51 protein-coding genes (1 of these 51 only partly in view) are annotated in these 55,980 nt (G+C 67.5%); 15 read left to right on the top strand and 36 right to left on the bottom strand.

Annotated elements, in window-relative coordinates; translation table 11 throughout:
* Together ACWGRX_RS21015 and ACWGRX_RS21010 are read right to left on the bottom strand one after the other, a co-directional pair.
* On the bottom strand, positions 1–465 hold the 5' end (the start) of the coding sequence (locus ACWGRX_RS21015) for a vWA domain-containing protein (RefSeq protein ID WP_452119127.1). 711 nt of this gene lie to the left of the window's left edge; 465 of the gene's 1,176 nt are visible here — the first part of the coding sequence; the start codon lies at positions 463–465; the stop codon falls past the left edge of the window.
* Between the two features lie 183 nt (positions 466–648).
* On the bottom strand, positions 649–1,035 hold the full coding sequence (locus ACWGRX_RS21010) for an HU family DNA-binding protein (protein ID WP_184231591.1): 387 nt from the start codon (positions 1,033–1,035) through the stop codon (positions 649–651).
* Between the two features lie 174 nt (positions 1,036–1,209).
* On the opposite strand from ACWGRX_RS21010, the gene ACWGRX_RS21005 reads away from it, so the two are divergent.
* Positions 1,210–2,454 (top strand): flavin-dependent oxidoreductase, encoded by a 1,245-nt coding sequence (locus tag ACWGRX_RS21005; protein WP_452119126.1) that lies wholly within the window; start codon positions 1,210–1,212, stop codon positions 2,452–2,454.
* A 190-nt stretch (positions 2,455–2,644) separates the two neighbouring features.
* On the opposite strand, the gene ACWGRX_RS21000 is transcribed toward ACWGRX_RS21005, so the two are convergent.
* From ACWGRX_RS21000 to xdhA, 16 genes are all read right to left on the bottom strand, one after another.
* Positions 2,645–3,019, bottom strand: coding sequence for a PilZ domain-containing protein (locus ACWGRX_RS21000; RefSeq protein WP_452119125.1), 375 nt, complete (start codon positions 3,017–3,019; stop codon positions 2,645–2,647).
* Positions 3,020–3,127: 108 nt separating this feature from the next.
* Positions 3,128–3,586, bottom strand: a complete 459-nt coding sequence (locus ACWGRX_RS20995) for a cupin domain-containing protein (protein WP_291649502.1) — start codon at positions 3,584–3,586, stop codon at positions 3,128–3,130.
* Complete coding sequence (eutC, locus tag ACWGRX_RS20990) at positions 3,586–4,443, bottom strand: ethanolamine ammonia-lyase subunit EutC (RefSeq protein ID WP_452119124.1); 858 nt, start codon at positions 4,441–4,443, stop codon at positions 3,586–3,588. The genes ACWGRX_RS20995 and eutC overlap by 1 nt, the downstream gene beginning before the upstream one ends.
* Positions 4,440–5,828, bottom strand: a complete 1,389-nt coding sequence (locus tag ACWGRX_RS20985) for an ethanolamine ammonia-lyase subunit EutB (protein WP_452119123.1) — start codon at positions 5,826–5,828, stop codon at positions 4,440–4,442. Before ACWGRX_RS20985 ends, eutC begins: the two co-directional genes overlap by 4 nt.
* A gap of 68 nt (positions 5,829–5,896) precedes the next feature.
* The gene (locus tag ACWGRX_RS20980; RefSeq protein WP_291634155.1) at positions 5,897–6,595 is read right to left on the bottom strand and encodes an ABC transporter ATP-binding protein; all 699 of its coding nucleotides are present in this window, start codon (positions 6,593–6,595) and stop codon (positions 5,897–5,899) included.
* A gap of 3 nt (positions 6,596–6,598) precedes the next feature.
* Positions 6,599–7,348: an ABC transporter ATP-binding protein gene (locus ACWGRX_RS20975; protein ID WP_452119122.1), complete on the bottom strand. Its 750-nt coding sequence runs from the start codon at positions 7,346–7,348 to the stop codon at positions 6,599–6,601.
* Entirely contained in the window at positions 7,345–8,340 is a 996-nt protein-coding gene (locus tag ACWGRX_RS20970) for a branched-chain amino acid ABC transporter permease (protein ID WP_452119121.1), read from the bottom strand. The genes ACWGRX_RS20975 and ACWGRX_RS20970 overlap by 4 nt, the downstream gene beginning before the upstream one ends.
* Complete coding sequence (locus tag ACWGRX_RS20965) at positions 8,337–9,263, bottom strand: branched-chain amino acid ABC transporter permease (protein WP_291634161.1); 927 nt, start codon at positions 9,261–9,263, stop codon at positions 8,337–8,339. Before ACWGRX_RS20965 ends, ACWGRX_RS20970 begins: the two co-directional genes overlap by 4 nt.
* A gap of 165 nt (positions 9,264–9,428) precedes the next feature.
* The gene (locus ACWGRX_RS20960) at positions 9,429–10,598 is read right to left on the bottom strand and encodes an ABC transporter substrate-binding protein (protein WP_452119120.1); all 1,170 of its coding nucleotides are present in this window, start codon (positions 10,596–10,598) and stop codon (positions 9,429–9,431) included.
* A gap of 194 nt (positions 10,599–10,792) precedes the next feature.
* Positions 10,793–11,869 carry a BMP family ABC transporter substrate-binding protein gene (locus ACWGRX_RS20955; protein ID WP_452119119.1) on the bottom strand — a complete coding sequence of 359 codons (1,077 nt, stop codon included), beginning with the start codon at positions 11,867–11,869 and terminating at the stop codon, positions 10,793–10,795.
* Positions 11,870–11,897: 28 nt separating this feature from the next.
* The gene (locus ACWGRX_RS20950) at positions 11,898–12,821 is read right to left on the bottom strand and encodes an ABC transporter permease (RefSeq protein ID WP_452119118.1); all 924 of its coding nucleotides are present in this window, start codon (positions 12,819–12,821) and stop codon (positions 11,898–11,900) included.
* The gene (locus tag ACWGRX_RS20945; RefSeq protein ID WP_452119117.1) at positions 12,818–13,900 is read right to left on the bottom strand and encodes an ABC transporter permease; all 1,083 of its coding nucleotides are present in this window, start codon (positions 13,898–13,900) and stop codon (positions 12,818–12,820) included. Before ACWGRX_RS20945 ends, ACWGRX_RS20950 begins: the two co-directional genes overlap by 4 nt.
* Positions 13,887–15,446, bottom strand: a complete 1,560-nt coding sequence (locus ACWGRX_RS20940) for an ABC transporter ATP-binding protein (protein WP_452119116.1) — start codon at positions 15,444–15,446, stop codon at positions 13,887–13,889. Before ACWGRX_RS20940 ends, ACWGRX_RS20945 begins: the two co-directional genes overlap by 14 nt.
* A complete protein-coding gene (xdhC, locus tag ACWGRX_RS20935) occupies positions 15,430–16,296 on the bottom strand; it encodes a xanthine dehydrogenase accessory protein XdhC (protein WP_452119115.1) in 867 nt (288 codons plus the stop codon). The genes ACWGRX_RS20940 and xdhC overlap by 17 nt, the downstream gene beginning before the upstream one ends.
* Positions 16,293–18,650, bottom strand: a complete 2,358-nt coding sequence (xdhB, locus tag ACWGRX_RS20930) for a xanthine dehydrogenase molybdopterin binding subunit (protein WP_452119114.1) — start codon at positions 18,648–18,650, stop codon at positions 16,293–16,295. The genes xdhC and xdhB overlap by 4 nt, the downstream gene beginning before the upstream one ends.
* Positions 18,643–20,118 carry a xanthine dehydrogenase small subunit gene (gene xdhA, locus ACWGRX_RS20925; protein WP_452119113.1) on the bottom strand — a complete coding sequence of 492 codons (1,476 nt, stop codon included), beginning with the start codon at positions 20,116–20,118 and terminating at the stop codon, positions 18,643–18,645. Before xdhA ends, xdhB begins: the two co-directional genes overlap by 8 nt.
* Before the next feature lie 116 nt (positions 20,119–20,234).
* Here xdhA and guaD point away from each other — a divergent pair, with 116 nt between their 5' ends.
* Positions 20,235–21,548: a guanine deaminase gene (gene guaD / locus ACWGRX_RS20920; protein ID WP_452119112.1), complete on the top strand. Its 1,314-nt coding sequence runs from the start codon at positions 20,235–20,237 to the stop codon at positions 21,546–21,548.
* A 45-nt stretch (positions 21,549–21,593) separates the two neighbouring features.
* Here the strand turns inward: guaD and ACWGRX_RS20915 are convergent, their stop codons facing one another.
* The 11 genes from ACWGRX_RS20915 to ACWGRX_RS20865 form a co-directional block, all read right to left on the bottom strand.
* On the bottom strand, positions 21,594–22,451 hold the full coding sequence (locus ACWGRX_RS20915; protein WP_452119111.1) for a D-amino-acid transaminase: 858 nt from the start codon (positions 22,449–22,451) through the stop codon (positions 21,594–21,596).
* Positions 22,452–22,578: 127 nt separating this feature from the next.
* Positions 22,579–24,201, bottom strand: coding sequence for an ABC transporter ATP-binding protein (locus ACWGRX_RS20910; RefSeq protein ID WP_452119110.1), 1,623 nt, complete (start codon positions 24,199–24,201; stop codon positions 22,579–22,581).
* Positions 24,176–25,297: an ABC transporter permease subunit gene (locus ACWGRX_RS20905; protein ID WP_452119109.1), complete on the bottom strand. Its 1,122-nt coding sequence runs from the start codon at positions 25,295–25,297 to the stop codon at positions 24,176–24,178. The genes ACWGRX_RS20910 and ACWGRX_RS20905 overlap by 26 nt, the downstream gene beginning before the upstream one ends.
* A 4-nt stretch (positions 25,298–25,301) precedes the next feature.
* Positions 25,302–26,222, bottom strand: a complete 921-nt coding sequence (locus ACWGRX_RS20900) for an ABC transporter permease subunit (RefSeq protein ID WP_452119108.1) — start codon at positions 26,220–26,222, stop codon at positions 25,302–25,304.
* Between the two features lie 287 nt (positions 26,223–26,509).
* Entirely contained in the window at positions 26,510–28,129 is a 1,620-nt protein-coding gene (locus ACWGRX_RS20895) for a peptide ABC transporter substrate-binding protein (RefSeq protein ID WP_452119107.1), read from the bottom strand.
* Between the two features lie 205 nt (positions 28,130–28,334).
* Positions 28,335–30,626 carry an NADP-dependent malic enzyme gene (locus tag ACWGRX_RS20890; RefSeq protein ID WP_452119106.1) on the bottom strand — a complete coding sequence of 764 codons (2,292 nt, stop codon included), beginning with the start codon at positions 30,624–30,626 and terminating at the stop codon, positions 28,335–28,337.
* Positions 30,627–30,766: 140 nt separating this feature from the next.
* The gene (locus ACWGRX_RS20885; protein ID WP_452119105.1) at positions 30,767–31,783 is read right to left on the bottom strand and encodes an ABC transporter ATP-binding protein; all 1,017 of its coding nucleotides are present in this window, start codon (positions 31,781–31,783) and stop codon (positions 30,767–30,769) included.
* The gene (locus ACWGRX_RS20880) at positions 31,780–32,763 is read right to left on the bottom strand and encodes an ABC transporter ATP-binding protein (protein WP_452119104.1); all 984 of its coding nucleotides are present in this window, start codon (positions 32,761–32,763) and stop codon (positions 31,780–31,782) included. The genes ACWGRX_RS20885 and ACWGRX_RS20880 overlap by 4 nt, the downstream gene beginning before the upstream one ends.
* Before the next feature lie 2 nt (positions 32,764–32,765).
* Entirely contained in the window at positions 32,766–33,692 is a 927-nt protein-coding gene (locus tag ACWGRX_RS20875; RefSeq protein ID WP_452119103.1) for an ABC transporter permease, read from the bottom strand.
* On the bottom strand, positions 33,689–34,666 hold the full coding sequence (locus tag ACWGRX_RS20870) for an ABC transporter permease (protein WP_452119102.1): 978 nt from the start codon (positions 34,664–34,666) through the stop codon (positions 33,689–33,691). Before ACWGRX_RS20870 ends, ACWGRX_RS20875 begins: the two co-directional genes overlap by 4 nt.
* A 145-nt stretch (positions 34,667–34,811) precedes the next feature.
* A complete protein-coding gene (locus tag ACWGRX_RS20865; protein ID WP_452119101.1) occupies positions 34,812–36,413 on the bottom strand; it encodes an ABC transporter substrate-binding protein in 1,602 nt (533 codons plus the stop codon).
* A 223-nt stretch (positions 36,414–36,636) separates the two neighbouring features.
* Here ACWGRX_RS20865 and ACWGRX_RS20860 point away from each other — a divergent pair, with 223 nt between their 5' ends.
* The gene (locus ACWGRX_RS20860) at positions 36,637–37,566 is read left to right on the top strand and encodes a LysR family transcriptional regulator (protein WP_452119100.1); all 930 of its coding nucleotides are present in this window, start codon (positions 36,637–36,639) and stop codon (positions 37,564–37,566) included.
* A 12-nt stretch (positions 37,567–37,578) separates the two neighbouring features.
* Here ACWGRX_RS20860 and ACWGRX_RS20855 read toward each other — a convergent pair whose 3' ends face one another.
* Positions 37,579–37,815, bottom strand: a complete 237-nt coding sequence (locus ACWGRX_RS20855) for an Lrp/AsnC ligand binding domain-containing protein (protein ID WP_291641903.1) — start codon at positions 37,813–37,815, stop codon at positions 37,579–37,581.
* A gap of 60 nt (positions 37,816–37,875) precedes the next feature.
* Complete coding sequence (locus tag ACWGRX_RS20850) at positions 37,876–38,700, bottom strand: alpha/beta hydrolase (RefSeq protein ID WP_452119099.1); 825 nt, start codon at positions 38,698–38,700, stop codon at positions 37,876–37,878.
* Between the two features lie 118 nt (positions 38,701–38,818).
* Between ACWGRX_RS20850 and ACWGRX_RS20845 the strand changes: the two genes are divergently transcribed.
* The 3 genes from ACWGRX_RS20845 to ACWGRX_RS20835 are packed head-to-tail and all read left to right on the top strand — an operon-like array spanning position 38,819 to position 42,177.
* On the top strand, positions 38,819–39,823 hold the full coding sequence (locus ACWGRX_RS20845; protein WP_452119098.1) for an asparaginase: 1,005 nt from the start codon (positions 38,819–38,821) through the stop codon (positions 39,821–39,823).
* Positions 39,824–39,883: 60 nt separating this feature from the next.
* The gene (locus tag ACWGRX_RS20840) at positions 39,884–41,560 is read left to right on the top strand and encodes a SulP family inorganic anion transporter (RefSeq protein WP_452119097.1); all 1,677 of its coding nucleotides are present in this window, start codon (positions 39,884–39,886) and stop codon (positions 41,558–41,560) included.
* The gene (locus ACWGRX_RS20835; RefSeq protein ID WP_452119096.1) at positions 41,560–42,177 is read left to right on the top strand and encodes a ParB-like protein; all 618 of its coding nucleotides are present in this window, start codon (positions 41,560–41,562) and stop codon (positions 42,175–42,177) included. The genes ACWGRX_RS20840 and ACWGRX_RS20835 overlap by 1 nt, the downstream gene beginning before the upstream one ends.
* 8 nt (positions 42,178–42,185) lie before the next feature.
* Here the strand turns inward: ACWGRX_RS20835 and ACWGRX_RS20830 are convergent, their stop codons facing one another.
* Genes ACWGRX_RS20830 through meaB form a run of 3 tightly spaced genes read right to left on the bottom strand, consistent with a single transcriptional unit; the run spans position 42,186 to position 45,239 of the window.
* A complete protein-coding gene (locus tag ACWGRX_RS20830) occupies positions 42,186–43,565 on the bottom strand; it encodes a TIGR03808 family TAT-translocated repetitive protein (protein WP_452119095.1) in 1,380 nt (459 codons plus the stop codon).
* Between the two features lie 43 nt (positions 43,566–43,608).
* Positions 43,609–44,250: a pyroglutamyl-peptidase I family protein gene (locus ACWGRX_RS20825; protein WP_452119094.1), complete on the bottom strand. Its 642-nt coding sequence runs from the start codon at positions 44,248–44,250 to the stop codon at positions 43,609–43,611.
* A gap of 14 nt (positions 44,251–44,264) precedes the next feature.
* Positions 44,265–45,239, bottom strand: a complete 975-nt coding sequence (gene meaB, locus ACWGRX_RS20820; RefSeq protein ID WP_452119093.1) for a methylmalonyl Co-A mutase-associated GTPase MeaB — start codon at positions 45,237–45,239, stop codon at positions 44,265–44,267.
* Positions 45,240–45,364: 125 nt separating this feature from the next.
* Here meaB and ACWGRX_RS20815 point away from each other — a divergent pair, with 125 nt between their 5' ends.
* Positions 45,365–46,516, top strand: coding sequence for an alpha/beta hydrolase (locus ACWGRX_RS20815; protein ID WP_452119092.1), 1,152 nt, complete (start codon positions 45,365–45,367; stop codon positions 46,514–46,516).
* Between the two features lie 94 nt (positions 46,517–46,610).
* Positions 46,611–47,615, top strand: coding sequence for an alpha/beta hydrolase (locus tag ACWGRX_RS20810; RefSeq protein ID WP_452119091.1), 1,005 nt, complete (start codon positions 46,611–46,613; stop codon positions 47,613–47,615).
* A 3-nt stretch (positions 47,616–47,618) separates the two neighbouring features.
* Here the strand turns inward: ACWGRX_RS20810 and ACWGRX_RS20805 are convergent, their stop codons facing one another.
* Positions 47,619–48,089, bottom strand: a complete 471-nt coding sequence (locus ACWGRX_RS20805; protein WP_291641924.1) for an Lrp/AsnC family transcriptional regulator — start codon at positions 48,087–48,089, stop codon at positions 47,619–47,621.
* A gap of 132 nt (positions 48,090–48,221) precedes the next feature.
* Between ACWGRX_RS20805 and ACWGRX_RS20800 the strand changes: the two genes are divergently transcribed.
* Entirely contained in the window at positions 48,222–49,505 is a 1,284-nt protein-coding gene (locus tag ACWGRX_RS20800) for a cystathionine gamma-synthase family protein (RefSeq protein WP_452119090.1), read from the top strand.
* Positions 49,502–50,344 carry a lytic transglycosylase domain-containing protein gene (locus ACWGRX_RS20795; protein WP_452119089.1) on the top strand — a complete coding sequence of 281 codons (843 nt, stop codon included), beginning with the start codon at positions 49,502–49,504 and terminating at the stop codon, positions 50,342–50,344. Before ACWGRX_RS20800 ends, ACWGRX_RS20795 begins: the two co-directional genes overlap by 4 nt.
* A gap of 147 nt (positions 50,345–50,491) precedes the next feature.
* Here the strand turns inward: ACWGRX_RS20795 and ACWGRX_RS20790 are convergent, their stop codons facing one another.
* Positions 50,492–51,211: a DUF3750 domain-containing protein gene (locus ACWGRX_RS20790; protein WP_452119088.1), complete on the bottom strand. Its 720-nt coding sequence runs from the start codon at positions 51,209–51,211 to the stop codon at positions 50,492–50,494.
* Positions 51,212–51,341: 130 nt separating this feature from the next.
* Between ACWGRX_RS20790 and ACWGRX_RS20785 the strand changes: the two genes are divergently transcribed.
* The 5 genes from ACWGRX_RS20785 (at position 51,342) to ACWGRX_RS20765 (ending at position 55,708) form a co-directional block, all read left to right on the top strand.
* Positions 51,342–52,478 (top strand): polyamine ABC transporter substrate-binding protein, encoded by a 1,137-nt coding sequence (locus ACWGRX_RS20785; RefSeq protein WP_452119087.1) that lies wholly within the window; start codon positions 51,342–51,344, stop codon positions 52,476–52,478.
* Positions 52,475–53,653, top strand: a complete 1,179-nt coding sequence (locus tag ACWGRX_RS20780; RefSeq protein ID WP_452119086.1) for an ABC transporter ATP-binding protein — start codon at positions 52,475–52,477, stop codon at positions 53,651–53,653. The genes ACWGRX_RS20785 and ACWGRX_RS20780 overlap by 4 nt, the downstream gene beginning before the upstream one ends.
* Positions 53,650–54,549: an ABC transporter permease gene (locus ACWGRX_RS20775; protein ID WP_452119085.1), complete on the top strand. Its 900-nt coding sequence runs from the start codon at positions 53,650–53,652 to the stop codon at positions 54,547–54,549. The genes ACWGRX_RS20780 and ACWGRX_RS20775 overlap by 4 nt, the downstream gene beginning before the upstream one ends.
* Positions 54,546–55,340, top strand: coding sequence for an ABC transporter permease (locus tag ACWGRX_RS20770; RefSeq protein WP_291641936.1), 795 nt, complete (start codon positions 54,546–54,548; stop codon positions 55,338–55,340). The genes ACWGRX_RS20775 and ACWGRX_RS20770 overlap by 4 nt, the downstream gene beginning before the upstream one ends.
* Positions 55,341–55,441: 101 nt before the next feature.
* On the top strand, positions 55,442–55,708 hold the full coding sequence (locus tag ACWGRX_RS20765) for a hypothetical protein (protein WP_452119084.1): 267 nt from the start codon (positions 55,442–55,444) through the stop codon (positions 55,706–55,708).
* The last annotated feature ends 272 nt before the right edge of the window (positions 55,709–55,980 follow it).

Here is a 55,980-nt window from a genome sequence, read left to right as displayed (position 1 = left end):
GTCCTGGCCGATGCGTACGCCCTCGGGATTGTAGCCATAGGCGCCATAGGGTGAGGTGCCGGCGGTGCCGATCCATTTCGAGCCGCCCTGGTGGCGGCCCTTCTGCTCGGCGAGGCGCTGCTTCAGCGTCTCGAGCAGCTTGTCCCAGCCGAGCGCCTCGAGCTGGGCCTTCTCCTCCTCGGTCAGGAATTTCTCGGCCAGCTTGCGCAGCCATTCCTCGGGAATACCGACTTGCTCGAAGGCCTCGCCAAGCGTCTCCATGCCCTTGAAGACCTGGGCGAAGACCCGGTCGAAGCGGTCGAGATGACGCTCGTCCTTGACCAGGCAGGTGCGGGCGAGATGGTAGAATTCGTCGACGCGATGCTCGGCGAGGTCGGCCTCGACGCCCTCGAGCAAGGCGAGATACTCCCGCAGCGTGACGGGGACCTTGGCAGCTCGCAGATCGGTGAAGAGGCGCAGGAACATCGCGCTACTGTGGGCAGCGCCGCGCCGCGGTCAAGCCATGCCGGGACCGAGGACGAGTTCCACTCGGCGATGCGCGGCGGTCGGGGGCATAGTCCGGCCTGCCGATCCTGCCCGCCGAGACGGAGCATGGCGAAAGGACGCCGCGCCTTTCGCCATGCTCCTGATCTTTGAAAGCCGGGCGCCTCAGGCGACGGCGTCGGCGAGATCCTTGGTGACCTTGAACTTCACGACGGTCTTGGCGGGAACCTTGATCGTCGCGCCGGTCGACGGATTGCGGGCTTCGCGGGCCTCGCGCTTGGCCGCCGCCAGCTTGCCGATGCCGCCGAGCGTGACGTCACCACCGGACTTCAGGGTCTTGGCGACGACGCCGGCGAGCGAGCCGAGGATGGCCGAGACGTCAGCCTTGGTCTTGCCGGTCTCGTCGGCGATGGCGGCGATCAGTTCGTTCTTGGTCATACAACCCTCCTGGAAGAGCAATGATGAGAGTAGCCTCGCTCCGGCACCGCTTTTGAAGGCCGGAGCGTCGCGGCGAATCGGTGCGCTGTCGCGCGCGAACCCACCGTGTTGCATGGCTGCCATCCAAAAACGACAGCATTGGGCCTAGATACGCACAGAATACGGCTTCGTTCCGCGGAAAATGCGCTTTTCCGGCCCTGCCCGGGTGGCGGAAGCAACGGAGCGGGGCGATTGACAAGCTTCGCGCTGATATTTCAAGCTTGAAATAATAATGGGGAACGAGCGCGCATGAAGGTCATCATCGTCGGCGGCGGCATCGGCGGCCTCACCTTGGCGCTCATGCTGCACGCACGCGGCATCGCCGCGACGGTCTACGAGCAGTCCAGCGATATCCGGGAGGTCGGCGTCGGCATCAACACCTTGCCGCACGCCATTCGCGAGCTTGCCGAGCTCGGCCTGCTACCGGCTCTCGACGCCGTGGCGATCCGCACCCGCGAGCTCGTCTACATGAACCGCTTCGGGCAGGCGGTCTGGCGCGAACCGCGCGGCCTGCATGCCGGCGCGCCGGTTCCGCAGTTCTCGATCCATCGCGGCCGGCTCCAGGGCGTGATCAGGGACGCGGTCGTGGCCCGGCTCGGGCCGGAGGCGCTGCGCTGTGGCCGGCGCCTCCAGGGCTTCTTGCAGGACGAAGGCGGCGTCACCGCGCATTTCACCGATTCCCGCCGCGGGGAGGGCGGAGAAACCGCGCGAGCCGACCTGATGATCGCCGCCGACGGTATCCATTCGACGGTACGGGCCCACTACTTCCCCGACCAGGGCGCACCGCGCTGGAACGGCGTGCAGATGTGGCGCGGCGCCTGCGACTGGCCGGCCTTTCTCGATGGCGAGAGCATGATCATCGCCGGCGGCATGGCCGGCAAACTCGTGCTCTATCCGATCGCCGAAGGGAGCAAGCCGGGAACGCGGCTGACCAATTGGGTGGTCAACATCCGCACCGGCGATCCCGCCAAGCCGCCGCCGAAGGAGGCCTGGTCCAAGGCTGGCCGGCTCGAGGACGTGCTGCCCTTCGCCCGCAGATTCACGGTGCCGGGCGTCGACATCCTCGCCTTGATCCAGGCGACGCCGGGCTTCTGGGACTATCCGATGTGCGACCGCGATCCGCTGCCGCGCTGGACCCATGGCCGCGTAACCCTGCTCGGCGATGCCGCCCATCCGATGTACCCGGTCGGCTCGAACGGCGCCTCGCAGGCGATCCTCGATGCCCGCTGTCTCGCCGACCTGCTGGTCCGGGCCGAGCATCCGCGCCAGGCCCTCGCCGCTTATGAGGCGCAGCGCCTGCCGGCGACGGCCGAGATCGTGGCGATGAACCGGGCCGGCGGCCCGGAGCGGGTCATCGATGCGGTCGAGGAACTGGCGCCGAACGGCTTCGACGATGTCGAGCGCGTGCTGTCCTATGCCAAGCGCGAGATGATCGTGAAGACCTATGCCGGCAAGGCCGGCTTCGCCAAGGAGCAACTGGCGGCGCGCCGGTAGAACGAATTTCGCTCGCGCTGGCTCGTCACCCGGACAAGCCGCAAAGCGGCGCAGCTCCGAAAACCATCATAGAGCGCCGGAGTCCCATGGCAGCTTCCGGTGTGCCGCCTCGCTCCGGCTGGAATGACGGCACGAGCCGAGCGATCCTGTCGATCCGGTTCATCCAGATGCCGGGGGCACGCGCCCGGGCTCAGCCGGCTTCCGTCAGCTGGGCGATCCTTGCCTTCAGCTGCGCGTTCTCCTGCTCGAGCTGCTTGAGGCGGTGCAGCAGGTCGAGCGGGGCCGGCTCGTCATCCAGCTTGGCAGGCCGCGTGAACTCGACGCCCTGACGCGCGCCGTCGCGCCAGCGCGCGCGTACCATGCGGCTTTCGCGCTTGAGCGGCAGATAAAGCTCGAACAGCTCGGGCGTCGAGACTGCGTCGGAGAGGACGAGCAGCGCCCCGTGCTCGGACAGATTCCTGACGGTGCAATCCAGCGTCGACCGACGCTGGTTGAAGATGATCTGGGCGCCGATGAGCGTGCGGCTGCGGGCATGCTGGCGGCGTTCGGTGGTGACGGCGGGCATGGGCCGAACCTTCCTGATGGAGGCCCGCATCATGCGCCGAAATACCATCCTTCGCGCGCCTTACCCTTGATTAACCCTAATGCCGGCGACGCACCTGCCGGAACCGGTTCAGCCGGCGTCCGGTGGAGGCGGCAGGAAGTCGATCTCGTAGCGAGCCGCGAGCGCCACGACTTCAGCCGGATTCTGCTCCTTCATCGAGTGAATCGCCCAGAACAGATCATAGAGCCGGCCGGTCGGCGCGACCCAGAACAGGCACTTCACGGGCGTGTCGCTCTTGTTGAACAGACCGTGCGGGACGTTACGCGGCAGCCGGATCAGGTCGCCCGGCAGCGCATGCGATTCCTGGCCGTCGAGTACGAGATCGAGTCGGCCCTCCAGCATGTAGATGAACTCGTCCTGGGTCGGATGGATATGCGGCGGCACGAAGGTGCCGGGCGGAAAGGTGGCGTGCCAGGAGAAGCTGTCCTCGCTCAGGGTCTTGGGCACATAGGTCTGGCCCAGAATGCTCCAGGTGATCGCGTCGATGCCCTCATTGGCACGCGTCACGCCGGCGGTCAGCGGCTTCATCATCGGTCTCCTTCTCCAGTGAATTCGTCGGAATTGCGAGGTGGTTCCGTGTTCGCAACCGCGCCGGAAAGCAGAGCGGCGTCTGAGATCGCAGTTTCGTTCGCCTCGATAGCGAGATCGCTCTCGTCCTTGAGGCCGATTCCGGTCAGCGAACGGCGAAGAGCCTCGGCGATCAGCCAGGCGAGTTTGAAGGCGGCGTGCCCATGCGTGAGGCCCTCCGGGCGGATGTTCGAGATGCAGTTGCGATTGGCGTCGGTAAGACCCGCTCGTGGCGCGAAGGTCAGATAGGCGCCGAGAGAATCCGGAGAGGACAGCCCGGGACGTTCACCGATCAGCATGGCCACAGCACGCGCGCCGAACGCCGCGCCGATCTCGTCACCGAGAGCAACCCGTGCCTGGCGCCCGACAACGAGCGGGGCGAGCCGCAGGCCCTGCCGGGCCAATAATGGCAACAGCGCCGCGACCAGGGGAACGGCATTTCGATGAACCGCCGTCGAGGAGAGCCCGTCCGCAACGATGATCGCCAGGTCGAAGTCGCCATACCGTGCCGTCAGCGCCTCGCGGCTTCCGGGTGAGAGACTTCGCCCGAGATCGGGCCGGCGCAGATACGCCTCGCGCGAGCCCGCTGCGCTGTCGACCTGGATCACCTCGAGGCCGAGGGCTGCAAGCCGGCCGGCCACGTCGTCGGCGTCGAACGGCGCATGCACTGCGTCGCGGGCCTGGGCATGGGCCATGCCGAAGCGGAGCACTTCCCGCGTCGGTACGGAGGCGCCCGAACGGCCGAGCGCGACGCGGGCCGGCGTGAGCGTCGCGAGCTCGGCCAGTTGCGGCGCGCCGGATTTCGGCTTCTCGCTCATGCTGCCTTGCCTGGCAGGGCCGCCAGAAGGGCCTGTCCGCCCTGCCTCGCACTCAGGCGCCCGGTTGCATCCGTGATGTCCATGCGCTGCAGCCAGGCCTCGAACTCGGGGGCGCGTTTCAGGCCGAGAACCTCCCGGATATAGAGCTGATCATGGAATGAGGTCGACTGGTAGTTCAGCATCACATCGTCGGCGCCGGGCACGCCCATGATGAAATTGACGCCGGCCGTGCCCAGCAGGGTCAGCAGCGTGTCCATGTCGTCCTGATCGGCCTCGGCATGATTGGTGTAGCAGATGTCGCAACCCATCGGCACGCCCAGCAGCTTGCCGCAGAAATGGTCTTCCAGCCCCGCCCGGATGATCTGCTTGCCGTCATAGAGATATTCCGGCCCGATGAAGCCGACCACGGTATTGACCAGTAGCGGCTCGTAGGCCCGGCAGACGGCATAGGCGCGCGCTTCGAGCGTCTGCTGGTCGACGCCGTGATGGGCGTTGGCCGAAAGGGCTGAGCCCTGGCCGGTTTCGAAATACATCAGGTTGTCGCCGGTCGTGCCGCGTTGCTGCGAGCGGCCGGCCTCCATCCCCTCCTGCAGAAGGGAAAGGTCGATGCCGAAGGAGGTGTTGGCGGCCTGCGTGCCCGCGACAGACTGGAAGACGAGGTCGACCGGCGCGCCTTGCCCGATCAGAGCGATCGCACTGGTGACATGCGTCAGGACGCAGCCCTGCGTGGGGATCTCGAAGCGGGCGATCAGCTCGTCGAGCAGGCGGAGCAGCTCGCCGATCCGGCCGAGATTGTCCGAGGCCGGGTTGATGCCGATCACCGCATCGCCGCAGCCATAGCTCAGCCCGTCTATGATCGAGGCGAGGATGCCGGCGGCATCGTCGGTCGGGTGATTGGGCTGGAGGCGCACAGCGAGCCGCCCTGGCAGGCCGAGTGTATTGCGGAAACGGCTGACGACCCGGCATTTACGCGCGACCAGGATCAGGTCCTGGTTGCGCATCAGCTTCGACACCGCCGCCGCCATTTCCGGCGTGATGCCCGGGGCGAGCCGGGCCAGCACTTCGCTCGTCGCCGCATCGGAGCAGAGCCAGTCACGGAACTCGCCGACGGTGAGCGCGGCGACCGGCGCGAAGGCCGCCGCATCATGCGTGTCGATGACGAGGCGCGTGACCTCGTCGTCCTCGTAAGGGATCAGCGCTTCATGCAGGAAGGTCCGCAGCGGCAGATCCGCCAGCGCGATCCGCGCCGCCATCATCTCCTGCATGCTGCCGGCGGCGAGCCCCGCCAGCTGGTCGCCCGAGCGCGGCGGCGTCGCCTTCCCCATCAGCTCGCGGAGATCGGCGAAGACATGGCTGGTTCCGCCGATTGCGACGCGATACCCCATTTGCCTGTCTCCCTCCCCAGCTCTCGCCAGAGCACGGTCCCGTCATCGCGTTGGAGGCGGACCTGCCTCTACAGATTCAGGAAGCGGTCCTTGACCGCACTATCGCTTCGCAACGCCTCGCTCGTGCCGCGCCAGACGACGCGGCCCTTCTCCAGCACGATATGCCGGTCGGCGATCTTGGCCAGCGCATCGACATTCTTGTCGATCACCAGGATCGACTCGCCTTCCGCCTTCAGCGCCGCAAGGCAGGCCCAGATCTCCTGACGGATGATCGGCGCCAGGCCCTCGGTCGCCTCGTCGAGGATGACGAGCTTGGGATTGGTCATCAGCGCCCGGCCGATCGCCAGCATCTGCTGCTCGCCGCCGGAAAGCTGGTTGCCGCGGTTGGCGCGGCGCTCCCTGAGCCGCGGCAGGAAGGCGTAGACCCGCTCCAGCGTCCAGCGCGGCTGGCCGAAGCGGCTGGCCGCCGTCGCGATCAGGTTCTCCTCGACCGAGAGCGTCGGGAAGATCTGGCGGCCTTCCGGGACGAGGCCGATCCCGGCCTGGGCGAGGCGGAAGGGCGCGCTGCCGGTGAGGTCGACGCCGCCGAAACTGACGCGCCCGGCCTTCGGGCGGATCAGCCCCATGATCGAACGAATCGTCGTGGTCTTGCCCATGCCGTTGCGGCCGAGCAGGGTCACGACCTCGCCGGCGCCGACCGCAAGATCGACGCCGAACAGGATCTGCGCCTCGCCATAGCCGGCATCGAGGTTCTCGACCGTCAGCACGGTTCAGCCCTCCTCGCCGAGATAGGCTTCGCGCACGGCCTGGTCGGCCCTGACGGCGGCCGGCTCGCCCGAGGCGATCACGCGGCCATAGACCAGCACGCTGACCTTGTCGGCGAGCGCGAACACCGCCGTCATGTCGTGCTCGACCAGGAGCATGGCATAGCGGCCCTTCAGTCTGGAGAGCAGCTCGATCAATCGCTCGCCTTCCTCGCGGCCGACGCCGGCCAAGGGCTCGTCGAGCAGGATCGCGGCCGGCTCCAGCGCCAGCGCCATGGCGAGTTCGAGCGCCCGCTTCTCGCCATGCGAGAGGCGCCCGGCAGGAACCTCGGCACGGTCGGCGAGGCCTACCGCCTCGAGCGCCGCCAGGGCAGGGCGGTTCAGCGCCGCGTCGCGCGCCGCATTACGGAACAGTGAGAGCGGATGCGCCGCCTTGGCCTGCACGCCGAGTGCGACATTCTCCAGCACCGAAAGCGAGGCGATCGTCGAGGTGATCTGGAAGGTGCGGGCGAGGCCGCGCCGTGCCCGCTTCTCCGGCGTCAGCGCCGAAATGTCCTCGCCGCGAAAGCGGATCGCGCCGCTGTCGGGCTTGAGCATGCCGGAGATCTGGTGGACGAGCGTGGTCTTGCCCGCGCCGTTCGGGCCGATCAGCGCATGCAGTTCGCCGGGTGCCACGGAGAGGCTGACATCGTCGGTGACCTTGAGCGCACCGAACGATTTGCGCACGGATTCGAGCGTGAGGACGGGCTGGTTCATGCGCCGCCACCCCCGCCCAGCTTGCGCAGCATGCCGACGATGCCGCCACGGGTGAACAGCACGAAAAGAATGATCAGCGGCCCGAAGATCACCCGCCAATGCTCGGTCAGATGCGAGAGCCCGTCTTCGGCGACGAGATAGGCGATGGCGCCAATGATCGCGCCATGCAGCGAGCCGACGCCGCCGAGCACCGCCATGAAGATCAGCTCGCCCGAGCGCTGCCAGGACATGAAGGCCGGGCTGACGAAATCGGTGTGGTTGGCGAGGAAGAAGCCGGAGATCCCTGCGACCATGCCGCTGATCACATAGGCGACGAGCCGGATGCGGGTGACGTCGAAGCCGGTGACCGAGACCCGGACCGGATTCTCGCGCGCCGCCCGCAGGATGCGTCCGAAGCGCGAGGCGACGAGGATGCGGACCAGCACATAGCAGCCGGCGAGCGCGGCGAGCACGCAATAGAAGAAACCCGTGCGGGTCGAGAACAGATCGAGGCCGGCAATGGTGCTCTTCTCGTAGAGCGTCAGCCCGTCATCGCCGCCATAGGCCGAGAGCGCCTGCGCCAGGAAATAGACCATCTGGCCGAAGGCGAGCGTGATCATGATGAAGGTGACGCCGCGGGTGCGCAGGCAGATCGCCCCGGTGATCGCGGCGAACAGGGCGCAGATGCCGAGCACCACCGGCAGGATCAGCAGCGCCTCGGCCTGTCCTTCGGTGATCATGATGCCGGTGACATAGGCGCCTATGCCGAGGAAGGCGGCGTGGCCGAAGGAGACGAGCCCGCCGACGCCGAGGATGAGGTCGAGCGAGAGCGCCGCGATCGCGAAGATCATCGCCCGCGTCAGCAGAGCGAGCCAGCCGGAGGGCATGCCGAGGCTGACGGCGAGCGGCGCCAGCGCCAGCAGCCCAAAGAGCAGGATCGGCAGCAGCAGCCGGCCGCGCCTGCGCGGGGCCGGGGCGGCCACCGTCTCCGCCAGCGCCGGAGCCGTGCTCATGTGCGCCCCCGCGAGGGCAGGAGCCCCTCAGGCCTCAGGAACAGCACCACCGCCATCAGGAGGTAGATCAGCATGGAGGAGAGGGCGGCGCCGGTGGCCCGGGCCGAGGGCGCGCTCATGAACAGGCGCAGCAAATCGTTCATGAAGGAACGGCCGAGCGTGTCGACGAGGCCGACGATCAGGGCCGCGACGAAGGCGCCGCGGATCGAGCCGATGCCGCCGATGACGATGACGACGAAGGCGAGGATCAGGACGGTGTCGCCCATGCCGGGCTCGACCGAGAGGATTGGTGCCGCCATCGCCCCCGCGAAGCCGGCCAGCATGGTGCCGAAGGCGAAGACGATCATGAACAGCTTGCGGATGTCGACGCCGAGCGCCGAGACCATCGGGGCGTTCGAGGCGCCGGCGCGCAGCAGCATGCCGGTGCGGGTGCGGTCGACGACGAACCAGAGCAGCAGGCCGACGGCGAGCCCCGCCCCGATCAGTGCGAAGCGGTAGGTCGGATAGAGGATGCCGTCCAGCAGCGCGACATTGCCAGAGAGGAACTCCGGCACCGGCACCGAGAGCGGCGCCGCGCCCCAGATGATCTTGACGCCCTGGTTGAGCAGCAGGATCAGCCCGAAGGTCGCCAGCACCTGGTCGAGATGGTCGCGTTCGTAGAGATGTCGGAAAACCAGGAATTCGAGCGCGAGGCCGAAGACCAGCGCCGCCGCCAGCGCCAGTACAAGCCCGAGCACGAAGGAGCCGGTCAGCGCGACGAAGGTCACCGCCAGATAGGCACCGAGCATGTACTGCACGCCATGCGCCAGGTTGATGAAATCCATCACGCCGAAAACGAGGGTCAGCCCTGCCGCCACCAGGAACAGCAGGATGCCGAACTGCAGCCCGTTCAGGATCTGGACAAGGAGGAGGCCGGTGGTCATGCGCTTGCGCAACTCGGCTTAAGAACAACAGACGCCGTCATCCCGGCCGCAGCGAAGCGGAGGGCCGGGATCCATGCCTGAACATCGGTCGGTCTGGCATGGATCCCGGGTCGGGCTGAAGCCCGCCCGGGATGACCATTCAGGTCGCGGTGAAGGACGAAAGCGTCACTTCAGCGCGCAATCCTTGGCGTGCGGATCGGCGTAGTCCGTGAACACCTTCTGGGCGATCTCGGTCTGGAACTTGCCGTCCGGCCGCTTGGCGACCTTGACCAGGTAGAAGTCCTGGATCGGGTAGCCATTGGTGTTGAACTTGAACTTGCCGCGAAGCGAGGTGAAATCGGCCTTTTTGAGCGCGGCGCGCAGCTTGTCCTTGTCGCCGGTGCCGCCCGCCGCCTTCACGGCCGAGTCGATCAGCTGCGCGGCGTCGAAGGCCTGCTGGGCATAGGAGCCGGGCACGATCTTGTAGGCCGCCTCATAGGCCGCGACGAACTTCTTCGTCTGCGGATTGTCCATGTTCGGCGCCCAGGTCATGCCGCCGAACATGCCGACTGCGGCGTCCTGCTGCGCCGGCAGGGTCGACTCGTCGACCGTGAAGGCCGAGAGGAACGGCACCTTGCCGGTGAGGCCGGCTTGCGACCACTGCTTGACGAAGTTGACGCCGAGGCCGCCGGGCAGGAAGGCGAAGACCACGTCGGGTTTCGCCGAGGCGATCTTGGCGAGCTCGGCCGAGAAATCGAGCGAGGTCAGCGGGACATAGACCTCGTCGAGGACCTCGCCCTTGAAATAGCGCTTGAAGCCGGCCAGCGAGTCCTTACCCGCCTGGTAGTTCGGCGCGATGATATAGGCCTTCTTGTAGTTCTGGTCCTGGGCGTATTTGCCGAGCACCTCGTGGACCTGGTCGTTCTGGTACGAGGTCACGAAGAAGTTCTGGTGGCAGGCGTTGCCGGCCATGGTCGACGGGCCGGCGTTCGGGCTGATCAGGATGGCGCCGGAGTCCAGCACCGGCTTGGCGATCGCGCCGAGGATGTTGGAGAACACCGGGCCGACGACGAAGTCGACCTTGCCGCCCTCGACGAAGCTGCGCACCTTGCCGACCGCGACATCGGGCTTCAGCTCGTCGTCGATGATGGTGATCTGCACCGGCACGCCGCCGAGCTTGCCGCCGTTCTGGTCGACCGCGAGCTGGAAGCCGTCGCGAACCTGCTGGCCGAGGGCCGCCGCAGGTCCGGTCAGCACGCTGACCACGCCGATCTTCAAGGGTTCCTGCGCCTGGGCGGTCGACAGCCCGAGCGCGAGCATACCGGCGCTGAGCGACAATGCGAATTTGAGATTCATGTCTGATGTCCTCCCGGGACGTGCCAGATACGGCCGCCGGCGGGGTTCCCCATCCCCGTCCAGACGGCGTCGGCAGTCATATTGTTTCAAGCTTAAAATATCTGCAAGGGGGGTCCTGCGGGTAATTTTCGTGCGTGGATCGAGGCGCCATTCTCGGGCCAAGCCCGAGCATGACGCCTTATTCGATCGCTGCCTTAGGCCTGCACGCCGTCGACATACCAGTCCATCTTGGACAGCATCTCGTCGCTGGCGGTCTCGCCGGCCTTCAGGCGCAGCGTGCCCTTCTGGTCCTTGAGCTCGCCGGTGAAGGGGTGGAGCGTGCCGGCGATGATGCCCTTCTGGACCTCGTCGGCCGCGGCCCGGGCCGCCGGCGTCATCGCCGCGTTGTAGGGCGCCATCTTGACCATGCCTTCCTTGAGGCCGTGCCAGACGTCGCCGGTCTTCCAGGTTCCGTCCATGACCTCCTTGACGCGCTTGATGTAGTAGCCCGACCAGTCGTCGACGATCGCGGTCAGATGCGCCTTCGGCGCGAAGGCGCTCATGTCGGAAGCTTGGCCGAAGGCGAACACGCCGCGCTGTTCAGCTGCCTGCAGCGGAGCGGCGGAATCGGTGTGCTGGGTGATCATGTCGGCGCCCTGGTCGATCAGCGCCTTGGCCGCGTCGGCCTCCTTGGCCGGATCGTACCAGGTCGAGGCCCAGATCACCTTGGTCTTGAAGTTCGGGTTCACCTTCCTGGCGGCGAGGTGGAAGGCGTTGATGCCCATCACCACTTCCGGGATCGGGAAGGAGGCGACGTAGCCGGCCTGGCCCGATTTCGACATGTGCCCGGCGATGGTGCCGAGGACCGCGCGGCCCTCGTAGAAGCGGGCATTGTAGGTCGCGACGTTCTCGGCGCGCATATAGCCGGTGGCGTGCTCGAACTTGATCTTCGGGAACTGCTTGGCGACCTGGATTGTCGGGTTCATGAAGCCGAACGAGGTGGCGAAGATGATCTGGTTGCCGGCCTGGGCGAGCTGGCGGATGGCGCGCGCCGCGTCCGGCCCCTCGGCCACGTTCTCGATGAAGCTGGTCTTGATCTTGGCGCCGTACTCCTTTTCGAGCGCCAGTCGGCCCTGGTCATGGGTCCAAGTGTAGCCGTGGTCGCCGATCGGGCCGACATAGACGAAGCCGACGCCGAGTGGCGCCTGCGCCTGGGCTCCCCCGATGAGCGGCAGCGCCGAGGTCGCGGCAGCGCCGGCCAGAAGCGTCCTGCGGGTGATGATGGTCGACATGATGTGCTCCCCGTTGTCGGTTTCGGCGCTAGGGCGCCGGGAAAGGCTTGCCAAGGCAGGCGGGCGCGTTGCGGCCGCCGGTTCTCGTTCCTAGCGACATCATCGTCAGAACCACAATGGTCGCAAGGTAGGGTGTCATCGCCAGCACCTCCGGCGCGACCCAGTTGATGCCGGCGGCCTTGGCCTGCAATTCGAAGGTCGCGACGGCGCCGAAAAGATAGGCGCCGAGCAGCAGTCGCCCCGGTTTCCAGGCTGCGAAGACGACGAGGGCGAGCGCGATCCAGCCGCGTCCGGCGGTCAGCCGGTCGGCCCACATCGGCGTCAGCGCCAGCGAGAAATAGGCGCCGCCGAGCCCGGCGAGCGCGCCACCGAAGCCGGTCGCGGCGGTCCTGATAACGAGCACGCGATAGCCGATGGCATGGGCGGACTCGGCGTTCTCGCCGACGGCGCGCAGGATCAGCCCGGCCCGCGTGCGCCGCAGGAACAGGCTGACGGCGAGAACCAGCAGCAGCGAGAGATAGACCAGGGCGTCATGGCCGAAGACCAGGCGCAGCCAGGGATGGTTGGCGTAGTCGGCGGGGAATAGCGGTCCGAGCCGCTGGATGGTGCGGCCGACATAGCCGGCGCCGAACAGCGAGGAGACGCCAATCCCGAAGATGGTCAGCGCGAGCCCCGTCGCGACTTGGTTGGAGCCGAGGCCGAGCGTCAGCAGGGCGAAGATCATCGCCGCCAGGAAGCCGGCGACTGCCGCGGCGACGAGGCCGAGCGTGACGCTGCCGCTGCTATAGGCGACGGCGAAGCCGGTCACTGCCCCGCAGAGCATCATGCCCTCGACGCCGAGATTGAGTACGCCGGCCTTCTCGGTGACGAGCTCGCCGAGGCCGGCCAGCAGGATCGGAGTCGCCGCCGCTGCCAGCGTCATGAAGATCGAGACGAGGATGACGCTGGTCATGGCGCGACCTTCGCGTGGCCGCGCCGGAAGGCGAGCCGCCAGCGCACCAGCACGTCGGTGGCGAGCAGGAAGAACAGCAGCATCGCCTGGAACATGCCAGTCGCCGCCTGCGGCAGTCGGACGGTGCTCTGCGCGATCTCGCCGCCGACATAGGTCACCGCGAGGACGAGGCCGCCGAAGACTATGCCGATCGGCGAGAGCCGTCCGAGAAAGGCGACGATAATTGCGGTGAAGCCGTAGCCGACCGGGAATTGCGGGGTGAGCTGGCCGAACGGGCCCGCGGCCTCGAACAGCCCGGCCAGGCCCGCGAGTCCGCCGCTGGCGAGCAGGGCGGCCCAGGTGATGCGGTTCGCGTCGAAGCCGCCATGACGGGCGGCCGCTGGCGCCCGCCCCACGACCCTGACCGCGTAGCCGGCGACCGTCTTGCCCATCACGAACCAGGCGATGACCGCCAGCAGCAATGCGACGGGAACGCCGAGATGGACCAGAGAGCCCTCCGCGATGGCGGGCAGCACCTGATCGCCGCTGAACATCTTGGTCTGCGGGAAGTTGAAGCCGTCCGGGTCCTTCCACGGGCCGCGCACGAGGTAGTACAGGAACTGGACGGCGACATAGCTCAGCATCAGGCTGGTCAGGATCTCGCTGACCTGCAGCCGGACCTTGAGGAGGGCGGGGATCGCGGCCCAGGCGGCGCCGCCGATGACGCCGGCCAGCGCCATGGCGGGCAGGATCCACCAGCCTGTCATGTCATGGGTGAGCAGGGCGACGCCGGTGCCGGCGATGGCGCCCATCACATATTGCCCCTCGGCGCCGATGTTCCAGACATTGGCCCGGAAACCGATGGCGAGGCCGAGCGCGATGATCACCAGCGGCGCGGCCTTGACGCCGAGATCGGCCCAGCGCTGCGGTTCGAGCAGCGGCGTCAGGAAGATCGCCTTGACCGCGTGAAAGCCGTCATAGCCGATCGCGCTGAACACCAGCATGCCGGTCAGCATGGTCAGGGCGATGGCGATCAGCGGGCTCAGATAGAGCATCGTCCGGCTTGGTTCGCTGCGGCGGCGCCATTCAAGCATGGGCATGGTCCGCTGCTACCGCCTCGCCATGGACGCCGCCCATCAGCAGGCCGATCTCCTCCAGCTTAAGCCCGGCGACCGGCCTGGCTTCCGAAAGCCGGCCCTCATTGATGACGCAGAGCCGGTCGGCCAATTCGAGCAGCTCGTCGAGGTCCTGCGAGATCACCACGATCGACGAGCCCCTGGCGGCGAGATCGACCAGCGCCTGCCGGATCGCGGCGGCGGCGCCGGCGTCGACGCCCCAGGTCGGCTGCTCGACGATGAGGACCTCCGGATTCTGGCCGATCTCGCGACCCATGATGAACTTCTGCAGATTGCCGCCGGAGAGCGCGCCGGCGAAGGCTGCGGGGCCGGTGGTGCGCACGTCGAAGCGCGAGATCACCTCGCGCGCATACGCGTCGACCGCGCCTTGCCGGATCAGGCCGGCGGGCGCCAGCGGCAGCCGATGCCGCGCCGTCAGCACGACATTGTCGGCGAGTGAGAAATCCGGCACGGCGGCATGGCCATTGCGCTCCTCGGGCACGCAGGCGAGCCCGGCGGCGCGGCGCCGGCCGGCATCGGCATGGCCGAGCGGCTGCCCGTCGAGCTTGACGGCGTCGTTCGCGGCGGCGCGGCGCTCGCCCGACAGGGCCAGCAGCATCTCGGCCTGTCCATTGCCAGCGACGCCGGCGATACCGAGGATTTCGCCGGCATAAGCGGTAAAGCCGATACTCTTCAGGTCGGTGCCGAAGGGCGGCTCGCCCGACATGTTCAGTCCGCTGACGACGAGACGGGCGCGGCGCGCCTCGTCAGCCGTGGCCGGGCGCTCGATGCTCTTCAGCTCCGCTCCGATCATCAGCTCGGCCATGCGCCGGGTCGATTCCGTGCGCGGATCGCAGGTCGCGACGACCCGGCCAGCTCGCAGGATGGTCGCGGCTTCGCACAGCGCTTTGATCTCGTGGAGCTTGTGGCTGATGTAGAGGATAGAGCAGCCCTCCGCCGCGATCTGGCGCAGGGTGTCGAACAGGCGCTCGACCTCCTGCGGTGTCAGCACCGAGGTCGGTTCGTCCATGATCAGGAGTTTTGGCTTCTGCAGCAGGCAGCGCACGATCTCGATGCGCTGGCGTTCGCCGACCGAAAGCGTGTGCACCTCGCGATCGGGATCGAGCGGCAGCGAATAGCTGTCGAGGATCGCCTTGATCCGCCGTTTCAGCTCTTCCGCCGGAACCTTCTCGTCGAGCCCGAGCGCGATGTTCTCCAGCACCGTCATGCCGTCGAACAGCGAGAAATGCTGGAACACCATGCCGATGCCGAGCTTGCGGGCGGCCTTGGGCGAGGGAATTTCGACGGGGTGGCCGTCCCAGCGGATTTCGCCTTCGTCGGCGCGCTGCACGCCGTAGATGATCTTGACTAGGGTCGACTTGCCGGCGCCGTTCTCGCCCAGCAGCGCATGGATCTCGCCCGGCCGGACACCGAAGCTGATGTCCTGGTTGGCCTTCACGCCCGGAAAGCTCTTCGAGACATGGGCGAGCGCCAGACGTAAAGGGGCCGTCTCGTCAGGCGGCTGCGTCATGGGCGGCTCGGCCTTTCTCTGGCGCGGTGGCGTCCTTCCCCGCGAAGGCCGCCTTCTCGCCAAGCAACCAACGTACCAGCTCGGCCGCCGTCAAGGCCGCGATCACCTCCGGACGCTTGTCATGCACATCCGATCCACCGATCGGGCAGGTCAGGCGCGTCAAAGCCGTGCTTCCGGGATGCCGGCGCCGGAAGCTCGCCTCGAAGCGGGCGCGTTTCGTGCCTGAGCCGATCATCCCGACATAGGCCGCATCGCCGCGCAGAAGCGCCGCCTCGGTCAGCCGGTAATCGAGCGCATGGCTGTGGGTCAGGGCGATGAAGGCAGCTCCGGGCCTGGCATCGGCCAGCGCGGTTTCGGGATCGTCGAGATGCAGGCAGGCCACCGTCTCCGGCACGTCGCCGAACTGGCCGGGCCGGTCGTCGACCAGCGTCACGGCGAGCGGCAGCAGGGACAGGCAGCGGGCGAGGGCCTTGCCGGTATGCCCGGCGCCGAAGATCAGCACCTGCGGCCGTCCGGCAACTGCCTTCGTTTCATCATCGCGCAGGGCGGCGAGGTCGGCAGGGGTGGCACGCGCCAGCGAAACCTCGACGCGCCCGCCGCAGCACTGGCCCATTTGCGGGCCGAGCGGCAGGTCGACTCGGCGCTGCTGGTCGCCGGTCGCCAGCATTTCGCGGGCGAGATCGAGGCAGTGGAATTCGAGCTGGCCACCGCCGATCGTCCCGACGCTGTCATGGTGCGAGACGAGCATCGTCGCGCCGGCCTCGCGCGGTGTCGAGCCCTGCACGCGTTCGATGCGGACGACGATCGCGCCTTCGTCGAGATGCCGCTCAAGAAAATCGGAGAGCGTCATGATGCGCCCTCCGCGGCTGCAGCCAGGGCCCGCACCCGCTCGACCGCGTCGAGCACGCGCTCGGGCGTCGCCGGTGCGTCGAGCTTCGGACAGAAGCGATGCTCGCCGACGCTGGCGACCGCATCCGACAGAGCGTGCAGCACGCTGATCGCCAGCATCAGCGGCGGCTCGCCGACCGCCTTGGAGCGATGGATCGTGTGCTCGCGGTTCGGGGCATTCTCCAGCAATGCGACGTTGAAGATGCGCGGGCGGTCGGAGGCGACGGGGATTTTGTAGGTCGAGGGCGCATGGGTCCTGAGGCGCCCCTTCTCGTCCCAGACCAGCTCTTCGGTGGTCAGCCAGCCCATACCCTGGACGAAGCCACCCTCGATCTGGCCCTTGTCGATCGCCGGGTTCAGCGAGTTGCCGCAATCGTGGAGGATGTCGACGCGTTCGACCTTGTACTCGCCGGTCAGCGTGTCGATCGCGACCTCGGCAGCCGCCGCGCCATAGGCGAAATAGTAGAACGGGTGACCGCGCCCGGCCTTGCGGTCCCAATGGATTTTTGGCGTCGCATAGAAGCCGGTGGCCGAAAGCTGGACGCGGGCCATATAGGCTTCCCTGACCAGCTCGACGAAGGCGATCTCGCGCGCCCCGATCCTGACTCGGCCGGGCAGGAAGGCGATCGCCTCCGGCGCTTCCTGCCAGCGCTCCGCGGCGAAGGCGGTGAGCCGCCGCTTGATGGTTTCGCAGGCGTCGAGCGCCGCCATGCCGTTGAGGTCGGAGCCCGAGGAGGCGGCGGTCGCCGAGGTGTTCGGCACCTTGCCAGTCGTGGTCGCGGTGATCCTGATCCGGTCGAGGCCGATGCCGAAGGCCTGGGCCACGACCTGCGCCACCTTCTGGTAGAGCCCCTGGCCCATTTCGGTGCCGCCATGGTTCAGCGCCACTGTGCCGTCCGTGTAGACATGCACCAGCGCGCCGGCCTGATTATACCAGGTCGCGGTGAAGGAGATGCCGAATTTCACCGGGGTCAGCGCGATGCCGCGCTTGATGACGGGGCTCTCGCGATTGAAGGCGCGGATCGCCTGTTGCCGCTCGCGGTAGTGGCAGTCGCGTTCCAGCTCGTCGATCACCTCGCCGGCGATCATGTCCTCGACCTGCTGGTGATAGGGTGTCGTCAGCCGGTCCTCGCCGCCATAGAGATTGCGCCGTCTCACCTCCAGCGGGTCGAGCCCGGTGGCGTAGGCGACCTCCTCGACGAAGCGCTCGGCCCCGACCATGCCCTGCGGTCCGCCGAAGCCGCGAAAGGCGGTGTTCGAGACGGTGTGGGTGCGCAGCGGTTCGGAGCGGGCCCGCACCGCCGGGTAGAAATAGCAATTGTCCATATGGAACAGCGCCCGGTCCGTCACCGGACCGGACAGGTCGGCATTCCAGCCGCAGCGGGCGGCATAGACCGCATCGACTGCGTGGATGCGGCCATCATCGTCGAAGCCGATCTCGTAATCGACGACGAAGTCGTGGCGCTTGCCGGTGATCACCATGTCGTCGTCGCGGTCGGGCCGCAGCTTCACCGGCCGCCCGAGCTTGCGGGCGGCGAGCGCTGCGACGCAGGCGAAGAGGTTGGCCTGCGTCTCCTTGCCGCCGAAGCCGCCGCCCATGCGCCTGACCTCGATCGTCACCGCATGGGCGCCGATGCCGAGCACGGACGCGACCATGTGCTGGACCTCGCTCGGATGCTGGGTCGAGGAGTGCACCAGCATGTCGCCATCCTCGCCGGGAACGGCGAGAGCGATCTGGCTCTCGAGATAGAAATGGTCCTGCCCGCCGATCGCCATCGTGCCCTTGAGCCGGCGCGGGCTCGCCGCGAGCGCCGCCGCGACATCGCCGCGCTCGAGCTTCAGCGGCTCGGTGACGAGCTCGCCCGCCGCCGCCCGGGCCGCCGCGACGTCGAGCAGGGGCGCAGCCTCCTCATGGCTCGCCTTCGCCAGCGCTGCCGCATGCCGCGCCTGCTCGCGCGTCTCGGCGACGACCGCGAAGAGCGGCTGGCCGTGATGCAGGATCGCCTCGGTCGCGAAGACCGGCTCGTCATGCTTGTGCGTCGAGGAGATATCGTTCTCGCCGGGGATGTCGGCGGCGGTCAGGACTGCGAGGATGCCCGGCGTGGCTTCGACCGCCGACAGGTCGAGCGACAGAAGCCGGCCATGGGCGATGCTGGAGAGGCCGAGGCAGGCATGGGCGGTTCCCGCCGGCTCCAGGATGTCGTCGACATAGACGGCCTCGCCGGCGACGTGCTTGTCGGCTGAATCGTGCTTCAGCGGCGAGCCGACGACCGGCCGCGTCTCCATGGCGTCGAGCCGCTTACGTGCGTCAGCCATGGGCGGCCTCCGCCAGCAGGCCGGCGACCCGGGTCGCCGCTTCGGGAACGGTGGTTTCGATCAGGAAACGCCGCAACAGGTTGCCCGCGACTTTCAGCCGGTAGGCCGCCGAGGCGCGCATGTCGGTGAGCGGCGTGAAATCACCCGCGAGCGCGGCGATGGCGGCGGCGACGGTGGCCTCGTTCCAGTACCGGCCAAGCAGGGCCGCCTCCGCCGCCTTCGCGCGCTTCGGGATGCCGGCCATGCCGCCGAAGGCGAGGCAGGCCTCGGCGATGCGGCCGTTGGCATCACGGCGCAGCAGGAAGGCGCCGCACAGGGCCGAGATGTCCTCGTCGAAGCGCTTCGAGATCTTCGAGACGTGGAACAACGTATCGGCCGGCAGCTTCGGCACCAGCACGGCTTCGACGAACTCGCCCTCGCGCCGGTCCTGCTTGCGATAGTCGAGGAAAAAAGCTTCGAGCGGGATTGTCCGGTGTTCACTGCCTTGGCGCAGCACCAGCGTCGCTCCCAAAGCGATCAGCGCGGGTGGCAGGTCGCCGATCGGCGAGCCATTGGCGATGTTGCCGCCGATCGTGCCGGCATTGCGCACCTGTTCGCCGCCGAAGCGGCGCATCATTTCGTCGAGCTGCGGAGAGATGGCTGCGAGCGCCTTGCGCACGGCGACATGGTTCGCCATCGCGCCGAGGCGCAGCTGGTCGCCTTCGTCGGAGATGGCGCGCAGCGCCTCGATCCGGCCGAGATGGATCACGGGATCGAGCCGGCGCATGCCCTTGGTCACCCAGAGTCCGACATCGGTCGCGCCGGCGATCAGCGTCGCCTGCGGGTGGGCGGCGACGAGCTCGGCGAGGGCTTCCGTGGTGGCCGGGGCGTAATAGCGTCGCTCGCCATCGCCTATCGCCACGGTCTGTCTGTCATGCAGTTCGGCGAGGCGGGAGGCGATACCGGCCTGCGCTGCGACGAAGCGGTCCTGAGAGCGGTCGGCCGCAGCCGCCCGCAGCCCGGCCGCGATGATTGGTTCGTAGCCGGTGCAACGGCAGAGATTGCCGGCGAGCGCGTCCTCGATGCGCGCGACGGATGGTGCCGCCTCGTTCAGCCAGAGTGCGAACAGCGACATCACGATGCCCGGCGTGCAGAAGCCGCATTGTGAGCCATGGCAGTCGACCATCGCCTGCTGCACGGGATGAAGCGTGCCGTCCGCGCCTTTCAGATGCTCCACCGTCAGGAGCTGGCAGCCGTCCAATGTCGGGAGGAAGCGGATGCAGGCATTGATCGCCTCGTAGCGCAGATGGCCTTCGTCGAGGCGGCCGATGACGACGGTGCAGGCGCCGCAATCGCCTTCGGCACAGCCCTCCTTGCTGCCGGTGCGGCGCCGGTCGAGCCGGAGCCAGTCCAGCACCGTCCGGGTCGGATCGCAGCTTGCGATCTCGACCCGCTCGTCGCCGAGCAGGAAGCGGACGGTTTCACGCATGGCAGCCCCGTCGAGAGCAAATCGCGAACATGCCCTGAGATTAGGCATGTTCGTCGCTTGGCCGGAAGCTTTGATTTGGTGCAGATAAGATAGGTATCGGCGCCGGAGTGTGCAGGTTGAGCAGGCAGGATGCGGTGCGTGCCCTGAGGGGCCGGCTTCTCTGGTTCGTCGGCGATCCCCATGGCGCCGGAGCCGCCGCGCATCGCTATGTCGAGGACGGGCTGCTGGTCGTCGAGAACGGGCTGATCCGGGCGGCCGGCGAGGCGAGGGGGCTGCTGCCGGCGCTGCCGGCGGGGGCTGACATCATCGACCATCGCCCGCATCTGATCATGCCTGGCTTCATCGACGCCCATATCCACATGCCGCAGACGCAGGTCATCGCCTCCTATGGCGCGCAATTGATGGAGTGGCTCAGCAAATACACCTTCGTCGAGGAGCAGAAGCTGGCGCAGCAGGGCCATGCCGAAAAGCTCTCGCGCTTCCTGCTCGACGAATTGCTGGCGAGCGGCACGACGACCGCGGCGGTCTATTGCTCGGTGCACGAAAAATCGGCGGAGGCGTTCTTCGCCGAATCGCATCGCCGCAACACAAGGATGATCGCCGGCAAAGTGATGATGGACCGCAACGCGCCGGCGGCGCTGACGGACACGCCTGAAAGCGGCTATGCCGAGAGCAAGGCGCTGATCGGCCGCTGGCACGGCAAGGGCAGGCAACTCTACGCGATCACGCCGCGCTTTGCCGTGACCTCCTCGCCCGAGCAGATGGCGGCCTCGCAGCGCCTCGTCGCGGAGCATCCGGGCTGCTTCGTCCAGACCCATATCAACGAGAATCGGGCCGAGATCGCCTTCGCCCGCGAGCTTTATCCAGAAGCCGCCGACTATGCCGGCATCTACGAGGATTACGGCCTGCTCGGTAAGAAGAGCCTGCTCGGCCACTGCATCCACATGACCAAGCGCGAATGGCGTGCCTTCGCGGAGCATGGGGCGGTCGCCGTCTTCTGCCCGACCTCGAACCTCTTCCTCGGCTCCGGCCTGTTCGACTGGGAGCGTGCCCGGCGCGAGGGCGTCAAGGTCGCGCTCGCCAGCGATATCGGCGGCGGCACCTCATATTCGATGCTGCGGACCATGGCCGAGGCCTACAAGATCCTGCAATTGCAGGGGCAGAGCCTGTCGGCCTTCGAGGCCCTGCACGCGATCACGCTCGGCAACGCCGCGGCGCTCGGCCTCGACCAGCTGATCGGCTCTTTCGAGTCCGGCCGCGAGGCGGATGTCGTGGTGCTCGATCCCGCCGCGACGCGGGCGATGGCGCACCGTCTCGAAACGGCGCGCGATCTTTCGGAGGAGCTCTTCGTTCTGATCACGCTCGGCGACGAGCGGAATGTCGTCGCGACCTATGTGATGGGCGAGCGTGCCACATGTTCAACAAATTGAAATTTCGTTGAACATGTGGAGGCTGGCGGCGCCGCCGCAGGCCGCTCAGCCGAGCACGCCACCCTTGCGGGCATAGTCGAGATAGATTTCGCGCAGGCGAAGCGTCGCCGGGCCGGGCGCGCCGTTGTGGATGCTGTGGCCGTCGATCGTGGTCACCGGCATCACCAGGCTGGTCGCCGAGGTGATGAAAGCCTCCTCGGCGTCGAGCGCTTCGGCCAGCGTGAATTCGCGTTCCTCGAAGGAAAAGCCGCTCTCGGCGAGGAAGGCGAGCACCGCCTTGCGGGTGATGCCGGGCAGGACCTTGTTGGAAAGCGGGCGCGAGATCAGCGTCTTGCCCTTGACGATCCAGGCGGTCGACGAGGCGCCTTCGGTGACGACGCCGTCCTCGACCAGCCAGGCCTCCTGTGCGCCGTTCTCGGCGGCGAACTGCTTGGCCAGCACCGGCCCGAGCAGGTTGACGCTCTTGATGTCGCGGCGCGCCCAGCGCAGATCCGGCGTGCTGACCACCTTGATGCCGGTCTTCACCTGCGGGATGTCGGCAAATTGGCGCGCCTGGGTGAACAGGACGATCGACGGCTTGATGTCCTTCGGGAACGCGAAGTCGCGATCGGCGGCGCCGCGCGAGACCTGTAGATAGATCGAGCCCTCGTCGAGCTTGTTGCGAACGATCAGTTCCTGATGGATCGCGATCAGCTCGTCCCGGCTCCAGGCCAGCTTCAGGCCGATCTCGTTGCAGGAGCGCTCCAGGCGGATCAAATGCGCCTCGCAATCGACGAGTTTGCCGCCGAGCACGGCCGAAACCTCGTAGATGCCGTCGCCGAAGATGAAGCCGCGGTCGAAGATCGAGATCGTGGCGTCTTCCTCGGGAAGATAGGCGCCATTGACATAGACAGTACGGCTCATCGCTCGGGTCTCTTGCTGGGTGGACAAAGGCGCACCTTTCCTATCCGAGCGGAGCTGGCGATGCGAGAGGGGAGGCCGTGTTGCCGCTCGGCGCCAGGCGCAGAGCGCGGCCGGATGCCTGACGGGCTCAGCATTTCAGCGCGGCAGCGATCAATCTTTGCGTGTACTTCTCCTGCGGCGTCTCGAAGATCGCTTCGGTCGGCCCGCGCTCGATCACCTTGCCGTCCTTCATCACCATGATCTCGTCGGACATCGCCCGGACCACGGCAAGGTCATGGCTGATGAAGAGATATGACAGGCCGTGCCGCGCCTGCAGCTGCTTGAGCAAAGCGACGATGCTGGCCTGGACGGTGCGGTCGAGCGCCGAGGTCGGCTCGTCGAGCACGACCAAGGCCGGGTGCAGGATCATGGCGCGGGCGATCGCGATGCGCTGGCGCTGGCCGCCTGAGAACTCGTGTGGATAGCGGTTGCGCAGGGCGGGCTCGAGCGCGACCTCGGCGAGCGCTTGCGCGGCGCGGCGCTCCCGCTCGGTGCGCGACAGGCCGGGCTCATGGACGAGCAGCCCTTCGGTGACGATCTCGCCGACGGTCAGCCTGGGCGAGAGTGAGCCGAACGGGTCCTGGAACACCACCTGCAGGCTCCGGCGCAGCGGCCGCATGGCAGCCCGGTCGAGCCCGGTCAGCGCCCGGTCCTCGAAGCGTACCAGCCCGCTCGCCGGCACCAATTGCAGGACCGCCCGGCCGAGCGTCGACTTGCCCGAGCCGGATTCGCCGACGATACCGATGGTCTGGCCGCGCCGCAGCCTGAGATCGACGCCGTCGACGGCGTGCAGCACCGCCTTGTGCCGCCCGAACAGGCCCCGTGAAAGGTCGAAAGTCACGCGCAGGTCGCGGGCTTCGAGCAGGATCGGCGCATCAGCGGGAGGAGGGGCCTTGCGGCCATGCGGCTCGGCCGCGAGCAGGGCGCGGGTATAAGGGTGCACCGGCCGCTCGAAGATCGCCGAGGTCGCGCCGCTCTCGACGATCTCGCCGGCCTTCATCACATGGACGCGCTCGGCATATTTCCTGACGAGGCCGAGATCATGGCTGATCAGGATCACCGCCATGCCGAGGCGCTGCCTGAGCTCGGCGATCAGCGCCAGGATTTCGGCCTCTATGGTGACGTCGAGCGCGGTGGTGGGCTCGTCGGCGATCAGGATGTCGGGATCATTGGCGAGCGCCATGGCGATCATCACGCGCTGGCGCTGGCCGCCGGAAAGCTCATGCGGATAGGAATCGAGCCGCCGCTCCGGATGTGGAATGCGCACCAGCTTGAGCAGTTCGAGCGCCCGCGCCCGCGCCGCTTTGCGCGACAGGCCCTGATGCCGGCGCAGCGGCGCGGCCATCTGCGCTCCGATCCGGAACAGCGGATCGAGCGAGGTCATCGGCTCCTGGAAGATCATGGCGAGCTTCCTGCCGCGATAGGCGTTGAGCCTAGCCGGGGAGAGGCCGAGCAGCTCTGTCCCGCGATAGCGGATCGAGCCGGAAGCCTCGCCATTGCTGGCGAGGAGACCCATCGCCGCCATCACGCTCTGGCTCTTGCCTGAGCCGGATTCGCCGACGATCGCGACGAACTCGCCGGCTGCGACGTCGAGGTCGATGCCGCGCACCGCCTCGCACGGCCCGTCATTGGTGCGGAAGCGGACCTTGAGGTCGCGGATGGCGAGGACGGGTTCGCTCGCCACCTCAGCGATCCCTGGGGTCGAGCGCATCGCGCAGGCCGTCGCCGAGGAAGTTCAGGGCGAACAGGGTGGTTACCAGGAAGGCGGCCGGGAAGGCGAGCATCCAGGGCGTCGCCTGGATCGCGCGCGCTCCGTCCGAGATCAGCACGCCCCAGCTCGTCATCGGCTCCTGCACGCCGAGGCCGAGGAAGGAGAGGAAGCTCTCGAGCAGGATGACCTTCGGCACCAGCAAGGTGACATAGACGATCACCGGGCCGAGCGTGTTCGGGATGACGTGGCGCTTCAGAATGCCGCCGGTGGAGACGCCGAGCGCTTCGGCAGCCAGCACATAGTCCTGGCGCTTGATCGAGAGAGTCTGGCCCCGGACGATCCGGGCCATGTCGAGCCATTCGATCGCGCCGACCGCCAGGAACATCAGGATGAAGTTCCGGCCGAAGAACACGACCAGCAGGATCACCAGGAAGATGAAGGGCAGCGAATAGAGCACGTCGACGATGCGCATCATCACCATGTCGACGCGCCCGCCGAGATAGCCGGCGGTGGCGCCATAGGCGACGCCGATCACCAGCGCGACGCCGGTCGCGAGCAGCCCGATGGCGAGCGAGACGCGGCCGGCGACCAGGGTCCGGGTCAGGAGGTCGCGGCCATTGCTGTCGGTTCCGAACAGGAAATGCTGGCGCTTGATCGGCACGGCCAGCGCGAGCCGGCGGCCATCCTGCTCGCTCGCGAGGAGCCGCGGCGTGCCGAACTGGTCGGATCGGTCGAAATAGACCAGCAGGCGCTGGTCGATCGGTCTTTGCGCCGTCAGGACCAGCCGGACCTCCTGCGCTTCCACCGTGACCTCGCTCGACGTCGCCCTTATGCGCGAGGCGATGCGCTGGACGGCGGCGGGCAAGGCCTCGGCCTTCGGATAGGCCGAGAGGCTGGCGGGCACGCGGACATAGTCCTGATAGACCCGGTCATAAGGGTGGCCGGTGAACCAGGGCCCGAAGATGCAGGCCAGCGTCATCAGGGCCAGCACGACGAGGCTCGCGACCGCGGCGCGATTGCGCAGCAGGCGGATGCGGGCATCCTGCCAGAGCGTGCGGCCGGCGGGCGGCGCGGGGAGTGGCACGGCCTCGCTCATCGGCTCAATCCAGCCTGACGCGCGGGTCGAGCAGCGCGTAGAGGATGTCGACGACGAGGTTGAAGACCAGCACGAAGATGGCGACGACGACCACCGTGCCCATCACTAGCGTGTAGTCGCGGTTGAGCGCGCCTTCGACGAAATAGCGCCCGATGCCGGGAATGCCGAAGATCGTCTCGACCACCACCGAGCCGGTCAGCAGGCTCGCCGCCGCCGGGCCGAGATAGGAGATGACCGGCAGGGCGGCCCCGCGCCCGGCATGCAGGGCGATGGTCGCGCCTGAGAGGCCCTGCGCCCGCAAGGTCCGGATATAGTTGGCGCGCAGCGTCTCGATCATCGCCGCCCGCGTCATCCTGGCGATCACGGCGATCTGCGGCAAAGCGAGCGTCATGATCGGCAGGATGGTGTTGCGAAAGGCGCCGCCGTTCCAGCCGCCGACCGGAAGCCAGGCCAGAGTCAGCCCGAAAACGATCTGCAGCACCGGAGCGACGACGAAGTTCGGGATGGTGATGCCGGCCGTGGCGAAGCCCATCACCGCATGGTCGGCCCCACCATTCTGGCGGAAGGCGGCGAGCGCGCCGAGTGGGCCGCCGATGGCGAGGGCGAGCAGGAGCGCCGAGGCGCCGAGCCGCATCGAGACAGGCAGCCCCTGCGCGAACAGTTCGGCGATCGAGAAATCGCGGAAATAGAAGGAGGGGCCGAAATCGCCGCGCAGCAGGGCGCCAAGATAGGTCAGGTACTGGGCGTGAAGCGGCTGGTCGAGCTGGTAGATCCGCCGCAGGTTCTCTATCACCTTGGCTTCGAGCGGCTGTTCGAGATCGAACGGCCCGCCCGGTGCGAGCCGCATCAGGAAGAACGAGAGCGTGACGATCACGAACAGGGTCGGGATCGCGGTGGCGAAGCGGCGCAGGATGTAGGTGAGCATCAGATTGCGCCGGGATGCCCGCCATTCTTCCCTTCTCCCTCTGCGGGAGAAGGTGGCCCGAAGGGCCGGATGAGGGGGCGCTTGGGTCTACCCGTCATGCTCGCCCTTGTGGCGAGCATCCACGTCTCGAACACCCCACTCGTCACAGGAAGACGTGGATGGTCGGGACAAGCCCAACCATGACGATGAAGCGTCGTCCGCCCCCTCACCCCAACCCTCTCCCGCAGGGGGAAAGGGGGAAGGTCGTGCCTGTTCGGTCGGTCAAGCCCGGCCATGACGTGCGTCGGTCACGGCTTCAGGCTCATGAATCGCGTCGGCAGCGCGCCGCGCAGATTCTGCTGGAAGCCGACGAGCTTCGGCGAGACCAGGTTCTTCGAGGAGTAGTACATCAGCGGGATCCAAGGCATCTCGGCCGCGAGAATGGCGTCGGCCTCGCGCAGCACTGCGGCGCGCTTGGCGAGATCGAGTTCGTCGGCGCCCTGCTGCAGCAGCGCGTCGAATTTCGGATTGGCATATTTGCCGGAATTGAAGCCCTTGTTGTCGCTGAGGAACAGGAACAGGAAGTTCTGCGGATCGGAATAGTCGCCGATCCAGCCATAGCGGGCGATGTCGAAATCGCCGCCGTCGCGCAGCAGGGCGAAATGGGTCTTGCCGTCGGTGTTGATGAAGCTGGTCTCGACGCCGAGCACCTTCCACTGCTCGGCGATGGCGATCATCGTGCGGCGGTTGTTGTCGGTGGTGTTGTAGCGCAGCTGCACCCGTAGCGGCATGCCGGGACCGTAGCCCGCGGCGGCGAGCAGGCGCTTGGCCTCCTCCTCGCGGTCGAGCGGCGAGACGCTCTTGAAGTCGGCCTCGGCGCGCTCGCCGTAATTGCCGATATTGGGCGGGATCACGCCATAGGCCGGCAGCATCGTGCCGCCCCAGATCTCCTCGGCGATGAACTCGCGGTCGATCACCAGCGACAGCGCCCGGCGTACGCGCAGGTCGTCGAAGGGCTTCTTCGCCGTGTTCACGATCAGGAAATAGGTTCCGAGATAGGGCGCGACCTTGACCTGATTGCCGAGCTTCTCGCGCAATTGCTGGATCTGGTCGGCCGGAATGTCGGTCGTCATGTGCAGTTCGCCGGCCTGGAAGCGGCGCGCGGCGGCGGCGAGGTCGGAGGCAGGATAGTACAGGATCGTGTCGATCTGCACATTCGCCGCATCGTGGAAGTTCTTGTTCTTCTCCATCTTGATGTGGGAGTTCGGCACGAATTCCTTCAGCGTGTAGGCGCCATTGGAAACCCAGTTCTCCGGCTTGACAAAGTCCTTGCCGAACTTCTCGACGGAGGCCGGATGCACCGGCAGGCCGGTCTGGTGCGTCAGCAATTCCAGGAAATAGGGCGTCGGCCGCTCCAGCTTGATTTCCAGCGTCGTGTCGTCCGGTGCTTTGACGCCGAGCTCGTCGAGGCCCGCGCCTTCGCCCGATTTGTTGATCTTCTCGGCGTTGAGGATGGGGTAGAGGATGTTGGCGTATTTCGCGCCGGTCGCGGGATTGATGATCCGCTTCAGCGAATAGACGAAGTCGCCGGCCTTGACCGGATCGCCATTCGACCATCTGGCGTTGGACCGGAGCTTGAACGTGTAGCTCTTGCCGTCCTCGCTCATCGTCCAGCTTTCGGCGACGCCGGGCACGACCTCGCCGTTGATGTGGTGGATGACCAGCCCCTCGGAGAGGTCGCGCAGCAGATGCGCCTCACTCACCGTCGAGGTCTTGTGGGCATCGAGCGTCTCGGGGTCGCCGTCATTGCCGCGATGGAAGACCACTTCCGCGAAAGCCGTTCCGCCGAGGCCGCAGGCGAGGCTGGCGGCAAGGGCGAGAGGCCGCAGCCGGCGCAGGAGCGGCGACTGACGCGTGAAGCTTTTCATGAGCGCTCTCCGAAGCTTAGCCGGACGGGCCCCTTTCCCGCTCGTGTAGGAAGTATGGGCCGATCCTGAGGCCGGAGCCAAGGAGGAAAACGGGAGCTTCAACCGTTCTTCGGGAGGTGTCGGCGGGCGCCGAAAAGCACCCGCGCGCGGCTGGCGGCAGGCAGGAAGCCGGGCGGGGGAACCAGCCCGGCTCGCTGTTCGCTCTTCAGCCCTTCTGGCCGCGCCCCTGCGCCTCGACCACCGCGACCGCGGTCATGTTGACGACGCCGCGCGAGGTCACCGAGCCCGTCAGGATATGAACCGGCTTGGCCGCGCCGATCAGGATCGGCCCGACCGGCAGCGCGTCGCCGAGCACCTTGGCGAACTGGTAGGCGATGTTCGCCGCATCCAGATTCGGGAAGACGAGGACATTGGCGACGCCCTTCAGCCGCGAGGAGGGCAGGACCCGGTCGCGGATCGCCGCCACCAGCGCTGAATCGGCCTCCATCTCGCCGTCGCATTCGAGATCCGGCGCACGTTCGCGGATCAACCCCAGCGCCTTGCGCATCTTCAGCGAGGAGGGCGTGTCGGCCGCGCCGAAATCGGAATGCGAGAGCAGGGCGATCTTCGGTTCGATGCCGAAGCGCTCGACATGGCCGGCCGCGAGCACGGTCATGTCGGCAATCTCCTCGGCGGTCGGATCATGCTTCACATGGGTGTCGGTGAGGAAGAAGGCGCCCTTGCTGGTGATGATCAGCGTCATCGCCGCGATGTCGCTGACGCCGGGCTCGAGCCCGATGATGTCGCGGATATGCCGCAGCCGCGAGAGGAAGCGGCCTTCGAGGCCGGTGATCATCGCATCGGCCTCGCCGCGCACCACGGCGAGCGCCGCGATCACCGTATTGTTGGTGCGCACCAGCGAGCGGGCGGCTTCCGGGGTGATGCCGCGCCTGCCGGCGATCTCGAGATAGGTCTGGACATAGTCGCGATAGCGCGGGTCGTCCTCGGGATTGATCAGCTCGAAATCGACGCCGGGCCGGATCGTCAGGCCGAAGCGCGCGATACGGGCCTCGACCACGCTCGGCCGGCCGATCAGGATCGGCACCGCCAGGCCTTCCTCGAGCGCCACCTGCGCCGCGCGCAGCACGCGTTCATCCTCGCCCTCGGCGTAGACCACCCGCTTCGGGTCGGCCTTGGCCTTGGCGAAGAGCGGCTTCATCAGGAAGCCCGAGCGGAAGACGAAGCGCGACAGGTCCTCGCGATAGGCCTCGATATCGATCAGCGGCTTCTTGGCGACGCCGGTGATCATCGCAGCTTCCGCGACCGCCGGCGCGATCCGCAGGATCAGGCGCGGGTCGAACGGGTTCGGGATCAGCGAGGTCGCGCCGAAGGTTTGGGCCTCGCCGCCATAGGCTCGCGCCGCGATGTCCGAGGTCGCCTCGCGTGCCAGCGCGGCGATGGCGCGTACCGCGGCGAGCTTCATCGCCTCGTTGATCGTCGTCGCCTGCACGTCGAGCGCGCCGCGGAAGATGTAGGGGAAGCAGAGGACGTTGTTGACCTGGTTCGGATAATCCGAGCGGCCGGTGCAGATCATCGCGTCCGGCCGGGCGGCCAGCGCATCCTCGGGCGTGATCTCCGGATTGGGATTGGCGAGCGCCAGGATCAGCGGCTTCGGCCCCATGCGCTTGGCCATGTCGGGCTTCAGCACGCCGGCCGCCGAGAGGCCGAGGAAGACGTCGGCATCGCCGATCACGTCGGAAAGGGTGCGGGCGTCGGTCTCCTGGGCGTAGACCTCCTTCCAGCGGTCCATCAGCGTGTTGCGGCCCTTGTGGACGACGCCTTCGAGATCGGTGACCCAGATGTTCTTGCGCTGCGCGCCGAGCGAGACCAGGAGGTTGAGGCAGGCGAGCGCGGCGGCGCCGGCGCCGGAGACGACGATCTTGACGTCGGCGATCTTCTTGCCGGCGAGATCGAGCCCGTTGAGGACGGCGGCGCCGACGATGATCGCCGTGCCGTGCTGGTCGTCATGGAAAACCGGGATGTTCATCCGGGCCTTGAGCTGCTCCTCGATCTCGAAGCATTCGGGGCCCTTGATGTCTTCCAGATTGATGCCGCCGAAGGTCGGCTCCAGCGCTGCGACGACCTCGACGAACTTCTCCAGATTGCGCTGGTCGACCTCGATGTCGAAGCAGTCGATGCCGGCGAACTTCTTGAACAGGACGGCCTTGCCTTCCATCACCGGCTTCGAGGCCAGCGGGCCGATGTCGCCGAGGCCGAGCACGGCGGTGCCGTCGGTGATGACCGCGACGAGGTTCTGGCGCGAGGTCAGCTCGGCCGCCTGGCTGGGATCGTCGACGATCGCCTCGCAGGCCGCGGCGACGCCCGGCGAATAGGCGAGCGCGAGGTCGCGCTGGTTGCCGAGCGGCTTGGTCGCCTGGATCTCGAGTTTTCCGGCCCGCGGCTGGCGATGATAGACGAGGGCGCCAGCGCGAAGGTCGGCCGACAGGGTGCTCTTCATGGTTCCGATTCCCCAGGCGTACGCCCGGCGCAACCGGCGCCGGGCTGCTCGGAGGTCGCCCGTAAGCCGGCCCGCGTCAAGCTGCGAACCGGCAATAATCCTTGTTCAGAACGTCCTGGCCGGAACTGGGTGGCCGGGCTCTAGGCGGCGAGCGCCCCGACCCCGCCATCATGGAGATGGCAGGCGGCGACATGGCCGGGCGCGATCTGCTTCAGCACCGGACGCTCGGCCTTGCAGCGCGGCCCGGCCATCGGGCAGCGCGGATGGAAATGGCAGCCCGGGGGCGGGTGCAGGGGCGAGGGGATCTCGCCCTTCAGCGGCGCGAAACGCTTCTTGCGCGCCGTGATCGAGGGCACATTGGCGAGCAGCGCCTGGGCGTAAGGGTGCTGCGGCCCCTTGAACAGCTCGCTCGCCGGCGCCGCCTCGACGACCCGGCCGAGATACATGATCACCACCCGGTCCGAGAGATGCCGGACCACGCTGAGATCGTGGCTGATGAACAGATAGGTCAGGTTGAGCTCGTCGCGCAGCTTCATGAAGAGATTCAGGACTTGGGCCTGAATTGAGACATCGAGTGCGGCGACGCTCTCGTCACAGACCAGGAATTGCGGGTTCACCGCCAGCGCCCGGGCGATGCCGATGCGGGCCCGCTGCCCGCCCGAGAACTGGTGCGGGTAGCGCCGTCGATAGCTCGGATCGAGCCCGACCCGTTCCAGCATCTCGACGACATAGGCGTCCTGCTGCGCCTTGCCGACGAGGCCGTGCACGACCGGGGCCTCGCCGACGATGTCGGTGACCCGCAGGCGTGGATTCAAAGAGGACATCGGGTCCTGGAAGATCATCTGGATCGCCAGCGTCGCGGCCCGGCGCTGCTGCGCGTCCATCTCGTCGGTGAACTGGCCGCGCCAGGACACCCGGCCGGCGCTCGGCGGGTGGATGCCGGCGACGACGCGTCCGAGCGTCGACTTGCCGCAGCCGGATTCGCCGACCAGCCCGACGACCTCGCCCTGGGTCACCGAGAGATCGACCCCGTCGACCGCATGCACCACCTGCTCGGCGTAACCGGCCCCCAGCAGGTTGGCGAATTTCGAGGCGGCGTCGAGCGGCTTGACGAAACGCTTGGAGACGCCGTCGAGGGTCAGGATCGGCGCGCTCATGCCGCGACTCCGGCGAGGTTCAGCGGGTGATGGCAGCGCACGCCGCGCTCACCCGGGAAAGCGGTGACGGCCGGTGCCTGGGCGAGGCAATCGGCCTGCGCATAATCGCAGCGCGGCGCGAAGGCGCAGCCCTGCGGCAGCCTCGCCAGCGACGGCGTCGAGCCGCGGATCTGGCGCAAGGGGGCGCCGGGCTCGCCCTCGGCCGGCAGCGAGCCGAGCAGGCCGCTGGTATAGGGATGGAGGGGCGCGTCGAGGACGGGATCGACCGCGCCGGTCTCGACGATGCGCCCGGCATACATCACCGCGATCCGGTCGGCGAGGCCGGCGACGACGCCGAGGTCATGGGTGATCCAGACCAGAGCCGTGCCGGTCTCGGCGCAGAGTGACTGCATCTCGGCCAGGATCTGGCTCTGGATGGTGACGTCGAGCGCCGTCGTCGGCTCGTCGCAGATGATCAGGGGCGGGCGGTGCAGCAGCGCGATCGCGATGGCGACGCGCTGGCGCATGCCGCCGGAGAACTGGTGCGGATAGGCGTTGAGCCGCTCCTCGGGCGAGGGGATACCGACCTTGGCGAGGGCGTCGCGGGCGCGCTCCCGCGCCGCCTTGTGCGAGACCTTGTCATGGGCGGTGACGGCCTCGATCATCTGCGTGTCGACGCGCAGCACCGGGTTCAGCGTCATCATCGGGTCCTGGAAGATCATTGCGACCTCGCGGCCGCGCACTTTCCGGAAGCCCTCCTCGTCGAGTCCGACGAGTTCCTTGCCGTTGAGCCTGATCGAGCCCTCGACGATCTTTCCGGGCGGGTCGATCAATCCCATGATCGAGAACCCGGTGACCGACTTGCCCGAGCCGGATTCACCGACAAGGCCGAGCACCTCGCCGCGGTCGACATGAAAGTCGACGCCGTCGACCGACTTCACCGTGCCGGCACGGGTGAAGAAATGGGTCTTCAGGCCGGAAACTTCGAGAACAGGCGCCATCCTCACTTCTCCAGCCGCGGGTTGAGCACGTCGCGCAGCCGGTCGCCGACCAGGTTGATTGAGACGATGGTCAGGAGTAGCGCGATGCCGGGGAAGACCGAGATCCAGTACTTGCCGGAGAGCATGTACTGGAAGCCGTTGGCGATCAGCACGCCGAGCGAGGGCTCGGTCTGGGGCAGGCCGACGCCGAGGAAGGAGAGGGTGGCTTCCAGCGAGATCGCATGCGCCGTCTGCACGGTGACGATGACGATCACCGGGGCTAGGCAGTTCGGCAGGATGTGCCGGAACACGGTGCGGGCGTGGGAAAGTCCGAGCGACTGGGCCGCCTCGACATACTCCTTGCGTCGCTCGACCAGCGCCGAGCCGCGCACAGTGCGTGCGTAATAGGCCCATTGCACCATCACCAGCGCGATGATGATCTTGTCGACGCCCTTGCCGAGCCCCGCGACCAGGATCAGCGCGACCAGGACCGAAGGCAGCGAGAGCTGCAGGTCGACGATGCGCATGATGATGTTCTCGGTGCGCCCGCCGGAATAGGCGGCGATCAGGCCGATCGCCATGCCGACGCCGGCGGCGAGGATGCCGGAGAAGGCGCCGACCATCAGCGAAATGCGAAGGCCGTAGAGGATGCCGGAGAGCAGATCGCGCCCGACGCCGTCGGAACCGAGCCACATGGTGAAGCCTTCGCCGGCGACGTCGCCGGGCGGCAGGCGCGAATCCATCACGTCGACGCTGGCGAGGTCGTAAGGGTTCTGCGGTGCGATCAGGGGCGCAGCCAGCGCCAGCAGGACGATGAGGGCGAAGAGGCAGAGACCGAAGGTCGCGAGCCTGTCCTCGAAGAAGGAACGGGCGAAGCGCCGGAACGGCGTCTCCTCCTTCGCTTCGACCGGCGGGGCGGCAGCGGCGGTGGGCAAGGTCGCCTCGCTCATGATGTGGCCTCCGTCAGGCGCACGCGTGGATCGAGCGCGGAATAGATCAGGTCGACCAGGAGGTTGATGGTGACGAACAGCACCACGACAACCATGACATAGGCGACGATGACGGGCCGATCGAGCCGGGTGATCGCCTCGAGCAGCAGGCGGCCCATGCCGGGCCAGGCGAAGATCGTCTCCGTCACCACCGAGAAGGCGACCAGCGAGCCGAATTCGAGCCCGAGCACGGTGACGATCGGGATCATGATGTTCTTGAGGATGTGGACGCCGATGATCCGGCTCTGTGACAGGCCCTTGGCCCGCGCGAATTTGACATAGTCCATCAGCGCCGCCTCGCGGGCACCGGCCCGGGCGAGGCGGATCACCAGCGAGATCTTGAGCAGGGCGAGGTTGAGCGCCGGCAGGGCGACATGCTGCCAGCCCTTGAGCGAGAGCAGCGAGGTATCGATGCCGAGGATCGAGACGGTCGGCCCGCGGCCCGTCGCCGGCAGCCAGCCGAGGCTGACGGCGAAGGTCAGGATCAGCATCAGACCGACCCAGAAGGTCGGCAGCGAGAAGCCGAGGATCGAGATCGCCATGATCAGCCGCGAGATCCGGCTCTCGGGCTTCAGCCCGGCATAGAGGCCGAGCGGCAGGCCGATCACGATCGCCATGAAGAGGGCGACGAAGGCGAGCTCCAGCGTCGCCGGCATGCGGTGCAGGATTAGCTTGATCGCCGATTCACCGTGCACGAAGGAGCGGCCGAGATCGCCCTGGACGGCGTTTTTCAGGAAGATCAGGAATTGTTCCCAGATCGGCCGGTCGAGACCGAGCGCGCGCGCTGTCTCGGCGATCTGCTGCTGGTCCATCTCCGGCGAGATCAGCATGTAGATGGGATCGCCGACGACGTTGACGCCGAAGAAGACGATCACGAGCATCGCCGCGATGACGAAGAACGCTTGCGCCAGGCGGCGCAGGACGAATGCGAGCATGGTCCGGGACCTTCCGGAGCGGGATGCGAAACGCCAGCCGACCGGTGTGCCGGCCGGATGGCGCTCTCGCAGTCCAACAGGAAAAGAGTTTCGCGCCGTCCGGACCGGGCTTCAAGCGGGTCCGGACGGGTGTCGATAGTCCGGCTTATTCTTTCCGGATGCCGGTGGCGAGGGTGTACTCGTCCGTCCGGGCCTGGACCTTGACACCCTTGCGCGAAGCCCAGGTGTTCAGCTGGTAATGGGTCGGGATCAGGCCGACATCGTTCATGCCGATCTCCATCGCCTCGGCCAGAGCCTGGTCGCGCTTGGCGTCGTCGACCGTGCGCAGCGCCTCTTCCAGCTTGGCGTCGAAGGCCTTGTTGGAGTAGCGGCCGCGATTGGTCGCGCCCATGCCCTTCGGCGGGTCGAAGGTCGCGAGCAGCGCCTTGAGCGAGTCGGAGGATTCGCCCGTGCCCGCGCCCCAGCCGACGAGGATGAAGGAGAACTCCGGCACATTGCCCTGGCCACCCTGCGAGGCGCGGGTGAAGAAGTTGGCCGAAGGCAGCGTCTCGACCTCGGTCTCGATGCCGAGGCGCGAGAACATCTGCGCCACCGCCTCGATGATCTTGGTGTCGTTGAGATAGCGGTTGGTCGGCCCGTGCAGCTTCATCTTGAAGCCGTTCGGATAGCCGGCCTCGGCGAGCAGCTTCTTGGCGCCGTTGAGGTCGAAGGCGACGGGCTTCAGCTTCTTGGAGGTGCCGAAGAAACCGTCGGGCAGGAGCTGGCCGGCGGGAATCGCCTCCTTCTCCATGATACGGTCGACGATCGCCGGACGGTTGATCGCCATCGACAGCGCCTGGCGGACCTTGAGGTTCTGCAGCGGGTTCTTGATCTCCGAGCCGTCCTTGGCCTTGATGAAGGGCGAGACCTCGCGGAAGTGATCCATGTGGAAATAGATCACCCGGTTCGAGACCGTGCTGGCGACGCTGAGCTTGGCATCGCCCTTGAGGCGGGCGACGTCGGAGGTCGGCACGTTGTCGATCACGTCGACATCGCCGGCCAGCAGCGCCGCGACGCGCGTCGGCGCCGAGGTGATCATCTTGAAGGTGACCTTGGACCAGGGCTCCTTGCCGCCCCAGTAGTTTTCGTTCGGCGTCAGCACGACGCGGTCGCCCGCGACATATTCGGCCTGCTTGTAGGCGCCGGTGCCACCGGCGGCGCATTTGCCGAGATTGAACTCCTCGGTGGTCGTGTCCTTGCACTTGGCCGAGATGATGCCGAAGGTCGAAAGATCGGTCGGCACCAGCGGCGCCGGCGTCGCGGTCTTCACGCGAATGGTGAAATCGTCGACCTTGCTGAATTCCTTGCCGCGCACATAGGCGGAGAAGCTCGACGGACTTTTCGGCACGTTCGGCGCGCGCTGCATGGTGGCGATCACATCGTCCGCCGTGAACGGCGAGCCGTCATGGAACTTGACGTTCTTGCGGAGCTTGAACTCCCAGGTCGTGTCGTCGATCGCCTTCCAGCTCTCGGCGAGCAGCGGGGTCAGCGTCTGCTTCTCGTCCTGCCCGACCAGCGGCTGATAGATGTGCCGCGCCAGCATGTTGTTGGGCGAGACGTTGTGATAATGCGGATCCATCGCACTGAGCTCGGCCGAGATGCCGACGCGCAGTTCCTGGGCCGATGCCCCCCCAGCGATAGCCATGACGGGCGCCGCGAGAAGCGCGGCCTTCAGGCCTTTCAGCCCGATCCTGCTGATCTTTTCCATTATGCCCTCCCGATGGCCTGAGCCGCCATCTTGAACAACTGAACTATAGCTGGCGAGTCACCGGTTCTCCGGAGCTTCCCCTTTTTTCGCCTTGGCATGGAGCCTAGAGGCGTTTTCTATGCTTGTAAATTATAGATGGCAGTCGACTGTATAACGTCTGCGCATATTCGAATGCGACATGCGGATTCATGCAGGGGCGAGGGCGGTTGCGATGGAGAGGCCGGTGGCCGGCAAAGGGGGAGCACGGCAAGCGCCCAGTCTGCGCGAGCTCGAGATCCTGCAGGCGATGATCGCGACCCGGAAGACCGTGGCTGCCGCGCAGATGCTCGGCATTTCGCAGCCGGCGGTGTCGCGAGCGCTGGCGGCATTGGAAGCGCATGTCGGACGGCCGCTCTTCATGCGCGAGGGCGGGCGCCTGGTGCCGACCGGCGACGCCTTCGCGCTCGAGGCGGAGGCGCAGCCGATCTTCGACGCGCTCGAGCGCCTGGCCGGCTGGCCTTCGCAGACGGCGCCGGCAAGCGTGCTGCGCATCGCCGCCGCGGCGACGCTGGCGCAGTTCGTGTTGCCGCCGGCGCTGGCGCGCTTCCGGGTTCAGGAGCCGGACGTCGTCGCCAATGTCGAGATCGGCACCAGCTCCTCCGTCATCGCTCAGGTCGCCGATCGCGCTGCCGATATCGGTCTGGTCGATGTTCCCGTGCCGCATATCGGCGTTCGCAGCGAGGTTTTCCGCGAGGCGGTGGCGCATGTGGTGATGCCGGAGGATCATCCGCTTGCGGCGCGCGCGTTGCTCGCGCCGCGCGACCTCGCCGAGGAACCGCTGATCACGGCGGCGCGGCGCTTCCCGGTCCGCTTCGAGGCCGACAGAGCCTTCGCCGCTGCGGGCATCGCCCCCCGGCTGGTCGCCGAAGGGGCGACAGCGACCTTCATGGCGGAGCTGGTGCGACAGCGCGTCGGCCTCGCGCTGCTCAACCCGTTTCCGCTGACGCTCGGCGGCATGCAGGGGCTGGCAGCCCGGCGCTTTGCACCGCGGATCGCCTATCGCACCTCGCTGCTGTTCCCCGCAACCGGCCCGGTCGCCCCGGCGGCACGGCGTTTCGCCGATCTCCTGCGTGCCTGGCAGCCCGAGGACGGGCTGACGACGCCGATCCGCTGAGGCCCGGGAGGTTCAGAACGCCTTGAAGGTGATGATGGTGTGGGTGTCGGCGATCTCGGGGATCGACTGCACCTTCTCGGCGACGAAATGGCCGATATCGACATCGGCGGCGACATGGAACTTGGCCAGGATGTCGTAATTGCCGGCGGTCGAGTAGATTTCCGAGGCGATCTCGCGGTCGGCGAGTTCGCTCGCGACCTCGTAGGTCTTGCCGAGCCTGCACTTGATCTCGACGAAGAAGGTCTGCATCGCGCTCTCCGGAACCCCTGTGCCCTGAATCGCTTCTGGATAGAGGCTTGCGCCGGAAGATCAAGCGCCGGCGAGGGCGGCGATGCGCCGGCACATGGCGCTGTCCGGATCGGGGAGGGTCGCCAGCACGGTGAAGTGATTGGCGCCCTCGATCTCCTCATAGCGCGTCCGGACGCCGCCGAGGCCCCAGACATCGGTGATGCGCCGGCTCTGCTTCAGATATTCCTCGCTCTCCGCCCCGCCGACCATGGCGTCCATGACCAGCCCGGCGGGCGCCGGCCAGAACAGCGGGCTTTCCAGCTCGGCCGCCTCCATCGTCAGGCCCAGTGCCTTGTTGAGGCTGGTTTCGGTCAGGGGCTTGAGATTGTAGAGGCCGGAAATGCCATAGGCGGCAGGGACCAGATGGTCCGGCAGTTCGGGGTCGACATTCTTCCAGTCGGTCGCGAGCAGGCAGGCCGAAAGCTGGCCGCCGGCGGAATGCCCGGCCGCCACCACGGGCAGGCCGAAGCGCCGCCAGAGCGCCGCCGCCGCCTGCTGCATTTCCCAGACGATATGGCCGATCTCGACCTGCGGGCAGAGGTCGTAGCCGGCGATGGCGACCGGCACGCCGAGCCGGTTCAGGCCGCGCGCCATATGCGAGAAATAGCTGGGATCGAGCGCCTGCCAGTAGCCGCCATGGATGAACAGCACGATGGCCCGGCTGTTGACCGTCTCCGGCTTGAACAGGTCGTAATATTGCCGCGGGCTCTCGCCATAGCCGACGCCGAGCTCCGAGACGGCCTCGCTGCGATAGGCGGCGGCATCGGCCGCCCAGCCGGCGATCAGCGCGGGATGCTCCGGCACGCGGGCGCGGTTGTTGTATTGCGTCTCGTAGTCCTGGGACATGGCGTTCCGGCTGATGGGAGATCCCTGCCTCGGCAGGCGTCCGCCACTCTGCGTCATGGTCTTTGACAGGTCGAGCGACAAACGCGACAAATCCGCCGCAGTTCCGCCGGAGGCTCTTATGGACAATCCCGTTCTCGCCGAGGTCACGCGTGGCGGCGTCGTCGAATCGCGCCATCGCGGCGCGGCGATCGTCATGGACGCCGACGGGGCCGTGGTGCTGACGCTCGGCGATGTCGAGCGCCCGGTTTTCCCGCGCTCGGCGGTCAAGGCGCTGCAGGCGCTGCCGTTGCTGGAGAGCGGTGCGGCCGACCGCTACGGCCTGACGCAGGCCGAGATCGCCCTCGCCGTTGCCTCGCATTCCGGCGAGGAGGCGCATGCGCAGACGGCGCTCGGCATGCTGCGCAAGGCCGGCCGGGAGGCAGGCTGCCTCGAATGCGGCGCGCATTGGCCGATGGGCGAGGCCGCTGCGCGCGCCCTCGCCAAGGCGGGCAGGGAGCCGACCGCGCTCAACAACAACTGCTCGGGCAAGCATGCCGGCTTCGTCTGCCTCTCCTGCGGTCTCGACGAGGACCCGGCCGGCTATGTGAAGCCGGGCCATGCGGTGCAGCAGGCGGTGCGCCGCGCGCTGGAGGAGACGACCGGCGCTGCCCACACCAGCGAACTCTCCGGCACCGATGGCTGCTCGATCCCGACCTATGCCGTGCCGCTGAAGGCGCTGGCGCTCGGCTTCGCCCGCTTCGGCACCGGTCACGGCTTCGGCCCGAGGCGCGCCGAGGCGGCACGGCGCATCCGCGAGGCGGTTGCCGCCAATCCCTTCATGGTCGCCGGCACCGGCCGCTTCGACACCCGCTTCATGGAGAAGTTCGGGGCGCGCGCCTTCATCAAGACCGGCGCCGAGGGCGTCTATTGCGGCTCGCTGCCGGAGCTGGGCTACGGCATCGCGCTGAAATGCGATGATGGCGCCGGCCGGGCCGCGGAGGTCGCGATGGCGGCGCTGATCGAGCGTCTCCTGCCGCTGGACGAGGATGGCAAGGCCGGCTTCGCCGGTTTCCGCGAAAGCTTACTGAAGAACTGGAACGGCATCGAGGTCGGCAGGATCCGGGCGGCGGCAAGCCTCGCCTGAGGCGCTTGACGGCCGCTGATAGCTGCGCGCAGGCTCGGCTGGCCCTGCCGGGTCCGCTCCATGCCGCAAGATCTCGACAAAGCCGACCGTTCCACCGCCGCCAATGGCGCGGGCCTGCTCGGCCGTGATCTGCTCGCCGGTCTGACGCTGGTGGCGATCACCATTCCCGAGCAGATGGCGACGGCACAGCTCGGAGGCTTCGCGCCGCAGCTCGGCTTCTTCGCCTTCGTCGCGGCGACGCTGGGCTTCGCAGCCTTCGGTGCCAGCCGCGTGCTGACGGCCGGCGCCGATTCGACCATTACGCCGATCTTCGTCAGCGGCCTCGCGGCGCTCGCCGCGAGCGGCGCCATTCCACCGGGCGCCGCCGCGCTCCTGGCATTGCTCGTCGGCATCGCCCTGCTGACCGCTGGCGGACTCAGGCTCGGCTGGATCGCCGATCTGCTTTCGGTGCCGGTTCTGACCGGCTTCCTCGCCGGCATCGCGGTCCACATCGCGGTCTCGCAGTTGCCGGGGCTGCTAGGCATTCCCGGCGGCGGACACCACATCGCCGGGCAGCTCCAGGCGATCTGGAGCCGGATCGGCGATGCCAGCCCGTTCGCCCTTGCCATCGGCCTGTTCACCCTGGCGACGATGAATTTGTGCGAGCGCCTGGCGCCGCGCCTGCCCGGCGCGCTGATCGCGCTGGCGGCCGCGACCGCCGCCGTCGTGCTTTTCGGACTGGCGGCACGCGGCGTCGCGGTCCTCGGTGTCCTGCCTTCGGGCTGGCCGGCGCTCGCCTGGCCGCACTTCGACTGGGCCGATTTGCGTGGTCTGGTGCCGCTGGCTCTTTTGCTCGCGCTGGTCGTGATGATGCAGACGGCGACGGTGAGCCGCTCCTTTCCCGACAGCGACGGCGCCGAGCCGCGGATCGACCGCGATTTCGTCGGCCTCGGCGCGGGCAATCTCCTCTCCGGCCTTGCCGGCGCCTTTCCGGTCAATGCCAGCCCGCCGCGCACGGCTGTGGTCGTCGAAAGCGGCGGCGTTTCGCAGCGCGCCGCGCTGCTGGCCGCCGCCATCGTGCTGGCGCTGGCGGTTGCCGGCGGCGCGCTGCTGGCGCAGGTGCCGGTCGCGGCCCTCGCCGGGGTGCTGCTCTTCATCGCCCAGCGCATCTTCCGTCTCCGGCAGATCCGCGCCATCGCCCGCCAATCGCCGGCGGAGTTCGCGCTCATCCTGCTGACGGCGGTGGCGATCATCTGGCTGCCGATCGAGACCGGCGTCGCCATCGGCATCGCGCTCTCGCTGCTGCACGGCGTCTGGATGACCACCCGGAGCCGGCCGCTGGAGCTCGGGCGGCTGCCCGGGACAACGATCTGGTGGCCGCCCGGTGACGGCTATGTGACGCAGAACGAGGAAGGCGTGCTGGTCGCGGCCTTCCAGGCGCCGTTGCTCTTCGCCAATGCCGAGAGCTTCAGGCACGGCATGATGGCGTTGATCGCGCAGCGACGGCCGGCGCTCTTGGTGCTCGAGGCCGGCGGGATCGCGGCGGTCGACTATACCGCGGCACAGGCGCTGCTCTCCCTGATACGGGAGTGCCGGGAAGGCGGAGCCGCCGTCGCCATTGCGCGGGTCGAGTCGGTGCGCGCGCTCGAGGCGTTGCGCCGCTTCGGCGTCATCGCCGAAATCGGGGAGGACCACCTGTTCCACAGCGTCGAGGAGGCGCTTCGGACCCTCGATCAGCACAGCGGCGGGAGGAGCTGATGAAGTTCGAGATCGAGCCCCAACTGATCGCGACGGCGATCACGGATCTGCGCCCGACCCAGATCACTGTCGGCATGCGTGAGGTCGAGGCCAAGCGTCTGCGCTGGCGCGAGGAGAGCGTGGACAGGGACGCGCTGTATCTGGGCGGGCACGCGGTTCCCGTCGTCCTGGGCCCGAAGCGGCGGCCCTATCTGGTCGACCACCATCATCTGGTGCTCGCCCTGCATCTCGAAGGTGAGCACCGTGTTCTGACGACGCAGCTCGCTGATCTGAGCCGGCTCGACAGGCAGGCCTTCTGGACCTTCCTCGACAATCGCGGCTGGATGCACCCCTTCGATGCCGATGGCCTGCGACGCGGCTACGGCCATATTCCGCGCAGCATTTCCGATCTGGTCGACGATCCCTATCGCTCGCTAGCCGGGGCGCTGCGGCTCGCCGGCGGCTATGCCAAGACCGAGATGCCGTTCGCTGAATTTCTCTGGGCCGATCACCTGCGTCGGCGGATCAAGCGCGCGACCGTGGAGGACGCATTCAGAAAGGCGCTGAAGCGGGCGCTGGTCGAAGCCAGGAAAAGCGATGCCGAGCACCTACCCGGCTGGTGCGGGCCGCAGGCTTAGCCGTCGCCTCAGCCCACCGCGTTGTTCTCGACCCTGACGCCGGCGGCGCGCTTGTCCTGCGCCTTCGTCAGGTCGCCGGTTACGGCCTTGCCATATTCGGTGCCGACGACAGCGCCGAGCGTCGCCTCGCTGATCACATTGTTGGCGATCAGTGCGGTGCGCTCCTTCGGCACCAGCGAGACCGAGATGCCGATGCCGGTCTTGCGCACCATGTTGCCGGTGGCGACGAGATTGCGCATGCCCCAGGACCAGCCGAGCGAGATACCGACATCGCTGGCGTTCTCGATGACGTTGCCGGTGACGCTGGCCTCGGCCTCGACATGCACGCCCATGCCGCCGATCAGCTCCTTGCCCTTCGGCGCGAGACCCTTCTGGGCATTGCGGACGATGTTGTTGGCGAAGACGGACAGGCGCCCGCCATGGTCGAGATTGGTGATGTTGGCGCCCTGGGCGCAGTCCTCGACGAGGTTGCCCGCGATGATCGCGCCCTCGAAGGCGAATTCCGAGTAGAGCCCGACCTCGCCGCAGCGCCTGCCCTGATTGCCGAGCATCTGCACGCCGGAACCGGAATTGTTGCGGATGAAGGTCAGCGCGCAATCGCGCAGCGTATTGCCTTCGATGATCACGCCGCCGGCCCGGAACAGGCTGATGCCGTTGCCGTTCGGGCCGTCGCCGCCGGCATCGTTGCGGATGCGGTTGACCCGGTTGCCGCGGATGAGGCTCTGCTCGTCGCCGGCCTGGCTGCGCCAGAGCTGGATGCCGTTGTTGCCGCAGTCCTCGACCGTGTTCGCCTCGATCGAAAGCCCGCGCGAATCCAGCGAGAACAGGGCGGAATCGCGCATGCTGCGGAAGCGGTTGCGCTCGATGCGGCCGCCCGTCCGGTTCAGCGTCAGGCCGACCGAGCCGGCATTGGCGAACTCGCAATCGGCAAGGCCGAGATCGGGCACTTCGTCCACCGCCATCAGCCCGTTGCGCTGGCCGATGCGGATGTCGAGCCCGTCGAGGAGGATGCCGGAAACCGCCGCCCGCTTGATCCGGCGCGCGACGAGCAGCGGGGCGGCCTGCGCCGCGATGAGCTGGGTGGCGCCGGGCACGCCGATCAGCCGCGCCCCTTCCGGCAGCACGACATTGGCGATGCGGTAGCGGCCGGGCGCGACGAGCAGCGGCGCATCGCGCTTGACCGCTTCGACGAGGGCATTCTGCAGGATGCGAGACTGATCGTCGGTCGAGCCCGGGCGCAGCCCGTATTGCGAGGCCTCGATGCCGAGCGCGCCGAGCGGCGTGGCGGAGGCGGCGCGCGGCGCCGGTTGTGCCAAAGCGGGAGCCGCCGCGCCAGCGACTGTGCCAAACAGGGCCGCTTGCAGCAGATTTCGGCGCGAAACCGTCATGAGACCCTCCATCGGCGCGGAGGGGTTCAAGCTGCGTGCCGCGTCAGCGGCTGCGCTGCCGGGCGTTCCGCTTGCCGGTGCCGGCGAGCGCGCGGCCGAGCTCCGCCAGCGCCGCGGCGAGCTGCGCAGGCCCCGGCCGGAACCGGGCGATCCGGCTCGCCGGTCTCGTCCCGGCACTGGGCCGCAGCCAGGGGACATGGATGAAGATCACCGGCACGCCGGCATCGCGGTCGGTGAGGGCGGCGGCGTAACAGGCGTCGCAGAGATAGCGCCCTGCGGTAGGCGAGAGCCTGGTCCTGACACCGGCCCGGCGCAGCGTTTCGAGTGCGGCGCCTGTGCTGGCTGAGCTGCGCAGCGGCAGGCCCCGCGCAGGGGCGGGCGCTGCCATCGGCGTCGCGCCGCGGGCATCGGCGTGCAGCCGGCTCGAGCGGCCGCGCGCGAACAGCTCGACGCGAACGAAGCGGGCGCGGGCGGCGAGGCCGAGCATCAGCACCGCGCGCGGACGGGTCTCGTCGAGATGCCGGCGCAGAGCCGGAAGGCCGCCCGAATAGCTGGTTTCCACAACCAGCGCTCTTGCGTCCATGCCGGCGCGGGCCAGCCGGCCCGCGACAGCCCGGGCGAGTGCCGCGGTCGGATTGACCCGGACATGGGGAAAGGGGCCGAAGCCGGTGACGAGCAGATCCATGCCCGTCGCCGCGGTCACAGGCCGAGCGCCCGGGCGATTTCGGCGGCAGCCAGCGTCGGCGGCATCTCGCCGCTCGCCACTGCGGCCTCGAGCTTCGGCGTGCGCGCCTTCAGCGCCGGATCGTGCCGCAGCCTGGCCTGGAGCCGGTCTTGGACCATCGCCCACATCCATTTCACATCCTGCTGGCGCCGCTTCTCGGCGATCAGGCCCTTGGCTGCCAGGCGGTCGCGGTGCTCCTCGATCTTCGCCCAGAGCTTCTCGAGCCCGTCTCCAGTCAGCCCGGAGATGGTCACGACCGGCGTCGACCAGAGCGCCGAGGCCGGTGCGAGGATGTGCAGCGCCGCCTTGTACTGAGCCGCTGCGGCCCGCGCCGCGGTGGCCCCGTCGCCGTCGGCCTTGTTGACCGCGATCATGTCGGCGAGCTCGATGATGCCCTTCTTGATGCCCTGCAATTCGTCGCCTGCATTGGGCAGCATCAGCACCAGGAAGAAGTCGGTGAGATCGGCGACCGCGGTCTCCGACTGGCCGACGCCGACGGTCTCGACCAGGATCACGTCGAAGCCGGCGGCCTCGCAGAGCAGCATGGTCTCGCGCGTCTTCGCGGCGACGCCGCCGAGCGTTCCGGACGAGGGCGAGGGCCGGATATAGGCGTTGGGGTCGACCGCGAGCCGGGCCATCCGCGTCTTGTCGCCGAGAATCGAGCCGCCGGTGCGGGTCGAGGACGGGTCGACCGCCAGCACGGCGACCTTGTGGCCGAGCCCGGTCAGATAGGAGCCGAGCGCATCGATCGTCGTCGACTTGCCGACGCCCGGTACGCCGGTGATGCCGACGCGGATGGCTTTGCCGGCATGCGGCAATAGCCTTTGCAGCAGGGCTTGCGCCGATTCGCGATGGTCGGCCCGGCGGCTTTCGGCCAGCGTGATGGCTCGCGCCAGCGCTGCCCGATCACCCGCCAGAATCGCATTGCCGAGCGCGTTCAGGTCGATCATGCCCTGCTGGTAGCAAGTGCATGGCCGCGGAGGAAGAGCGCGATTGTAAGGGGCCTGTGTCCTGGCGGCACTTGATCCGCCGGCGCCGCGGTGGGACGAGTCGCCGGTTGTTGGAGCGCCGCCTGTTGTCCCGGTTTCGGTTGATCCTGCTGGCCTTGCTGGCCCCTCTTGCGCTCGGCGCCTGCGGGGGCACGCCGCGTACCCTGGTCCTGGCCGACACGGCGCAGGGCGACACCGTCGCCAGCTTCCCGATTTTCGTCGCGACGACGCGCGCGCCGGCCGAGGAGCCGAGTTATTTTACCGGCGAGCGGGCCGCGACGCTGTCCTTCGCCCGGCTCGACATGACGGTGCCGCGGGCCCACAAGACCGGTGAGCTCGAATTGCCGGCCGTCGGTGCGAAGGCCGATCCCTCGCTGCATTTCGCCGTCAGCAAGGTCACGTCGCTGGAACGCGCCCCGATCACCGCGCAGGTCCGCGCCGAACTCGCCAGACGCAAACCGGTCGACCGCGACGTGCTCGTCTTCGTCCATGGCTACAACACCAATTTCGCCGACGCCTCCTATCGCTTCGCCCAGATCGTCCATGATGCCGGCTTCAAGGGCGTGGCCGTGCTGTTCACCTGGCCTTCGCGCGGGCAATTGCTGCAATATCCCTATGATCGCGAGAGCGCCTTCTATTCGCGGGATTTCCTCGAGGCGGCCCTGCGGGGCATCTCGCGCGAGCTCGGGGCGAGCCGGATCGACATCCTCGCTCATTCCATGGGCACGCTGGTGACGCTGGAGGCGTTGCGGCAGGCGGCTATCCGCGGTGACGGCAATTTCGGCGGCAAGCTGCGCAACGTCATGCTCGCGGCGCCCGATATCGATCTCGACGTGTTCAAGACGCAGCTCAGGGAGATCAAGCGCGAGATCACCGTGTTCGTCTCCGCCGACGACCGCGCGCTCGCCTTCTCGCGACGCTTCGCCGGCGACAAGACGCGGCTCGGCGCCATCTCCGCCAAGGATACCGAGATCGTCGCTGATCTCGCCCGCAACGGCGCCCATATCATCGATCTCTCCGACATCTCGACGAGCGACCAGCTCAACCACGGCAAATTCGCCTCCTCGCCCAAGGTGGTGCAATTGATCGGCCGCCGCCTCCAGGCCGACCGGGGCATAGCGATCGCCGGTCCCGGCTTCGGCGACAGGCTCGGCGACATCGCCGGTGGCGTGGTCGGCACCTTCGGCTCGACCGTCGAATTGGTGGTGACGGCGCCGGCAGCGATCGCCGGCCGCTGAGCGGTCGTCGCTGCGCCGCATTCTGGCCGCGTTGATTTGGCTTAAGGCCTTCGCGGCCGGATGGCGCGCGCTCCCCAGTTCCCGGATTCCAGCCATGTCAGCCTCGCGGCCTGCCGTGTCCCGTCGTTCCTTCCTTCTCGTTCCGCTGCTCGGGCCGGCGCTCGCCGCCTGCGTCCCGAGCGAGGCGATGGTCTCGCCGTTCACCGGACCAGCCGATGCTTCGGCCTTCGGCAAGGAGCCGCAACTGCTCGTCGCCACGACCCGCAAGCCGACGGGCGACCGGCCGCCCTATTTCGGTTCGGATCGCGGCAGCGGGCTGACCTTCGCCGAGGCGCGCCTGGCGGCGCCGGGCCGTGGCGTCGCGGCGCAGGTGAGTTCCGTCGTCAGCGGCGACTGGGCGGTGCTCGGCGTCCAGCGTCGCAATTCGGGCGACGCGGCGCGGGTCTTCGCCGAGGCCGCCAATGGCCGCGACGTGCTGCTTTATGTCCATGGCTACAACGAGACCTTCGAATCGTCGGCTCGCAGCGCCGGCCAGCTCTCGCATGCGCTCGCCTTCGATGGCCGGACCGCGCTCTTCACCTGGCCCTCCGGCGGCGGGCTGCTCGCCTATGGCTATGACCGCGAGAGCGCGCTCTGGTCGCGCGACGGCTTCGTCCAGACGTTGAAGGCGCTGGTCGCCAACCCGATCGCCGGTCGTGTCCACATCGTCGCCCATTCGATGGGGACCTTCCTGGCTCTGGAAGGCCTGCGCGAACTGCGCGACCTGCCGGGCTTCACCGACAGGATCGGCTCCGTCGTCTTCGCTTCACCCGATGTCGATATCGATGCCTTCGAGCAGACGGTGTCGAAGCTCGGACCGATCGCCAGGCGCATGACCGTGATCATCGACCCCGGCGACAGGGCGCTGGCCGTCTCCTCGCGTATCGCCGGCGGCGTCGCCCGGGCTGGCGCTGCCGATCGCGAGCGTCTCGAAGGGCTGGGGGTGCGCGTCGCCGATACGGCCGGGCGCGGCTGGAGCATGCTGCGCCATGACCTTTTCCTCTCGGACAGCGAGGTCACGCAGGTGGTGAGGCGCGCGATCGACCGCGCCGGCGGCTGAGGCTCACAGCGGCGGCAGCCCGACCCGCTTCTTGATCGTCGCCAGAGCGAAGTTCGACTCGACCGACTGGATGCATTTCAGTCGCGTGACCTTGAGCTTGAGAAAGCGCTCATAGCCCTCGATGCCGTCGGTCAGCACGCGCAGCAGATAATCCTGCGATCCCGTCATCAGATAGCATTCGGCGACTTCCGGCCAGGTTTCGACGGCCTTCTCGAACTCGGCGATGTGCTCCTGAGTCTGCTGGCTGAGGCGCACCGAGACGAAGACGCTGAAGGGCAGGCCATAGGCCTTGGGGTCGACGATCGCCGAATAGCCCTTGATCACGCCGCTCTCTTCCAGCCGCTTCAGCCGGCGCAGGCAGGGCGTCGGCGACAGCCCGACCTTCTGCGAGAGATCGTGATTGGTGATGCGGCCATCCTCCTGCAGCAGGGCGAGCATGCGGCGGTCGGTGCTGTCGAGCATGATCTGCTCCATCTCCAGAAAGATTGAGCGGAATCTTGCTCAAGCGATCCTTAGAATGTCGATGATCATTCATGCAATGGCGCCCGGATCGTCATAGGCTGGGGCCACGAAAGCGGTGCGGTGCACCGGCAACGGAGGCGGATCATGAGCCAGGACGACTATCACAAGGACCGGATCGCCAATCGCAAGCTTCACCCCGAAACCCTGATGATGGGCTTCGGCTACTCGCCGGCGATGTCCGAGGGCTCGCTCAAGCCGCCGGTCTTCCTGACCTCGACCTTCGTTTTCGAGAACGCTCAGCAGGGCAAGGATTTCTTCGACCTGACCGCCGGCCGCCGCCAGCTCAAGCCGGGCGAGAAGTCGGGCCTGGTCTATTCGCGCTTCAACCATCCGAACATGGAGATCCTGGAGGACCGTCTGGCGATCTGGGACGAGGCCGAGAAATGCGCGGTCTTCGCCAGCGGCATGGCGGCGATCGCCACCACCTGCTTCGCCTTCCTGCGGCCGGGCGACACCATCCTCCACAGCCGCCCGCTCTATGGCGGCACCGAGACCCTGCTGAAGAACCAGATGGGCGCTTTCGGCGTCACGCCTTTCGGCTTCACCGACGGCATCGACGTTGCCCAGATGCGCAAGGTCGCGCAGAACGCCGCCGCCAAGGGCCGGGTCGCGATGATCCTGGTCGAGACGCCGGCCAATCCGACCAACGGCCTCGTCGATCTCTCGGCCTGCAAGGCGATCGCCGACGAACTGGAGAAGAGCCAGGGCCATCGCCCGCCGGTCGTGGTCGACAACACCATGCTCGGGCCGATCTTCCAGAAGCCGCTGCAGCACGGCGCCGATCTCTCCCTGCTCTCGCTGACGAAATATGTCGGCGGCCACAGTGATCTCGTTGGCGGTTCGATCAGCGGCTCGGAAGCCCTGGTGCGGCAGGTCAAGGCCTGGCGCGGCTCGCTCGGCACGCAGCTCGATCCGAACTCGTGCTGGATGCTGATGCGCTCGCTGGAGACGCTCGACATCCGCATGCAGCGGGCCAATGAGAACGGCCGCAAGGTCGCGGAGTACCTGCTGAACCACCCGAAGATCGCCAAGGTGCATTATCTCGGCAATCTCAGGGATGGCGATCCGCGCAAGGCGGTTTTCGACCGGCAGTGCAGCCAGCCCGGCTCGACCTTCGCCTTCGATGTGAAGGGCGGCGAGAAGGAGGCCTTCGCGGTCCTCGACAATCTCCAGATCATGAAGCTCGCGGTCAGCCTCGGCGGCACGGAGACGCTGGTCTCGCACCCCGCCGCGATGACCCATTCCGGCGTCGCTCGCGAACTGCGCGAGGAGATCGGCCTGACCGATGCGCTGATCCGGATCTCGGTCGGCATCGAGAACATCGAGGACCTGATCTCCGATCTGGCGCAGGCGCTGGAAGCTGCGTGAGGCAAGGTGGGCGCCGCGCTGTCGTCGCGGCGCTGGCCGCGACCTTGTCCGGTGGCCCGGCGCTGGCCGAGCCGCAGCAGGAGAGCGTGGCGCAGACCATCTGCCGCCTGATCGAGGGAGCGGCAAAGCAGCATGAGCTGCCGGTCGCCTTCTTCACCCGGCTGATCTGGCGCGAGAGCAGCTTCCGCCCTCATGTCACTAGCCCGGCCGGGGCGCAGGGCATCGCCCAGTTCATGCCGGGAACCGCGAACGAACGCGGCCTTGCCGATCCTTTCGACCCTGAGGCGGCGATCCCGCATTCGGCCGCCTTCCTGGCGGCGCTGAAGGGGCAGTTCGGCAATCTCGGCCTCGCCGCCGCCGCTTATAATGGCGGTCCCAACCGGCTCGCCCGCTGGGTCGCGCGCGGCGGTTCGCTGCCCTATGAGACGCAGGCCTATGTCCGCTTCATCACCGGCCGTTCGGTCGAGGAATGGCGCCTCGGCCTCGGCGAATCACCTCCGCCGGCGACGACGCAGGAAACCGACTGCCTGACCGCCGTCGCCTCGATCCGGACGACCGCCCCGGCCGTGCTGATCGAGGGCGCCTATGGCCCGTTCGGTGTCCAGCTTGCTGGAAATCCTTCGAAAGCCCGCGCCATCGCCTCCTATCAGCGCGTCGCCGCCCGCTTCGCCGCATTGCTCGCCGGCAAGCCCACCATGGTTCTGGGCTCGGCGGTGCCGGGCCGGGGCAGGGCGCGCTATTACCGGGTCCGGCTGCCGGCGCAGAGCCTGCGCGAGGCCACCGTGACCTGCAACCGCCTGCGGCAGGCCGGCGGGGCCTGCCTCGTGCTGCGGAATTGAGCGAGCCGGCTCAAAGCCCTCGTCCTGAGGAGCGGACGAAGTCCGCGTCTCCGAGGATGTTCCAGCTGCACCCGAAGATTTTTGGACCATCCTTCGAGACGCCGCTCCGCGGCTCCTCAGGATGAGGGTTCGGACAGGCAGGGGAATTCAAATTCCCACGCGCCCCCAGCCAGGCAGCTTCAGCGCCGGCTGGCGCAAATCGAGGCCGGCGACGAGACCGAGCAGGTTGATCTCAATGCCCTCGACCCAGCCTAGCGAGATGCCGGCGAGCCCGTAGAGCGAGGCCTGTATCCCGGTGCGGCTCGGCGTCAGGCCGGCGTAGAGGCCGCTTTCGCGCCAGTCCTTGCCGATTGCGGTCGGCGGCAGGGCACGGCCGAGCTCCGGGACCTCAGCCAGCACATGCTGGACGAAGCTGTTCGAGTTCGGTCCCGGCCAGGCGGCGTAGGTGCCGTATTCGCTGTAGCCATAGCTCTTCACGGCCTCGCGGATGCGCGGGATCAGCACCGCCGCCGCATCGCCCTTTACTTCGGCGACGAGTTCCGGCGCATTGCCGAACCAGCGTCCGTCGGCCTCGCGATGGTTGACGCGCACCGGATTGCCCCAGCCGACCACGTCGAAGCGGGTATAGGCCTTGGCGCCGGCCTCCTTCACCACCACCCAGGAATGATGCGCGAAGACGCCACGCCAGCGGCCGACCCGTGCCGCGAAGACGTGGATGGTCGCCTCGGATTCGGTCGCGGCGGCGGGCAGCAGGGAAGCGCTCGACCAGTCGGCACGGCGCCAGTCGGCGGCCAGGGGCTTCCAGGACCACCAGGCTGCATGAGTGGCGAGCGGCAGCAGGAAGAGCACGCAAAAGAGGAGGAGCAAGCGTCGTGTCATGTGGCAGTAGGAAATAGGGCCGAGCCTGCGCCTCGCAAGCTGTGGTCACCGCTTCAAGATCACGAAATCGAGGTTGAGCGTTTTCGACAAGCTGATAGCTTGCCGCCGCTAGCGCAGCATGTCCGTGAGGAGGGGCAGATTGAGTGAATTGACGTCGGTTCTGAAAAGCATCGCGACCGGAGCGGCCCTCGGCCTCGCCCTTCTCGCGGGAACCCCGGCCCAGGCGCAGGACAAGGAACTGCGCATCTTCAACTGGTCCGACTACGTCAATCCGGAGGTGCTCGACGCCTTCAAGAAAGAGACCGGAATCACGGTCGTCTACGACACGTTCGACCAGATGGAGACGGTCGAGACCAAGCTGCTCGCCGGCAAGACCGGCTATGATCTCGTCGTCGTCACCGCATCCTTCCTGCCGCGGCATATCCCGCTCGGCCTCTACACGCCGGTCGACGCCGCCAAGGTGCCGAACCTCAAAAATGCCTGGCCGGAAATCCAGCAGCGGCTCGCAAAATACGATCCCGGCAACAAATACGCCGTGAACTACATGTGGGGCACGACCGGGATCGGCTACAACGTCGCCAAGATCAAGGAACGGCTCGGCCCCGATGCGGTGATCGATTCCTGGAGCATCCTGTTCGACGCCGAGAAGCTGAAGAAGCTCTCCAATTGCGGCGTCCACGTGCTCGACGCGGTCGAGGAGATGTTCCCGGCGGCGCTGCGCTATCTCGGGCTCGATCCCGACTCCAAGAAGGAAGCCGACCTCAACAAGGCCGGTGAATTGCTGCGCAAGATGCGCCCGCATATCCAGAAATTCCACTCGTCGGAATATATCAACGCGCTCGCTAATGGTGATATCTGCCTGGCCGTCGGCTATTCCGGCGACATCCTGCAGGCGAAGAAGCGCGCCGAGGAAGCCAAGAACAAGGTCGAGATCGCATATTCGATCCCGAAGGAAGGCGCGCTGATGTGGTTCGACTCCTTCGTGATCCCGAAGGACGCCGCCAATCAGGACGCGGCGCTGAAGTTCATCGACTTCGTCAACCGTCCGGAAATGGCGGCGAAGAACTCGGATTTCATCCAGTATGCCAATGGCAACATCGCCTCAAAGCCGATGCTCTCGGCCGAGGTGCGTGACAATCCCGGCATCTATCCGAGCGATGCCGTGATGGCTCGCCTCTATACGATCACCCCTTACGACCAGAAGACGCAACGGGTGGTCAATCGCCTCTGGACCCGCGTCAAGAGCGGGCGGTGAACGCGTCCTCCGACGCAGCGACGCGGCGCTCCTCCCCGGGTAGCGTCCGTCGCGACTTCCAGCCTTGGAACGACCCGGCGGCGAAGCCGCTGGTCGAGTTCCGCAATGTCACCAAGCGCTTCGGCAAGGTGACGGCGGTCGATGCGCTCTCGCTTTCGATCCATGCGCGCGAGTTCTTCGCGCTGCTCGGGCCGTCCGGCTGCGGCAAGACCACGCTGATGCGCATGCTCGCCGGCTTCGAGCAGCCTGACGAGGGCGAGATCCTGCTCGACGGCGTCGATATCACCACTGTGCCGCCCCATCAGCGGCCGGTGAACATGATGTTCCAGTCCTATGCGCTGTTCCCGCATCTCTCCGTCGGTGACAACATCGCCTATGGGTTGAAGCGCGAGGGACTGCCCAAGGCGCAGGTCCGCGAGCGGGTCGACGCGATGCTGAAGCGCGTCAGGCTGAACGGTTTCGAGGGCAGGCGGCCGGACCAGCTCTCGGGCGGCCAGCGCCAGCGCGTCGCGCTCGCCCGTGCGCTGGTCAAGCAGCCCAAGCTGCTGCTGCTCGACGAGCCGCTGGGCGCGCTCGACAAGAAGCTGCGCGAGGCGACGCAATACGAGCTGATGGACCTCCAGACCGATCTCGGTCTGACCTTCATGGTGGTGACGCACGACCAGGACGAGGCCATGACCATGGCCGACCGCATGGCCGTGATGGACCAGGGCCGGCTGCTCCAGATCGCGCCGCCCGATTTGATCTACGAGGCGCCGGCCAATCGCTTCGTCGCCGAGTTCGTCGGCGACATCAACCTGATCGAGGGCAAGGTCACTGCGGTCGAGGGCGATCTCGTCACGTTGGAAAACCAGCATGTTGGCGTGATCGAGCTCGACGAGGATGCCCCCTCCTGCCAGCCGGGCGATGCGCTCGCCATCGGCCTGCGGCCCGAGAAAATCGGGCTCAGCCATGACGAGCCGCGGCAGGCGGTGAACAAGGTCGCCGGCGAGATCTGGGACATCGGCTATCTCGGCGACATGACCATGATCCAGGTCATGGTCGGCGGCGACGAGGGCAAATTGCTCAAGGTCTCGCTGACCAACCGCACGCGGCGCATCGAGCGCCCCTTCGCCTGGGAAGACCGGGTCTGGCTGTCCTGGGATATCGAAGCCGGCTTGGTGCTGGCATCGTGAGCGGCGCGGTTCCCCGAGCCGCCGGCGGGCGCGGGCTGCTCGTCGCCGCGATACCCTATCTCTGGCTGCTCGCCTTCTTCCTGGCGCCCTTCCTCATCGTGCTGCGGATCGCGCTCTCGGACGCGGCGACCGACCAGCCGCCCTATGCGCCGCATTTTCTCGGCTTCGACGCGCTCGGTGAGTTCTTCGCCGGGCTCGATTTCGAGAATTTTCGTCTGCTCGGCGAGGATGCGCTCTATTGGCAGAGCTATCTCTCCTCGCTGCGCATCGCCGGCCTGACCACGCTGATCGCGCTCGCGCTCGGCTATCCCCTGGCCTATGCGATGGCGATGGCGCCGAAGCGCTGGCAGGGCATCCTGCTCCTGCTCGTCATCCTGCCGTTCTGGACCTCCTTCCTGATCCGCGTCTACGCCTGGATCGGCATATTGCGGCCGGAGGGGCTGCTCGACATGGCGCTGGGCTGGCTCGGGCTGGCGAGCGAACCGCTGCGCCTGCTCAACACCGACACTGCCGTGCTGATCGGCATGGTCTATTCCTACCTGCCCTTCATGGTTCTGCCGCTCTACACCACCTTGCAGAAGCTCGACGGCACGCTGGTCGAGGCCGCCGCCGATCTCGGCGCGACGCCGCTGACCAGCTTCCGCACGGTGACCCTGCCGCTCTCCCTGCCGGGTATCCTCGCCGGCTCGGCCCTGGTCTTCATCCCGGCGATCGGCGAGTTCGTCATCCCCGACCTGCTCGGCGGGCCGGACACGCTGATGGTCGGCAAGGTGCTCTGGAGCGAGTTCTTCTCCAATCGCGACTGGCCGCTGGCCTCGGCGGTGGCGATCGTCCTGCTGATCGTGCTGGTGCTGCCGCTCGTGCTGCTGCAGCGGGCGGGGAGGGCGGCGCGATGAGGCGGTTCGGCAGCTTCCACCTCGCCGCGCTCGTCCTCGGCTTCGCCTTCCTCTACCTGCCGATCGTCGCGCTGATCGCCTATTCCTTCAACGCCTCGCGGCTGGTCACGGTCTGGGGCGGCTTCTCGACGCATTGGTATGTCGCGCTCTTCAACAACCAGCCGCTGCTCGATGCCGCCTGGCTGACGATCCGCGTCGCGCTGGTCTCGGCGACGCTGGCGGCCGGGCTCGGCACGCTCGCCGCGCTGGCGCTCGTCCGCTATCGCAGCTTCGCCGGCCGCACCCTGTTCTCCGGTATGGTGCTGGCGCCGCTGGTCATGCCGGAGGTGATCACCGGCCTGTCGCTGCTGCTGCTCTTCGTCGCCGGCGATGTCGAGCGCGGTTACTGGACCGTGGTCATCGCCCACGCGACCTTCAGCCTCGGCTTCGCCTGCATCGTGGTGCAGGCGCGGCTCGCCGGCTTCGACCGCTCGCTGGAGGAGGCGGCGCGCGATCTCGGCGCGACGCCGCTGACGACCTTCTTCACGGTAACGCTGCCCTTGATCTGGCCGGCCGTGCTCGCCGCCTGGATGCTCGCCTTCACGCTCTCGCTCGACGATCTCGTGATCGCGAGCTTCACCAGCGGGCCGGGCGCGACGACCTTGCCGATGCGGCTCTATTCGGCGATCCGCCTCGGCGTCTCGCCGGAGATCAACGCCGCCTGCACGATCCTGATCGGAGCCGTGGCCGTCACGGTGATCGCCGCCTCGCTGCTGCTCAAGCGCGAGGCGCTGGCCGGCGAGAAGGGTTGAACGGCAGGTGAATGCCGGCCTCAAGGCCGGTTCAGGGCAGGGCTGCGAAGGTCCGGGGCATGGACGGGGAGCGACCCCGGCCACAGCACAGGACAGGAACCATGTTCCGCAAGCTCGCTACCGCCGGTCTCGCTGCCCTCGCCCTCGGTGCCGGGGGGCTCGCCATGCTGAGCCTTGTAGGCAGCGGCGAAGCTCAGGCCTATGACCGCTATGAGCGTCAATATGAACGCCGCGCCTATGGCTGGCGCCCGGCGCCGCCGGTCTTCCACGGCTATTGGGGCCAGCGTCGCTGGCAGCGCTGGAACGAGGAACGACGCGACGATGCCTACGGCTATGGCCGCCGCTACGGCGACCGCGACTGGCGCTAGCGTTCCTTCGCTTTCGCGGCCCCACCGCGTCATCCTGGACCAGCCGCGAGAGCGGCTTAGCTCCGGGATCCATCGTAGGGCTCCAGCAGTCTTCGTTGGATCCCGGAACGAACTTCGCTCGCCCAGGATGACGGTAAGTGGCTGAGGGGAGCTGGCGGGTTTGCGCCGGCTCCCCGGCTGCTTACTCCGCGGCTGATTTCTGGGTGTATCCGAGTTTCTGGTTGAGTTCCTCGAGGAGCTTTTCGGCGGCGTCGGCGATGACGGTTCCGGGC

This window comes from Allobosea sp. NPDC055594, from assembly GCF_053618995.1.
The sequence above is the reverse complement of the archived record's forward strand: the minus strand, read 5'-3'. Positions and strand labels throughout refer to the sequence as shown.

Coding starts and splice junctions, on each gene's coding strand:
- ACWGRX_RS21010 (WP_184231591.1), bottom strand. CDS start 1,035: ATGCAACACGGTGGGTTCGCGCGCGACAGCGCACCGATTCGCCGCGAC.
- ACWGRX_RS21005 (WP_452119126.1), top strand. CDS start 1,210: ATGAAGGTCATCATCGTCGGCGGCGGCATCGGCGGCCTCACCTTGGCG.
- ACWGRX_RS21000 (WP_452119125.1), bottom strand. CDS start 3,019: ATGCCCGCCGTCACCACCGAACGCCGCCAGCATGCCCGCAGCCGCACG.
- ACWGRX_RS20995 (WP_291649502.1), bottom strand. CDS start 3,586: ATGAAGCCGCTGACCGCCGGCGTGACGCGTGCCAATGAGGGCATCGAC.
- eutC (WP_452119124.1), bottom strand. CDS start 4,443: ATGAGCGAGAAGCCGAAATCCGGCGCGCCGCAACTGGCCGAGCTCGCG.
- ACWGRX_RS20985 (WP_452119123.1), bottom strand. CDS start 5,828: ATGGGGTATCGCGTCGCAATCGGCGGAACCAGCCATGTCTTCGCCGAT.
- ACWGRX_RS20975 (WP_452119122.1), bottom strand. CDS start 7,348: ATGAACCAGCCCGTCCTCACGCTCGAATCCGTGCGCAAATCGTTCGGT.
- ACWGRX_RS20970 (WP_452119121.1), bottom strand. CDS start 8,340: ATGAGCACGGCTCCGGCGCTGGCGGAGACGGTGGCCGCCCCGGCCCCG.
- ACWGRX_RS20965 (WP_291634161.1), bottom strand. CDS start 9,263: ATGACCACCGGCCTCCTCCTTGTCCAGATCCTGAACGGGCTGCAGTTC.
- ACWGRX_RS20960 (WP_452119120.1), bottom strand. CDS start 10,598: ATGAATCTCAAATTCGCATTGTCGCTCAGCGCCGGTATGCTCGCGCTC.
- ACWGRX_RS20955 (WP_452119119.1), bottom strand. CDS start 11,869: ATGTCGACCATCATCACCCGCAGGACGCTTCTGGCCGGCGCTGCCGCG.
- ACWGRX_RS20950 (WP_452119118.1), bottom strand. CDS start 12,821: ATGACCAGCGTCATCCTCGTCTCGATCTTCATGACGCTGGCAGCGGCG.
- ACWGRX_RS20945 (WP_452119117.1), bottom strand. CDS start 13,900: ATGCCCATGCTTGAATGGCGCCGCCGCAGCGAACCAAGCCGGACGATG.
- ACWGRX_RS20940 (WP_452119116.1), bottom strand. CDS start 15,446: ATGACGCAGCCGCCTGACGAGACGGCCCCTTTACGTCTGGCGCTCGCC.
- xdhC (WP_452119115.1), bottom strand. CDS start 16,296: ATGACGCTCTCCGATTTTCTTGAGCGGCATCTCGACGAAGGCGCGATC.
- xdhB (WP_452119114.1), bottom strand. CDS start 18,650: ATGGCTGACGCACGTAAGCGGCTCGACGCCATGGAGACGCGGCCGGTC.
- xdhA (WP_452119113.1), bottom strand. CDS start 20,118: ATGCGTGAAACCGTCCGCTTCCTGCTCGGCGACGAGCGGGTCGAGATC.
- ACWGRX_RS20915 (WP_452119111.1), bottom strand. CDS start 22,451: ATGAGCCGTACTGTCTATGTCAATGGCGCCTATCTTCCCGAGGAAGAC.
- ACWGRX_RS20910 (WP_452119110.1), bottom strand. CDS start 24,201: ATGCGCTCGACCCCAGGGATCGCTGAGGTGGCGAGCGAACCCGTCCTC.
- ACWGRX_RS20905 (WP_452119109.1), bottom strand. CDS start 25,297: ATGAGCGAGGCCGTGCCACTCCCCGCGCCGCCCGCCGGCCGCACGCTC.
- ACWGRX_RS20900 (WP_452119108.1), bottom strand. CDS start 26,222: ATGCTCACCTACATCCTGCGCCGCTTCGCCACCGCGATCCCGACCCTG.
- ACWGRX_RS20895 (WP_452119107.1), bottom strand. CDS start 28,129: ATGAAAAGCTTCACGCGTCAGTCGCCGCTCCTGCGCCGGCTGCGGCCT.
- ACWGRX_RS20890 (WP_452119106.1), bottom strand. CDS start 30,626: ATGAAGAGCACCCTGTCGGCCGACCTTCGCGCTGGCGCCCTCGTCTAT.
- ACWGRX_RS20885 (WP_452119105.1), bottom strand. CDS start 31,783: ATGAGCGCGCCGATCCTGACCCTCGACGGCGTCTCCAAGCGTTTCGTC.
- ACWGRX_RS20880 (WP_452119104.1), bottom strand. CDS start 32,763: ATGGCGCCTGTTCTCGAAGTTTCCGGCCTGAAGACCCATTTCTTCACC.
- ACWGRX_RS20875 (WP_452119103.1), bottom strand. CDS start 33,692: ATGAGCGAGGCGACCTTGCCCACCGCCGCTGCCGCCCCGCCGGTCGAA.
- ACWGRX_RS20870 (WP_452119102.1), bottom strand. CDS start 34,666: ATGCTCGCATTCGTCCTGCGCCGCCTGGCGCAAGCGTTCTTCGTCATC.
- ACWGRX_RS20865 (WP_452119101.1), bottom strand. CDS start 36,413: ATGGAAAAGATCAGCAGGATCGGGCTGAAAGGCCTGAAGGCCGCGCTT.
- ACWGRX_RS20855 (WP_291641903.1), bottom strand. CDS start 37,815: ATGCAGACCTTCTTCGTCGAGATCAAGTGCAGGCTCGGCAAGACCTAC.
- ACWGRX_RS20850 (WP_452119099.1), bottom strand. CDS start 38,700: ATGTCCCAGGACTACGAGACGCAATACAACAACCGCGCCCGCGTGCCG.
- ACWGRX_RS20845 (WP_452119098.1), top strand. CDS start 38,819: ATGGACAATCCCGTTCTCGCCGAGGTCACGCGTGGCGGCGTCGTCGAA.
- ACWGRX_RS20840 (WP_452119097.1), top strand. CDS start 39,884: ATGCCGCAAGATCTCGACAAAGCCGACCGTTCCACCGCCGCCAATGGC.
- ACWGRX_RS20835 (WP_452119096.1), top strand. CDS start 41,560: ATGAAGTTCGAGATCGAGCCCCAACTGATCGCGACGGCGATCACGGAT.
- ACWGRX_RS20830 (WP_452119095.1), bottom strand. CDS start 43,565: ATGACGGTTTCGCGCCGAAATCTGCTGCAAGCGGCCCTGTTTGGCACA.
- ACWGRX_RS20825 (WP_452119094.1), bottom strand. CDS start 44,250: ATGGATCTGCTCGTCACCGGCTTCGGCCCCTTTCCCCATGTCCGGGTC.
- meaB (WP_452119093.1), bottom strand. CDS start 45,239: ATGATCGACCTGAACGCGCTCGGCAATGCGATTCTGGCGGGTGATCGG.
- ACWGRX_RS20810 (WP_452119091.1), top strand. CDS start 46,611: ATGTCAGCCTCGCGGCCTGCCGTGTCCCGTCGTTCCTTCCTTCTCGTT.
- ACWGRX_RS20805 (WP_291641924.1), bottom strand. CDS start 48,089: ATGGAGCAGATCATGCTCGACAGCACCGACCGCCGCATGCTCGCCCTG.
- ACWGRX_RS20800 (WP_452119090.1), top strand. CDS start 48,222: ATGAGCCAGGACGACTATCACAAGGACCGGATCGCCAATCGCAAGCTT.
- ACWGRX_RS20785 (WP_452119087.1), top strand. CDS start 51,342: ATGTCCGTGAGGAGGGGCAGATTGAGTGAATTGACGTCGGTTCTGAAA.
- ACWGRX_RS20770 (WP_291641936.1), top strand. CDS start 54,546: ATGAGGCGGTTCGGCAGCTTCCACCTCGCCGCGCTCGTCCTCGGCTTC.
- ACWGRX_RS20765 (WP_452119084.1), top strand. CDS start 55,442: ATGTTCCGCAAGCTCGCTACCGCCGGTCTCGCTGCCCTCGCCCTCGGT.